Origin of the sequence: Sulfurimonas sp. HSL3-7, assembly GCF_039645985.1 — a bacterium.
GTDB lineage: Bacteria > Campylobacterota > Campylobacteria > Campylobacterales > Sulfurimonadaceae > Sulfonitrofixus > Sulfonitrofixus jiaomeiensis.
The window spans coordinates 971,831-1,029,501 of the sequence record NZ_CP147919.1 but is presented as its reverse complement, the minus strand read 5'-3'; the positions used below and the strand labels follow the sequence as shown (position 1 = coordinate 1,029,501).

Annotated in this window: 56 protein-coding genes and 1 tRNA gene (2 of these 57 running past the window's edge); 32 read left to right on the top strand and 25 right to left on the bottom strand. The window is 49.5% G+C overall.

The genetic code is table 11. The features are described from left to right. Positions 1–717, top strand: the 3' portion of a protein-coding gene (locus WCY20_RS05220; protein ID WP_345977555.1) for a hypothetical protein. Its footprint begins 780 nt before the window's first position; 717 of the gene's 1,497 nt are visible here — the last part of the coding sequence; its start codon lies beyond the left edge, outside the window; it ends in the stop codon at positions 715–717. Between the two features lie 186 nt (positions 718–903). Here the strand turns inward: WCY20_RS05220 and WCY20_RS05215 are convergent, their stop codons facing one another. Beyond that, on the bottom strand, positions 904–1,254 hold the full coding sequence (locus WCY20_RS05215) for a protein adenylyltransferase SelO family protein (protein WP_345977553.1): 351 nt from the start codon (positions 1,252–1,254) through the stop codon (positions 904–906). 223 nt (positions 1,255–1,477) lie between these two features. Between WCY20_RS05215 and trxA the strand changes: the two genes are divergently transcribed. From trxA to acpS, 12 genes are all read left to right on the top strand, one after another. Then, positions 1,478–1,852, top strand: a complete 375-nt coding sequence (gene trxA / locus WCY20_RS05210) for a thioredoxin (protein ID WP_345977551.1) — start codon at positions 1,478–1,480, stop codon at positions 1,850–1,852. Between the two features lie 235 nt (positions 1,853–2,087). Beyond that, a complete protein-coding gene (locus tag WCY20_RS05205; protein ID WP_345977549.1) occupies positions 2,088–2,651 on the top strand; it encodes a hypothetical protein in 564 nt (187 codons plus the stop codon). Positions 2,652–2,719: 68 nt separating this feature from the next. After that, positions 2,720–2,845, top strand: coding sequence for a hypothetical protein (locus WCY20_RS05200; RefSeq protein WP_345977548.1), 126 nt, complete (start codon positions 2,720–2,722; stop codon positions 2,843–2,845). 115 nt (positions 2,846–2,960) lie between these two features. Further along, positions 2,961–3,446, top strand: a complete 486-nt coding sequence (locus WCY20_RS05195) for a hypothetical protein (protein ID WP_345977546.1) — start codon at positions 2,961–2,963, stop codon at positions 3,444–3,446. A 104-nt stretch (positions 3,447–3,550) separates the two neighbouring features. After that, complete coding sequence (locus WCY20_RS05190; protein ID WP_345977545.1) at positions 3,551–3,964, top strand: GNAT family N-acetyltransferase; 414 nt, start codon at positions 3,551–3,553, stop codon at positions 3,962–3,964. A gap of 73 nt (positions 3,965–4,037) precedes the next feature. After that, positions 4,038–4,658, top strand: a complete 621-nt coding sequence (locus WCY20_RS05185; RefSeq protein ID WP_345977543.1) for a hypothetical protein — start codon at positions 4,038–4,040, stop codon at positions 4,656–4,658. Next, positions 4,655–5,305: a hypothetical protein gene (locus WCY20_RS05180; RefSeq protein WP_345977541.1), complete on the top strand. Its 651-nt coding sequence runs from the start codon at positions 4,655–4,657 to the stop codon at positions 5,303–5,305. Before WCY20_RS05185 ends, WCY20_RS05180 begins: the two co-directional genes overlap by 4 nt. Positions 5,306–5,537: 232 nt before the next feature. Next, positions 5,538–5,987, top strand: coding sequence for an SRPBCC domain-containing protein (locus WCY20_RS05175; protein WP_345977539.1), 450 nt, complete (start codon positions 5,538–5,540; stop codon positions 5,985–5,987). Positions 5,988–6,172: 185 nt separating this feature from the next. Next, on the top strand, positions 6,173–7,519 hold the full coding sequence (radA, locus tag WCY20_RS05170) for a DNA repair protein RadA (RefSeq protein ID WP_345977537.1): 1,347 nt from the start codon (positions 6,173–6,175) through the stop codon (positions 7,517–7,519). A gap of 416 nt (positions 7,520–7,935) precedes the next feature. Beyond that, the gene (locus WCY20_RS05165; protein ID WP_345977536.1) at positions 7,936–9,828 is read left to right on the top strand and encodes an EAL domain-containing protein; all 1,893 of its coding nucleotides are present in this window, start codon (positions 7,936–7,938) and stop codon (positions 9,826–9,828) included. Positions 9,829–9,992: 164 nt separating this feature from the next. Then, positions 9,993–10,268, top strand: a complete 276-nt coding sequence (locus WCY20_RS05160; RefSeq protein WP_345977534.1) for a hypothetical protein — start codon at positions 9,993–9,995, stop codon at positions 10,266–10,268. 26 nt (positions 10,269–10,294) lie between these two features. Then, entirely contained in the window at positions 10,295–10,645 is a 351-nt protein-coding gene (gene acpS / locus WCY20_RS05155; protein WP_345977533.1) for a holo-ACP synthase, read from the top strand. Here the strand turns inward: acpS and thiS are convergent. The 13 genes from thiS to WCY20_RS05090 form a co-directional block, all read right to left on the bottom strand. Then, positions 10,642–10,842: a sulfur carrier protein ThiS gene (gene thiS / locus WCY20_RS05150; RefSeq protein WP_345977531.1), complete on the bottom strand. Its 201-nt coding sequence runs from the start codon at positions 10,840–10,842 to the stop codon at positions 10,642–10,644. The genes acpS and thiS overlap by 4 nt on opposite strands. After that, positions 10,839–11,381, bottom strand: coding sequence for an ankyrin repeat domain-containing protein (locus tag WCY20_RS05145; protein ID WP_345977529.1), 543 nt, complete (start codon positions 11,379–11,381; stop codon positions 10,839–10,841). Before WCY20_RS05145 ends, thiS begins: the two co-directional genes overlap by 4 nt. Before the next feature lie 89 nt (positions 11,382–11,470). Continuing rightward, positions 11,471–12,466 carry an SAM-dependent methyltransferase gene (locus WCY20_RS05140; RefSeq protein ID WP_345977527.1) on the bottom strand — a complete coding sequence of 332 codons (996 nt, stop codon included), beginning with the start codon at positions 12,464–12,466 and terminating at the stop codon, positions 11,471–11,473. After that, on the bottom strand, positions 12,456–13,787 hold the full coding sequence (locus tag WCY20_RS05135) for a TolC family protein (RefSeq protein ID WP_345977525.1): 1,332 nt from the start codon (positions 13,785–13,787) through the stop codon (positions 12,456–12,458). Before WCY20_RS05135 ends, WCY20_RS05140 begins: the two co-directional genes overlap by 11 nt. After that, positions 13,744–14,913 carry an aspartate aminotransferase family protein gene (locus WCY20_RS05130; protein ID WP_345977524.1) on the bottom strand — a complete coding sequence of 390 codons (1,170 nt, stop codon included), beginning with the start codon at positions 14,911–14,913 and terminating at the stop codon, positions 13,744–13,746. Before WCY20_RS05130 ends, WCY20_RS05135 begins: the two co-directional genes overlap by 44 nt. Next, positions 14,907–16,649, bottom strand: coding sequence for a molybdopterin-dependent oxidoreductase (locus tag WCY20_RS05125; protein WP_345977522.1), 1,743 nt, complete (start codon positions 16,647–16,649; stop codon positions 14,907–14,909). Before WCY20_RS05125 ends, WCY20_RS05130 begins: the two co-directional genes overlap by 7 nt. Next, positions 16,646–17,440: an HlyD family efflux transporter periplasmic adaptor subunit gene (locus WCY20_RS05120; protein ID WP_345977520.1), complete on the bottom strand. Its 795-nt coding sequence runs from the start codon at positions 17,438–17,440 to the stop codon at positions 16,646–16,648. The genes WCY20_RS05125 and WCY20_RS05120 overlap by 4 nt, the downstream gene beginning before the upstream one ends. A 116-nt stretch (positions 17,441–17,556) precedes the next feature. Next, positions 17,557–20,682: an efflux RND transporter permease subunit gene (locus tag WCY20_RS05115; RefSeq protein ID WP_345977517.1), complete on the bottom strand. Its 3,126-nt coding sequence runs from the start codon at positions 20,680–20,682 to the stop codon at positions 17,557–17,559. A gap of 154 nt (positions 20,683–20,836) precedes the next feature. Then, complete coding sequence (locus tag WCY20_RS05110; protein WP_345977516.1) at positions 20,837–21,151, bottom strand: MGMT family protein; 315 nt, start codon at positions 21,149–21,151, stop codon at positions 20,837–20,839. Between the two features lie 98 nt (positions 21,152–21,249). Then, complete coding sequence (locus WCY20_RS05105; protein WP_345977514.1) at positions 21,250–22,422, bottom strand: hypothetical protein; 1,173 nt, start codon at positions 22,420–22,422, stop codon at positions 21,250–21,252. Positions 22,423–22,602: 180 nt separating this feature from the next. Continuing rightward, a complete protein-coding gene (locus WCY20_RS05100) occupies positions 22,603–23,940 on the bottom strand; it encodes a sodium ion-translocating decarboxylase subunit beta (RefSeq protein ID WP_345977513.1) in 1,338 nt (445 codons plus the stop codon). 4 nt (positions 23,941–23,944) lie between these two features. Next, complete coding sequence (locus tag WCY20_RS05095; protein WP_345977511.1) at positions 23,945–25,723, bottom strand: biotin/lipoyl-containing protein; 1,779 nt, start codon at positions 25,721–25,723, stop codon at positions 23,945–23,947. Between the two features lie 12 nt (positions 25,724–25,735). Beyond that, on the bottom strand, positions 25,736–25,966 hold the full coding sequence (locus WCY20_RS05090; protein WP_345977510.1) for an OadG family protein: 231 nt from the start codon (positions 25,964–25,966) through the stop codon (positions 25,736–25,738). Between the two features lie 242 nt (positions 25,967–26,208). Between WCY20_RS05090 and ppa the strand changes: the two genes are divergently transcribed. The 6 genes from ppa to WCY20_RS05060 all read left to right on the top strand — a co-directional run bounded on the left by ppa (position 26,209) and on the right by WCY20_RS05060 (position 31,480). Continuing rightward, positions 26,209–26,724 carry an inorganic diphosphatase gene (gene ppa, locus WCY20_RS05085; protein WP_345977509.1) on the top strand — a complete coding sequence of 172 codons (516 nt, stop codon included), beginning with the start codon at positions 26,209–26,211 and terminating at the stop codon, positions 26,722–26,724. Between the two features lie 14 nt (positions 26,725–26,738). After that, the gene (locus WCY20_RS05080; RefSeq protein WP_345977507.1) at positions 26,739–27,041 is read left to right on the top strand and encodes a hypothetical protein; all 303 of its coding nucleotides are present in this window, start codon (positions 26,739–26,741) and stop codon (positions 27,039–27,041) included. A 156-nt stretch (positions 27,042–27,197) separates the two neighbouring features. Beyond that, complete coding sequence (locus tag WCY20_RS05075; RefSeq protein ID WP_345977505.1) at positions 27,198–28,391, top strand: caspase family protein; 1,194 nt, start codon at positions 27,198–27,200, stop codon at positions 28,389–28,391. 160 nt (positions 28,392–28,551) lie between these two features. Beyond that, a complete protein-coding gene (locus WCY20_RS05070) occupies positions 28,552–29,754 on the top strand; it encodes a 1-acyl-sn-glycerol-3-phosphate acyltransferase (protein WP_345977503.1) in 1,203 nt (400 codons plus the stop codon). 10 nt (positions 29,755–29,764) lie between these two features. Next, on the top strand, positions 29,765–30,508 hold the full coding sequence (locus WCY20_RS05065) for a glycerophosphodiester phosphodiesterase family protein (RefSeq protein WP_345977502.1): 744 nt from the start codon (positions 29,765–29,767) through the stop codon (positions 30,506–30,508). A gap of 108 nt (positions 30,509–30,616) precedes the next feature. After that, positions 30,617–31,480 carry a universal stress protein gene (locus WCY20_RS05060; RefSeq protein ID WP_345977500.1) on the top strand — a complete coding sequence of 288 codons (864 nt, stop codon included), beginning with the start codon at positions 30,617–30,619 and terminating at the stop codon, positions 31,478–31,480. Here WCY20_RS05060 and WCY20_RS05055 read toward each other — a convergent pair. From WCY20_RS05055 to ppsA, 4 genes are all read right to left on the bottom strand, one after another. Then, positions 31,472–32,011, bottom strand: a complete 540-nt coding sequence (locus WCY20_RS05055) for a HyaD/HybD family hydrogenase maturation endopeptidase (protein WP_345977499.1) — start codon at positions 32,009–32,011, stop codon at positions 31,472–31,474. The two genes, WCY20_RS05060 and WCY20_RS05055, sit on opposite strands and share 9 nt — an antisense overlap. A gap of 31 nt (positions 32,012–32,042) precedes the next feature. Then, the gene (locus WCY20_RS05050) at positions 32,043–33,737 is read right to left on the bottom strand and encodes a nickel-dependent hydrogenase large subunit (RefSeq protein ID WP_345977497.1); all 1,695 of its coding nucleotides are present in this window, start codon (positions 33,735–33,737) and stop codon (positions 32,043–32,045) included. Between the two features lie 135 nt (positions 33,738–33,872). Next, complete coding sequence (locus tag WCY20_RS05045; protein ID WP_345977496.1) at positions 33,873–36,320, bottom strand: hydrogenase small subunit; 2,448 nt, start codon at positions 36,318–36,320, stop codon at positions 33,873–33,875. Between the two features lie 108 nt (positions 36,321–36,428). After that, positions 36,429–38,819, bottom strand: coding sequence for a phosphoenolpyruvate synthase (gene ppsA, locus WCY20_RS05040; protein ID WP_345977495.1), 2,391 nt, complete (start codon positions 38,817–38,819; stop codon positions 36,429–36,431). A 307-nt stretch (positions 38,820–39,126) separates the two neighbouring features. Between ppsA and WCY20_RS05035 the strand changes: the two genes are divergently transcribed. Next, positions 39,127–40,278 (top strand): MFS transporter, encoded by a 1,152-nt coding sequence (locus WCY20_RS05035; protein ID WP_345977494.1) that lies wholly within the window; start codon positions 39,127–39,129, stop codon positions 40,276–40,278. A gap of 21 nt (positions 40,279–40,299) precedes the next feature. Here the strand turns inward: WCY20_RS05035 and WCY20_RS05030 are convergent, their stop codons facing one another. Next, positions 40,300–42,807 (bottom strand): sugar phosphate nucleotidyltransferase, encoded by a 2,508-nt coding sequence (locus WCY20_RS05030; protein WP_345977493.1) that lies wholly within the window; start codon positions 42,805–42,807, stop codon positions 40,300–40,302. A gap of 577 nt (positions 42,808–43,384) precedes the next feature. On the opposite strand from WCY20_RS05030, the gene WCY20_RS05025 reads away from it, so the two are divergent. The 3 genes from WCY20_RS05025 to WCY20_RS05015 are packed head-to-tail and all read left to right on the top strand — an operon-like array spanning position 43,385 to position 46,290. Further along, entirely contained in the window at positions 43,385–44,344 is a 960-nt protein-coding gene (locus tag WCY20_RS05025) for a DUF523 and DUF1722 domain-containing protein (protein ID WP_345977492.1), read from the top strand. Next, a complete protein-coding gene (locus tag WCY20_RS05020; protein ID WP_345977490.1) occupies positions 44,341–45,741 on the top strand; it encodes a deoxyribodipyrimidine photo-lyase in 1,401 nt (466 codons plus the stop codon). Before WCY20_RS05025 ends, WCY20_RS05020 begins: the two co-directional genes overlap by 4 nt. A gap of 36 nt (positions 45,742–45,777) precedes the next feature. Beyond that, entirely contained in the window at positions 45,778–46,290 is a 513-nt protein-coding gene (locus tag WCY20_RS05015; RefSeq protein WP_345977488.1) for a lipocalin family protein, read from the top strand. Positions 46,291–46,312: 22 nt separating this feature from the next. Here the strand turns inward: WCY20_RS05015 and WCY20_RS05010 are convergent, their stop codons facing one another. Continuing rightward, positions 46,313–46,441, bottom strand: coding sequence for a hypothetical protein (locus WCY20_RS05010; protein ID WP_345977487.1), 129 nt, complete (start codon positions 46,439–46,441; stop codon positions 46,313–46,315). Positions 46,442–46,456: 15 nt separating this feature from the next. Between WCY20_RS05010 and WCY20_RS05005 the strand changes: the two genes are divergently transcribed. From WCY20_RS05005 to WCY20_RS04995, 3 genes are all read left to right on the top strand, one after another. Then, positions 46,457–47,914, top strand: a complete 1,458-nt coding sequence (locus WCY20_RS05005) for an SDR family oxidoreductase (RefSeq protein ID WP_345977485.1) — start codon at positions 46,457–46,459, stop codon at positions 47,912–47,914. 63 nt (positions 47,915–47,977) lie between these two features. Next, the gene (locus WCY20_RS05000; RefSeq protein ID WP_345977483.1) at positions 47,978–48,796 is read left to right on the top strand and encodes a TIGR01777 family oxidoreductase; all 819 of its coding nucleotides are present in this window, start codon (positions 47,978–47,980) and stop codon (positions 48,794–48,796) included. A gap of 80 nt (positions 48,797–48,876) precedes the next feature. Then, positions 48,877–49,077: a ferrochelatase gene (locus tag WCY20_RS04995; RefSeq protein ID WP_345977482.1), complete on the top strand. Its 201-nt coding sequence runs from the start codon at positions 48,877–48,879 to the stop codon at positions 49,075–49,077. A gap of 25 nt (positions 49,078–49,102) precedes the next feature. Here WCY20_RS04995 and WCY20_RS04990 read toward each other — a convergent pair whose 3' ends face one another. The 4 genes from WCY20_RS04990 to WCY20_RS04975 form a co-directional block, all read right to left on the bottom strand. Further along, a complete protein-coding gene (locus tag WCY20_RS04990; protein WP_345977480.1) occupies positions 49,103–49,714 on the bottom strand; it encodes a hypothetical protein in 612 nt (203 codons plus the stop codon). Between the two features lie 77 nt (positions 49,715–49,791). After that, the gene (locus WCY20_RS04985; protein WP_345977478.1) at positions 49,792–49,947 is read right to left on the bottom strand and encodes a hypothetical protein; all 156 of its coding nucleotides are present in this window, start codon (positions 49,945–49,947) and stop codon (positions 49,792–49,794) included. Positions 49,948–50,160: 213 nt separating this feature from the next. Beyond that, positions 50,161–50,237: transfer RNA gene (locus tag WCY20_RS04980), tRNA-Ile, on the bottom strand. A gap of 40 nt (positions 50,238–50,277) precedes the next feature. Continuing rightward, positions 50,278–51,387, bottom strand: a complete 1,110-nt coding sequence (locus WCY20_RS04975; protein WP_345977477.1) for an FtsW/RodA/SpoVE family cell cycle protein — start codon at positions 51,385–51,387, stop codon at positions 50,278–50,280. A 63-nt stretch (positions 51,388–51,450) separates the two neighbouring features. Between WCY20_RS04975 and WCY20_RS04970 the strand changes: the two genes are divergently transcribed. The 6 genes from WCY20_RS04970 to WCY20_RS04945 are packed head-to-tail and all read left to right on the top strand — an operon-like array spanning position 51,451 to position 57,461. Further along, entirely contained in the window at positions 51,451–52,422 is a 972-nt protein-coding gene (locus WCY20_RS04970; protein WP_345977475.1) for an RluA family pseudouridine synthase, read from the top strand. Further along, the gene (locus WCY20_RS04965; RefSeq protein WP_345977473.1) at positions 52,367–53,632 is read left to right on the top strand and encodes a hypothetical protein; all 1,266 of its coding nucleotides are present in this window, start codon (positions 52,367–52,369) and stop codon (positions 53,630–53,632) included. Before WCY20_RS04970 ends, WCY20_RS04965 begins: the two co-directional genes overlap by 56 nt. Before the next feature lie 3 nt (positions 53,633–53,635). Further along, entirely contained in the window at positions 53,636–54,808 is a 1,173-nt protein-coding gene (gene trmB, locus WCY20_RS04960) for a tRNA (guanosine(46)-N7)-methyltransferase TrmB (RefSeq protein ID WP_345977472.1), read from the top strand. Beyond that, the gene (locus WCY20_RS04955; protein WP_345977471.1) at positions 54,801–55,472 is read left to right on the top strand and encodes an ATP-binding cassette domain-containing protein; all 672 of its coding nucleotides are present in this window, start codon (positions 54,801–54,803) and stop codon (positions 55,470–55,472) included. The genes trmB and WCY20_RS04955 overlap by 8 nt, the downstream gene beginning before the upstream one ends. Continuing rightward, positions 55,459–56,271, top strand: coding sequence for a cell division protein FtsX (locus WCY20_RS04950; protein WP_345977469.1), 813 nt, complete (start codon positions 55,459–55,461; stop codon positions 56,269–56,271). The genes WCY20_RS04955 and WCY20_RS04950 overlap by 14 nt, the downstream gene beginning before the upstream one ends. Further along, on the top strand, positions 56,271–57,461 hold the full coding sequence (locus WCY20_RS04945; protein WP_345977467.1) for a peptidoglycan DD-metalloendopeptidase family protein: 1,191 nt from the start codon (positions 56,271–56,273) through the stop codon (positions 57,459–57,461). The genes WCY20_RS04950 and WCY20_RS04945 overlap by 1 nt, the downstream gene beginning before the upstream one ends. Here the strand turns inward: WCY20_RS04945 and WCY20_RS04940 are convergent, their stop codons facing one another. Next, positions 57,462–57,671: the 3' portion of an MATE family efflux transporter gene (locus WCY20_RS04940; protein ID WP_345977466.1), read on the bottom strand. It continues 1,110 nt past the right edge of the window; only the last 210 of its 1,320 coding nucleotides appear in the window; its start codon lies beyond the right edge, outside the window — the gene reads right to left on this strand; its stop codon occupies positions 57,462–57,464.

Here is a 57,671-nt window from a genome sequence, read left to right as displayed (position 1 = left end):
TCGGTCGGGTATGAGCATACCCTGCTCCTGGACATTGACAATAAATTATTCGGCTTCGGTAACGGTATAAACGGCGAGCTGAGCCTCGGAAATTATGCGACGGATGAACAGAGTGATCCTATCGAGATCACGGCAGTATCCGATCTCAAATCTGTTTCGGCGGGTGACCGGTACAGCCTGTTCCTGACCAACGGCGGAGACGTATACAGTTCGGGCCTGAACTCCATCGAAAACAGGTTGGGCTTTACCAGCAGCGACAAGCCGGAACTCTTCAACGCGTTGAAAGTCCCGGATTTGTCCGGTGTCTCTGCCTTGGGAACAGGCGGGGACAATTCACTCTTTGTTGATGCCAACAATAAGGTTCAGGTGAGTTATGACCCCCCGGTAACGGTCATCCAACCCAGCAACTGCGGCGATGCAAACCTGCTGGGAACATGGGTCCGACCGAGCGCGGACAAGGTCTCTGTGACATTTACCCAGTTCTGTACCGCGACGATCTTCCAGGAATCCATCAATGGCTATGATGCAACACTTACAACGTATCTCACCAATGTCACTGCCAATGGCAGCAGTATGGATTACACCATTTCAAAAATGGTCTACGAAGACTCTTCCGGGACAACAACGCAGGTATCCGGGAACTCCTATACCGATGTTGCATACAGTATCAGCGGGAGCACGCTTACGTGGGGTGGATACACTTATACAAAAATTTAAAGATCAGGTGGTTATCACAAGGGCAGTTGCTGCCGCCCGAACTTATGATCCTCTGCGCGTACACATTTCCAAAGCAGACCAATCAAAAATATACCCCAGGGGTTGAATTTCCACTCCTAAACCTAAAATGTATGCGTAAAGTGTTGATTTCTCTTAAAATCTCGACTGGTGTAATTCAGATGAAACTTACGACGAACAGCTCACGTGGGATATCCCGGCGATATCGAAGAACTGCGAAGGCTTTTTCGCGTAGTATTTTGCTTCTGTCTCTTTTGACTGCTCATCATAGGGCTTTGTCATCACTTCCTGCAGCTCTTTGATGATCGTATAGTCACCTTTTTCGGCGGCTTGATAGGCAGGGACGAGGAACCACTCCCGCAGGGTGTATTTTGGGTTCACCTGCTTCATCTGTTCCGATAGTTTCTGGCGGGACTCGGCTGTCGTTACATCGATGCAGGAGTGCCATTTCTCCAGCCACTGTGACCAGCGTTTGAGCAGTTTCTCATTGTTGGACGCAGGTGTTTTTTTGGTTTCCATGAAACTTATCATTATGGCATATAATGCAAGTGTATCATCAAAAAACATTCAACGTGAACTTGAAGAAATAAAAGACCTTATGAAACATATCAAGGAGAACAAATAACAAGCCAGTGAAGAACAATCAATAACCCACGGGTAGATTTTTGATTGCCCATTTTAAACGTTATACCCAGTTTCAATCTAATATGTCATAATGCCGCCCAACAACAAAGGATAAACCGTGGCACTCGTTACACTTACAGAAGAGAACTTCGAAAAAACCGTTACAGACAATGACATCGTAATTATCGATTTTTGGGCACCGTGGTGCGGGCCTTGTAAATCTTTCGGACCAATTTTTGAAAAAACTTCCGAACAGTTTCCAGACATCATCTTTGGAAAAGTCAATACGGAAGAGCAGCAGGGACTGGCCGGTCATTTTCAGATCCGTTCCATTCCGACGACCGTGATTCTAAAAGAGCAGATCATCGTTTTTAACCAGGCCGGTGTTCTATCTGAAGAGGCTTTGGTCGATATCGTGGGACAAGTGCAGGCACTCGACATGGATAAGGTACGCAAAGAGATCGAGGAACAACAAGCGGCGCAGCAGCAATAATTTTCAGCATAAGAGTTGATAGCGTATCATACGGGCGAATACAGTCGACGCTGTCACATAACAAACCCCTCCTCTTTCACACATAAGCATGCCGGCAAACGGCATGGCTTTTCCATCACTTCAATATATTTTGTTAAATATAGCTATAAAAAATGTTTTCAAATATTCTGAAAATTCAGTTTTAGAACTATAGAATGTATGCTACTTAATAGCTTACAATGAAAGGAACACAATAATGAGATCATTACTCGTTGCACTTATGATCATACTCCTAACCGGATGTGCAGGTTTACAAAGTCCAAAGGAAACGAATATTGCTGTAAGTTCATTATTGAATGAAATTCAAATAGCGATCAATGAAATCAACACGCAAACAACCGGAACTGCTTTGCCGCCTTTTAAACAAGCAGAAATTGTTTTATCAACTAAAGCCGAGATGAAAAATGAAGGCTCCGCATCACTTGTCTTATCAGCTGACGGCACTAAAAGTAATGCTGAATCAAACACTTTAACCCTTGTTCTGACCCCGAATACTTCTCAAACAAAAAGTGTACGGCCTGGTACCGGTCTGCAGCTCGCACAATATGTGGTGGCTGCAGTCAGAGCGATTGAACATGACAATTACCTAGAACTGCAAAAGTTGGTTGTTGAAACAGGATTTAATGTATCGACTGATAAATCAGGTGGCATAGAAATCAAGATTTCCAGCCTTTCACTGGGTGGAAAGGTCACCAGTAGTTCAAGTGATGCCCATATATTGAAACTCATTTTTGAGAAATTGCCTGAAAAGAAATTGTGACTCTGGGGTATGACAAATCTCTTCCGAAAAGCCTAGTGCGTCCTATAGCCGTAATGCACCCACTAGAGATGATTGATAGAAAAGCATCCGAAGTAGAAGAAAAAGTATTGCGGGAAATTGCGTTAAGTGCTGGTTCCAGAGAGGCAAAGGTGTGGGTTGGTAGAGCATTAACAGATAAAGAAGCAATAAAATAGATAGCGCCCCATCGGCGACCAACCAAAAAGCGAAAGCGGCTTTTTGAGTGCTCATTCTGAACGTTACCCGCCAAAGCAAAGTCGTGCTATGATATTTCAAACAGACGGATAGGTTATGCATAACGAATCAGCGCTTGAACAAAACAAATATATGCAGTTACAGCTCGAAGGCGACCAACTGCGCTTCATTGCCTCAACAGGCAGCGGTCCAGCGCAAAGTATCCATGCCTCAGTTTCCCGTATCAGAAACGCTCTTGAGCAGGGGAAACTGACTGGAGCAAGGGTTGAGGACGCCATCAATCAAGTCGAAGACCTGATCATGCCAATCCTTCGTTCCCTGCCTGCGAGCACAGAACTCAGGGTCTCCGGTTTGGAGCTGGTCGAGATCTTTCATATGTTGTCTGCAACCGATAACACCGTCGTACCCATTGCGTCGGTTGAGAGCCTGTTCAACCAGCTTGCAGATCATGCCGGAGGTTCTCCCATCGCCTGGCATCAAGCCGCGTCCCCGGCCCACGTCGCACTGGGTCTGGTTGTTCTGCGAGAGGTAATGCACCACGGCGGCTTTGGCTCTGTTTCGTTGATGATCGATACGGAGTAAAAGCCGCACCGTGTTGGCCGTGGCGCCATATCTCTATCATCGGCCAGCCATTCACTGCAGGCAATACACCCCTTACGGCCGCGGCCTGATTGGAAAGGATAATAATGGATATCTCTTACAAGGTGAATCACCCTATTTCGGCGCAGCAGTTCATTGATCTTCTTGAAGAGTCCACACTTGCACAGCGACGTCCTACTGACGATGTGACCTGTATGGAAGGTATGGTAACCAACAGTAATCTCATGGTCACGGCATGGGACGGGGATATCCTCGTCGGTGTCGCCCGTTCAATGACGGATTTCCATTATGCCTGCTACCTTTGCGATCTCGCGGTCCGTCGGGAATATCAGAAAAAAGGGATAGGAAAAGAGCTGCAGAGGATTACCCAGAAACAGCTGGGTGAAAAATGCAAACTGGTGCTGGTGGCCGCACCGGATGCCCACACCTATTACGGCCATATCGGCTACTCGAACAATCCGCGATGCTGGGTTCTCGGACAAGACGATAAAATAAGCTAACAGACCAAAGGAGACCGATCGAAAACCGACGGACGGCTTTTTTATTGCGCATTGTAAACCGGGAGGTAAGAATATGAAAAAGAAAATCATATGGATTGCAGGGGTACTTTTCGGTTTTTTGCTGGTCGTTTTTTCTACGCTTATCCTATCTTCTCTAAACTATGATGCGTCCAACCCCCGTGACCGGGCCAATTCATACTATATTCACAATAGTATTGAGATCGACCGGCCCGTTTCAGAGGTATTTCACTTTATCCAGTACCGCCTGCCTGAAATCTACCAAGAGCTGACCGACATGCATACCGAGTTTACGATCCTTAATGCGCAGAGACTTGAGAAGGGCGCTGAGATCAGGTGCCTCGAAGGTGATAAGCATGACATTGTATACAACCATTATATCGTGACAAAGGTCGTGGCGAATACGCTAATCCAATTTGAGTCGACGCCTACGATCGTCTGTGACAGAAAGACCAAAACAGAGATGGCGCAGATGAACGTGTACGTCTATTTTGACTTCGCCGAAACGGACCGCGGGACAACACGGCTTCAGCAGACGATTGTCATCGATATGCTCAATCCATTCTATAAGTCGCTGATCGATGTTCTGGCCTTTGTAACCGGAAACAGGGGCGAGTGGGCCAGGCAGTTTCGTGATGAACTTGTCAATTTTAAACCGATAATCGAGAGACAATGAGACCCTATAACCGTCACGTCCATCTGACTGCATCGGCCATGAGTGTTTTGCTGGGCCTGGCCGCCATGCTCAATCACGGTATTTTTGAAATACGACAGGGTTTTACGGCTACTGACGGTCTATTTATCGAGGCCATCAGCATGGAGGACCGTTTCTGGTCTTACGGCACCGAGGGCGCTTTCACGCTTGTGCCCAATTTCCTTATTACCGGCATCATTATTGTCGCGATCAGCCTTGCGTTGATCATCTTTGCCTTTAAGTACCTCTCCGTACCGAAGGGGGCGGGCATCCTGCTCGCATTTTTCATCGGGTTAACCCTCTTTGGCGGGGGGCTTGGGCATCTTATCGTTTCCTTGCCCACCTGGGCCTTTGCGACACGTATTCATGCTCCGCTTGACTGGTACGGAAAAAAGATGCCTGAGAGAGTTCGTTTGATCCTAAGTAAGCTCTGGGCGGTTTTTCTGATCGCTGCTTGTTTTTCATGGCTGGCGGTTATGTATCTTGGCGTTTTTGGCTACATTCCCGGTCTGCGTGACCCCGACACGATACTACATATCGTATTTCTCTTTTTGCTGGCAACGACAGCCTTGATCAGTCTTGCTTTTATGTGCGCGATGGCGAAAGATGTACAGGATCGTAAAGAGTAGAGAGTAAAGGGAGAGGCTGCTTTTCCTACACCTTCTGCCCGAAGGGAACTTCGCAACGAAGTGAGGCGACACCGTCTCTGCTCTTGTTCCTCCCTTTTGCTTCTACGCCAGGGCAAAACAAAGCCGCACGGGCCAGAAAAAGATTTTATTTTGAGCAATACAATTAAACCGTTTCAGTTTTTACTATAATGTTTAGATTTTAAATGGTTACTTTTACAACGGAGGTGGAAAAGTGAAACGCATAGAAACCAAAATACAGATCAACGCAACACCGGAACGCATCTGGACAATATTGACCGAACTCGATAAATATCCGCAGTGGAATCCGTTTATTAAAAGCGCACGGGGGAAAGTTATTGAAGGTGAAAAGCTAAACGTTTGTATAGCACCGCCGGATGGAAAGGAAATGTGTTTCAAACCTACTGTTTTGACTGTCAAAGCCAATGCCGAGTTCAGATGGCTGGGGCATTTTTTGTTTCCAGGTATATTTGATGGTGAACATATCTTTATCATAAAGGGAAATGAAAACGGCGCTTTTCTAATTCAAAAAGAGATTTTCAAAGGACTACTGGTGCCTTTGATCTGGAAAAGCATGGAGAAAAACACTAAAACAGGTTTTGAATCAATGAATAACGCATTAAAAATGAGGGCTGAGGGGGAAGACAGACAACAACCTGTTTAAACCGAGCAAAACCCCATTGGCGACTTTTTGGCTGCTCATTTCATGCGTTAACGTAATAAGAACACATTCTGACAGATATATCGCATCTTATTCCACTCTTTGCTACAATCATAAAACATTTCATCAAGGCAAAATATTGAATAGATTTTTCACCCGAAAATCAAGCAACACATCAGAGATATCAAATGGCTAAGAAAAAAGTACTTTTTGAATGCCAGCACTGCGGGATGACCTCGCCGAAATGGATGGGCAAGTGCACCAACTGCGGCGCCTGGGACTCGTTGGTCGAGCTCACCGAGCAGCAGCAGGAGATCGTCAAGCTCACCTCCTCTTCGCCGACAGGCAAAAGCAAGGCCCAGGCCATTGTCGAGGTGACCAATACCGAGATCACCCGCTACTCCAGCAACGACATCGAACTCGACCTTGTTCTCGGCGGCGGTGTCGTCCCCGGTTCGCTGACGCTCATCGGCGGCAGCCCCGGTGTCGGCAAGTCGACGCTCCTCCTAAAGATCGGCGCGAACATCGCCAATTCGGGGAAAAACACCCTCTACGTCACCGGGGAGGAGTCCGAAGGCCAGGTCAAGCTCAGAGCGGACCGTCTCAACGCCACGGCCGAGAACCTCTACCTTCTCAGCGAGATCAGACTCGAGCAGGTCCTTTTTGAACTCGAACAGCGCGACTACGAGTTTCTGATCATCGACTCCATCCAGACCATGTACTCCGAGAACATCACCTCCGCACCGGGTTCGGTGACCCAGGTGCGCCAGATCACCTTTGATCTGATGCGCATCGCCAAAGAGCGGGGCATCGCCATCTTCATCATCGGCCATATCACCAAAGAGGGTTCCATCGCCGGGCCGCGCGTACTGGAACATATGGTCGACACCGTGCTCTATTTCGAAGGCGACAGCTCCCAGGAGCTGCGTATCCTCCGCGGTTTCAAGAACCGTTTCGGGCCGACCAACGAGATCGGTGTCTTTGAGATGCGCAACGAAGGGCTGGTCTCGGCAAAAGACATCTCCTCGCGCTTTTTCAACCAGAGCAAGGCCCAGCCCGGCTCCGCCCTCACCGTCGTGATGGAGGGCTCCCGCCCGCTCATCCTGGAGGTGCAGGCCCTTGTCAGTGATTCGCACGCGCCCAACGCCAAACGCCAGGCGACCGGTTTCGACAACAACCGTCTCAACATGCTCCTTGCCCTGCTGGAGCGCAAGCTTGAGATCCCGCTCAACGGCTACGATGTCTTTATCAACATCGCCGGCGGTATCAAGATCAATGAGACCTCCGCCGACCTCGCCGTCCTCGCCGCCATCATCAGCTCTTTCAGAGACCGCACCATCTCCAAGGAGACCGTCTTCATCGGCGAGGTCTCCCTTGTCGGTGACATACGGGAGGTCTTTCAGGTCGACACCCGGCTGCGCGAACTGCAGATGCACAACATCAGCAAGGTCCTTCTGGCCAAAAAGCCCAAAGAGACCCACGGCGTCAAATGCTATGCCGTCGACGAAGTAACAAAACTGATCGATTGGATGTGAGCTCGCCAATGAGAAAAGCCAACTGCTTGGCTTTTCGGCGAGCGAAACCAGAGTCGATGTACGAAGTACCGACGTCGGCTTGGAGATCAATAAAAAAAGACAATATATTGTCTTTTCACAATTTTCGTGCGAAACCAGAGTCGATGATATGCCAAAGAGAGATATCCTGTAATGGATATTTTCTTTGGATAAAGTAATATGAATAGTTTACACTTACCGACGGCAACTTGAACATCAATTGAGAACCGAAGCTTTTTTTCTCGATAAACCACAAATCATATCACCCCTGCCCGCACGATCTCGCGAGTAAAACAGAATATATATCTGTTTGAATCCTGCTATTAAGAGCATCTTCATTCCTGATGACTTTGAAAACATTAAGAGTAATCAAAACGAATAGTCTATAAGATTGTTTTATGAAGACCACTGAATCATATACTTTTCTTCGTAAGCAGATCCTATTATTGATCGCGCTTTCGCTTTTCCCAGGACTGGGATATATTTTTTTAGGCTGGATCAATGGTATTGCCGAACCTGCACTGTTCTGGTATATATTGACGCTGCTGGTCTCATTCTGGGGGTACCGCCTCTATAAAGCCTACATCCCAAACAGGATGAATGCAAATGAGACCAAGCAGTGGTACAACAAGGTCTCGATCTTTTTTCTCGTCATCTTTTCGCTTTGGACCCTGATCTTTGTACTTTATGTGACAGAAGAGCGCGGGCATCTCAACTATATCGCGATATTTACGCAGATCGGGGCCTCGGTGGTTGCCTCGACGCTCCTCACTTCTGACAAACGGCTCTTTGCATTGACACTGATGTTTCTTCTAATCCCCTTGTCGATCTATTTTTCGCTTATCGGTGAGCTGTATGGCTATATTCTCGCACTCTTTTCACTCATCTTGCTCGGGGTTCTCTATTACTCCTCATATACCAGCTACCTGCTTTTAGAAACCAGCAGTTTTCAAGCCGCACATGATCACCTGACCGGCCTTTACAACCGTCGTTACTTTATCGACTGTCTAACGCAGAAAGTCAAAAACCTCTACCACTCCCAACGCTACTCGTTTATGATGCTGATCGACCTGGACCATTTCAAGACCATCAACGATTCACTCGGGCATGATGTCGGTGACAAGCTCCTGAAAGTTGTTGCTTCACGTATGGAACGCCTTATCGCTGCCGATCAGATCGTTGCCCGGTTGGGCGGGGACGAGTTTGTGATCGTTTCACAGGAGTTCGAAAGCAGAGAAGAGGCCCTTAATGAAGCAATGTTTCTTGCAAAAGCACTGTTGACCCTTCTGAAAGAGCCCTATATTATTGACCTTCATCATCTCTACATCAGTGCCAGTATCGGCGTAGAGGTTGTAGACAAGAGTTCATCGAGCGCCAATCGTCTTATCAAAGAGGCGGACATCGCCATGTATGAGGTCAAAGCGCAGGGACGCGATGGTGTCATCATCTTCAATGATGCTCTTGCCAAAAGGATCGAAATGCATCTGCAGATCGAACGCCAGCTCCACTTCGCCCTGCAGCACGGTGAAATCACGCTTCTGTATCAACCCCAATTCAATGCGCAGGAGAAAGTGATCGGCTGTGAAGTGTTGTCGCGTTGGCATAACGACACTCTGGGCACAATTCCGCCCGATAAGTTCATCCCGATTGCGGAAAAAACCGGGCTTATCGTTGAATTGGGCACCTACATTTTGGAAGAGTCTTTTAAAACGCTTGCTTCATGGACAAAAAAAGGCATGCACCTTGAGCAGTTTTCCATTAATATCAGCGTACGTCAGCTCTTTCACAGCACTTTTATCGAAGGGGTGGAGAGACTGACAGACACATATCTGACACCGGAGCTTACCGGCAAGCTTGTCTTTGAGATCACCGAAACCGTCTTGGTCGAAGATATCGATAGAGTGGTCGCCATCATGAAACGTCTTTCCCTTCGCAATATACACTTCTCAATGGATGACTTTGGCACCGGTTACTCTTCATTGAGCTATCTTTCCGCTATGCCGATCTCCGAACTGAAGATCGACCGCAGTTTTATCTCCAATCTCTATAAAGAGAGTTCGGATCAGGCCATGGTCGTTACGATCCTGAATATGGCCAAAATATTTAAACTCAAAGTCGTAGCCGAGGGGGTGGAGACAGCCCAACAGCTCTCGTTTCTTCAACAGAACCATTGCCATCTTTTCCAGGGCTACTATTTCTCCAAACCGCTGAGCGATGAAGCTTTTACAGACTTTTACATGGCAAGAACCTCGCAAGAGACCGAAGAGATGTTGAACCAGCGCAATATATGAGCTAATCAGCAGCTCATGTTCTCTTTCAAAAAACCGACTGCTTCGCTTCTGTTTTAACTCAACGCACGGAGATGCAGAGAAGAGATTTGCAATATGGATAGCTTCAAGAATATCTAAAATCTTTCTGTTGTATAATCTGACCAATATCAAGAAGAGGTTTATATATGTCAGTTCCATGTATTGATGCAGAGTATAAAGGCGAAGAGCGCTACACCAAAATATCGTTAGCGTATTCAAACGATGAACAGCGTGTAGAGATCAATACGGCTTTGGACAGTGTGTTGAAAGAGTGTACTCTGGATTACAACAGCTATACGAGCGATATTGCAAACGGACGCAAGGTCATTGTTGTCGAATTTCATGATGACTATGATCGCGAAGGCGGCAAGATCCTTGAAAAACTGATGAAGAAACTGGACATCAAAGAGTGCCAAAACTAGTTGTGTACTTCTTATAAGCGAGTAGCATGATAGGAATCGATCTTATAAAAATCGATCGCATGAAAAAGCTGATCGAAAAATATGACCATAAAATTTTGGATAAGTTCTTATCGCCTCAAGAGATCATTCTGGTAAAAAACCACCGGACTGCCGCCGGGTTCTGGGCTGCAAAAGAGGCAGCTTCAAAAGCCCTGGGCTGCGGTATCGGAGCCGAATGCGGTTTTCACGACATCACGATCTCCAAAACCGCCAAAGGGGCCCCTGTTCTGGAACTTTCCGATAAGGTCAAAGAGCAATTCAGCATTCGGGCCTCTGCCCTCTCTATTACCCATGACGGCGACTATGCCATTGCCGTCGTCACCCATGAAAAGCGTTAACCGCCGCCGACAAAGTCCAAAAGTTCCAGTTTATCACTGTCGTTGAGGCGATGCTCACCCCATTGGTCCTGTTTGACGATCTGCATATTGACAGCGGCAGCCATCACCTTTTCCTCAAGGTCAAGTTTTTTCAAAAGTTCCAACAGTGTCGCACCCTCTTCTATCGTTCTCTCTTGCCCGTTTACAATGATCGTCATCTTTTTTTTCCCATATAGTTTTTTAATTCATTCGCCACCGCTTTGTTCTTTTTGTATTCAGCAAAATCAAGCGGTGTGTAACCGTCTGCATTTTTCACAAAAGGATCAGCACCTGTTTTGAGTAGAAAGTCCACCACTTTTACATCCCCGGTGAATGCTGCCTGGTGCAACGGTGTGACCGTGTCATCATTGGCCAGGTTGACATCGGCACCGTTGACAACAACAAAACGCACCAGTTCAAGATTATGTTTTTTGATCGCCAGGATCAACACTGTGTTGCCTCTGTTGTCCTGTGCATCGATATCGGCACCGTTCTCCATTAATATCCGGGCCATCTTCAGGTCACGCTTTTTTATGGCGATATGCAGCGGCGTCAGACCCGCTGCATTTTCAGCATTGACATCAGCCCCCTTTTCGATCAGAGAACGGGTTAACGGTTCATCTTCATAATAAACCGAGTTGTGAAGAGGCGTACGCCCGTCTACTTTGTCACCGTAGAGCAAAACAGTAACGATAAACAGCATCAGGATCGAACGCATATCTACACCTTCTTTTTTATTTTTGTTATTGTATCGCTCAGAGATTTATTACTAACTAAGAAAATTCCATCACTTCGATTACGCAAGGATTAGCGCTCTTTTCTAAAACGGATCATCTTGAAACGTTCACCCAGGAAGTCCGGCATAATAAGCATCTTGACCTTTTCAAGCTCCTGTTTGTAGATCTTCTCATCCGCATTCTTCTGCAGCATCTCCAACAGCTCCAGAATTCCCATGTTGACCAGCGCCGTCATCTGCGCCTTGAGTTCGATGAAGGTCACGCCCGCCTCTTCGTAAGCATCCTTGACATGCTCGAAGGTGACATCGTAGGTGATGTCCGTCGATCCGAAAGCCTCCTTGCGGTTCAATTCCTCGTCAAAGAAGGGGTAGACCTTATGCTTGTCATAGACGCGCAGCGAGAAGTCGGGGCGTGCCATCATCTCGCCGTAGTCGAAGCTCATAAACTCAAACGTCTTGGCGGCAGAGGCCATCTCACTGGCAAACTCTTCATAGCCCACCGCGATCTCACCGCGGTCTTTATGGTATTTGGCGGCTTTTGCACTGACCCATTCGTCATCCACATCGAATTCGACATTGCCGTCCTCTTCGACACGCGCCGTCTTTCCCTTGAAAAAGAGCTCGCAGGGAAAGGCATCGAAGATCTCATTGGCGATGAAAAAGGCATTCTCGACATGCAGCTCACTCAGGCTCTTGACATGGGAAAGGCTGATCGCATCGCCGAACGAGGTGTTAAGATAGTTTCGCTGCTGCTCCTGCAGGGCATCAAAACGCTCGACGATGACGAAGCTGAAACTTTTAAGCAATTCGGGACGGAGGGTATAGAGGAACTCGATCACATCCGCAATGAAGTAGCCGTGGTGCGCCCCGATCTCGCAGATAGTGGCATCATTCGCCAGGAATCCCTCATCCACCAGCGAAATAATATGCTTGGCAATGGTGCCCCCGAAAAACTTCGAGGCGGAGACCGCCGTATAGAAGTCCCCTTCTTTACCGATCGCGCGGTAGGTCGCATAGTATCCCTGTTCGCCATAGAGCCACTGCGTCATATAGTTACTAAAGGTCACTGCTCACCTTTTCATACAGGCTCAAAAGTTCGAGCTGTTTGTCGATCTCGTAGATCTTCTTATTAATCCCTTCGATCTCCAATGAGTTCGAGAGGGTGTCGACATCGTACTGCGTTTTGTATCCCGCTTTGAAAAGTCCCCTGGTCTCGTCAAGCAGCGCTTCATAAAGGTTCCGGTTATCATCGGCCAGCGCGATCTTTTTGTCGTACTTCTTCAGATTCTGCATCACCTGCTCGTAGAGCAGTTTCAATTCGCGTTTCTTGTCATCAATGACGACTTGCGATTTCAGGTACTCGACTTTTGCCGCTTCAAAGTCATTGTAGCTGTTGATATCCAAGGGCATTGAAGCACTCAGTCCGTAGCGATAGTAGATCGTTTCCGGTGACTGGATCGTGGTCGGTCCGGTAGGCAGTACAAAGTTGGACTGCTGCTTTTGCCAATTGTAGGATGCCTGCAGGTTCACTGCAGGGAGATATTTCATCAGTGTCACGTTTTTGTTGTAACGGTTCTTCTCGCTCTCGCTTTCGGCCAGTTTAAGGTCGATGTTCCGCGCCAGGAATGTCCCTTCGTCCAGCAGTGCAAGAAAAGGAATCTTTGCTCTTTTGGGGTCGAGGTCGCTGATCTTTTTGAACTGTGCTATCAGCTGTTCATTACCCGTCTCAAGGTCATACAGTGCCTGCACCGCGATGTTTTTCTCGAGAATGGCATTGTTCAGAAATCCCGAATCAAGCTGGCCGTTAAGATACTGTTCGCGTTTCTGTTCAAGGTTAATCTCGGAATTGGCGATCTGAAGCTGCTGTTTTGCGATACTCAGCTCCGACTGCTTGATCTGCATCAACAGGTCGACAGCCTGTTTGATCATAATGCGTTTCTGCTGGTCGATACTGTAATTGGCATACTCACGCGATGCATTGGCGAACTTGATACCGTAGATGATCCCGCCGCTCTGAAATATCGGCTGGTCGATGGCAATCGCGCCATTCTGGTTCTCAACTTCTTCGCGCCCCTGCTCATTATAGGGGTTCTGACGCGTAATGCTGTAGCTGATCTTGACCGGCTGGATCCAGGAGTCGCGCAGTTTTGAGCTCTCCTGGTCCGCTTTTTCATACTCGTAGCCGAACTGTCGGCGTTTAAGCTCGGAGAGGTATTCCTCCAGGGAGGCAGCCGCCCCCTTCTGCTCATCGGCACTCATCTGCTGGGTCTCGAAGAGCAGTGTCGCGTTCTGGTCGCTGCCTGTTTCTGCACCGCTTGCCGTTACAGCGGTAGCCAGAAGAAGACTACAGAGTACCGATAGCTTTTTCAAGTCGTGCAAAACCCTCATCCATCTCATCCTTTGTAATCGTTAACGGCGGCAGAAAACGCAGCGTATTGCGCCCTGCACGCAGCACCATCACCCCGTGTGTACGCGCGGCAGTGATAATGGCTGCCAGCGTGTCGGCATCGACAACACGCAACCCGCGCATCAGGCCGAAACCGACCGCTTCGGTGAAGATGTCGCTGTGCGCTTTTTGCAATGCCTCAAGTTTCTGGGCAAAGGCGATGATCGCCTCATCGAGCGCACCGCTCTGCTTATAGGCGCTCAGGAGATCGACCACCGTGCTTGCAGCTGTGCTGGCAAGGTAGTTACCCCCGAAAGTCGAACCGTGATCGCCGGCTCCCAGAACATCTTTTTTGCCCGTCATCACCACACCGATCGGCACGCCGCCACCGAGCCCTTTGGCCAGCGTGATGATGTCGGGTTCGATATCATAGACATTCGACGCCAGGAACTCGCCCGTACGGTAGACACCGGTCTGTACCTCGTCGACAATCAGCAGGACATCCTTCTCTTTCAAAAAGGCGGCAAGCTTCTGTACCTTTTCCTTGTCAATAGGCTGAACGCCGCCCTCGCCCTGGATCAGTTCGATCATCACGCCGACCGTGTGGTCATCGACCAGCGATGCGATCTGGTCGATATCGTCGGCATAGACGAATCCGTCCGGAAACGGCCCGAAATAGTTGTGCATCGATGCCTGTCCCGTCGCTTTGACCGTCGTGATGGTACGGCCGTGAAACGAATGCTTGAGCGTGATGATCTTGTAGCGTTTCGGCTGTCCGTCGACCTCGCCGTATTTTCGGGCGATCTTGATCGCCCCTTCATTGGCTTCGGCTCCCGAGTTGCCGAAGAAACACTGCATGTCGTAACCGCTCTCAAGGACGATCTTCTTCGCCGCCTCTTCCTGCGGTGCTATCTGATAGAGGTTCGAGATATGGATGATCTTTTTTGCCTGTTCGCAGAGCGCCTGCGAAAGGGCGTTGTCACCGTGGCCGACACTCACAACACCGATACCCGAGGTGAAATCGATATACTCCTTGCCTTCGCTGTCGGTCAGCGTCGCATTCTGGCCTGAGACGAATGAAATGTCTGCCCGGGCATAAGTTGGTAATACATAAGATTTTTCTAGCATTTTTCTACCTTTACTTTTTTTTCTTGATACGCGGCATTTTTGCCTTCATAACTGAGCTTGGAATCACTTAGGAGGTTGACCCCAGGTGTTCCGGAATAGATCAGGAGACAGTCATCTCTCAGCCGCTCATCAAGCGCGACCTCAAGTTCCAACTTGCCGTTGTCCGAAGATATCCGGACCCTGTCACCCTCATTAAGTCCGTGCGAACTGTTGAGATGGACGCACTTCTCTCTTTTGAATTGAGAGTTTAGACTATGTTCGCTTTTGATCGTCAATAAAAACAGATCATTTTCAAGATCGGCATCAGATTCGTACTCCTCCAGGAAACAAAACTCGCCGTCATCGGTGTCAAATCCTTCGGTGTAGGGGAGTGTTTCGCGCCCTTTCACCATCTGTCCGTACGCTGTATCCTCAGCAAAGGTCTGAAAGTGTTCGAGGTAACTCAGTTCGCTTTCAATGTCTATGTCAAAGGCCTTGCACAACTTTTCAGTCAGATCATACTCGCTGATACCCGTCGCGCTCTCGGCGATCTTCGGCATATCAAGCAGCCCGGGATGTCCGTATGAACTGCGGATATCATCTTTTTCCAAAAAGCTCTTCGCCGGTATGACCAGGTCCGCGATCTCGGACGTCTCGTTCTCATAGAGACCGAAATAGACCGTAAAAGGAGTTTTGGCGATCGATTCGCGTACCCTGTTGGTATCGGGCATCTGGTTGAGCGGGTTTGACCCCTGGATGAAGGCCAGCTCGAAACGGCCGAACTCGACATTGCCGAGAGCCACGCTCTTTGCTTTTGAGCTCTGGTTGAAAGGCGATCTTATCCCCTCTGCCGAATTGCCCAGAAAGTTGACGCCGCACCCCTCTTTGCCAAAGAGCCCCAGCAGTGCGCCCAAACCGTCGATGGCGCGCATTGCCTCTGCACCGTTGCGGTATTTCTGGATCCCGACGCCGACAAGGATCACCGTACGTCGTCCCTGGACAAGATCCAGTATCTTACCGATATCCCCCAGCGTGACATCGATGCTCTCCAGGACCGCTTTGATACGTACCGTCTGGGTCAGCTCGTAGAAATCCTCATATTCCGGGGCATATGCCTTCAGGAACGCTGTATCCTCCATCGAGTTGATCATCACGAATCGGCTCAGCAGCAGTGCCAGGTAGAGATCGCCCCTGGGTTTGATCTGCAGATGGAAATCTGCACTTTCGGCCAGCTTCGTCCGGACCGGGTCGATGACGATGACCTTCTTATCTTTCAAAAAGGGGAGCAGATGCGAATTGGTCGTGTGGATATTGCGTCCCCAGACGATCACAACCTCCGCTTTTTCGATCTGCTCCGGCGGAAGCAGCCGGTTGGAGCCCCGCCCTTCTATGACACCGGCTTCGCCGGCACCGTCGCAGAGCGATCCTTCTGTCAGGGTCGCACCGTATGAGGCGAAAAAGTGGTCGCTCACCTGCTGCATCAGACCAAAGTTGCCGCGCCCGCGGTAGTGCAGTATCTGGGAAGGGTCGGAGACTCTCGCGATCTTCTCTTCAAGGAGATGCAGGGCCTGCTCCATCGTGATCTCTTTGCCTTCGTAGCGCGGTGTGCTGATGCGCTCATGGTTGCCGTAGTGGTTCAGATGCGGGCAGAGATAGCCGTGCGTATAGGTATCTTTGCTGCCGCGGAGCTTTCCGTCGACGACGTCGATACTGCAGGCGTCGTAACAGTCCAGGGGGCAGGCTGTCGTCAGACTCATCTCAGTTCCACCTTCATCAGCTCCGAGAAATATTTCGGCGCATCGATGATGATCTCGGCCTTGTAGCTTGAGAGATGTGTCGAGTCGGCGATCGCCCACACGCGGCTGATCTTGTAGCGGCTCTTTTCGCCATTGAGGTAGAGTACCCTGCTTTTGGCATTTTTCATATCATCGGCATTCAGAAAGATAGTCAGTTTCGCCCTGGAAATGTCGGCCACCTTGGCAAGTTCCATCCCGGGGTTGACCACCTGCCCCTCTTTGACGCTGAGCTGGTAGAGGACCTTCCCTGTGGCCGAAAGTGATTTGTCGTCAATGCTCTTTTGCAGCTGCTCTGCACGAAGGTTCAGATCATTGATCTGAACCTTGAGGTTGTCAACCTCTTTCTCCGTAGAGATCAGCTGATTCTGCGTTGTGACGAGATCATAGAACTCTTTGTCTTTTTCGATCAGCGACTTTGTCTTCAGTTCTCTGATATTGTCGTAGTTGGTCTCTTTTTTTGCGAGTATCTCTTCGTAGTTTTTCTGCATCGCCTCGTTCAGCTTTAGCGTGTTTCGCAGCAGGGTGATCTTCTTGCGGACATTCTCCAGCTCGATGCGATCGAGTTTGTCATCGATCTTGATATAAGCCTTGCCGTCAAGCTTTTTCCCCTCTCGTTTCTCATCTGCAAAAGTGACCTGCCCCGACACATTGGATGCGATTGTCAGGACCTCGTACGGTTCGACTTTGGAATAGTACTCTTTGGCAAACAGTGCCGCAGCTGATAACAGCAGTAGTGCAAACATTCTTTTCATCTTTTTAACCCTCTTTTTGAAGTTCTTATTTTATCCAACTTGGATAAATAGCGGCCATTGTTCCCGTTGTTTTCGCGTCCGTCCGCAGAACGGCACAAATATTTCCGGCCCGGCGCCTAGCCCCTTGGTGTCACGCCCTCTTTCACAGGCCCGGACGGCTCCTCTTTTATCCTGTTGACCATCGCGTAAAGCGTCGGAAGGTAAAAAAGGTTCATCACCGTACCCCAGAGCAGACCGAAGCCCAGAGAGATCGCCAGCGGCTGCATGATCGCCGCCTGGCCTGTCGCATAGAACATCAGTGTCGAAAGTCCGACGAATGTCGTCACCGACGTGATGACGATCGGGCGCAGGCGCAGTTTGGCGCGGTAGTAGAATTTCGCAGGTTCATGGGTACCGTGCAAAAAGTCGAGCATGATGATCCCGTCGTTGATCACAACACCGGCAAGTCCCAAAATGCCTATAACGGAGGGCATCGTCATGTTCATCCCCATGATGACATGTCCCAGCAGTGCGCCGAAAATGGAGAACGGGATCACAGACAGGATCATCAGGGCATATTTTATCTTCGGAAAGATCAGCAGCAGCAGGATCAGCATGATAAACAGTGCAAAGACCGCAGCAGTCAACATGTCGTTTTTGAGCTGCTCGTTCTTCTCTCGTTCACCCAGCATCTCCACACGGATCCCCTCTTTCTCGATCGCATCGATACGCCCTGCCAGACGGTTCAGCACTTCGGATGCGGTGATGACCTTCTTGTCGACGTTGGCACTGACCGTTTTGACGATATCGCCGTCCTCTTTCTCAATGCTCTCGTAATCCTGTATCTTGATAAAATCGGCCACCTCTTCGAGTTTGACGTAACGACCGTCTCGAAGCGGTACTTCAAACTCGTTCAGGGTCTCAAGGCGGTCTTTTTGCGCATACTCGGTCGTAATATCTATGACCCCTTCGGAGCCGAAGGTCTGCGCTTTTCGGCTTTCGAGAAAATAGCCGCTAAGCACCTGCGCGACAGCGCCTTCAGAGAGTCCGAGCTGTTCGCCGTAGGCGTTGATCTTGATCTTGTACTCCATCTTGCCGTACCGGATATTGTCAATGACATCTTCAACCCCCGCTATCTGACTAAGTTCGGACTCGAGCATGGCAATCGCCTCTTTCATCTTCGCATCGTCGTTGCTGATAAGATTGAGCTTGATGTCGGTTTTGACGATCCCCGCCCGCTGCTCCAGTACGGAGAGCTCGTCGATGCCGTACTGCTGTTGCAGCGGCGCGATCAGCCGGCGGAGACGGTTGGCGACCTCTGTCGAAGGGATCGTGCGGATCTTTTCGGGCGGATTGAATTCGAACGAGAAGTCCAGGATAGGGTTGACATAGTGGTTGACCCAGTTCTGCGGTACCTGCTCTTCGAGTTCCAACGAGATGTAGAAAAGATTTGTCCCCGTGTCCCAGGAGTTTGCAAAGGTCCGTCGCATGCCGCTGATCATTGAGACGCTTTTGACAAAGAGCTCCTCTTTGTGCGCCAGGATCGTCTTCTCGATCGCATTGGCGATCTTGTAGGTCGACTCAAGGTCGGTGTTGATGTTCATCTTGCCCGAGATGTTCATCGTACGCCCGTCAAACGCCGGGAAGAGCTGGAAATGCAGCGACTTTAGCGTCAGGACCGTCAGAAGCGGCACGACAATAAAAAAGAGCGCCAGCGTTGACTTTTTATAGTGGATCAGGATGTGGAGCACTTTTTCATAGCGGCTCGTCACCGGCGACCAGTCAAGCGACTTCGTCCCTTTTTTGAGGAACTCTTTCGAATGCAGCGGCAGAAAGAAGAAGCTCTCTATCAGCGAACCGAAGAGGACCATGACCACGACGATCGGTATCAGTTTGATAAAGAGACCCATCTCCCCCGTCAGCATGAACATCGGCAGAAATGCAGCGACGGTCGTCAGTGTCGCCATCGTGATCGGCAGTATCACCTCTTTAACACCCGCGATCGCCGCTTCGGCGGGCGCCATCCCTTCATCGATGTGGCGCTGGATATTCTCAGAGACCACCACTGCATCGTCAACGGCGATACCGACGACCAGCAGTGCACCGATCAGCGAGACCATGTTAAGCGAGTAGCCGCCCATGTAGATAAAGATCAGGCCGATGATAAAGGCGAAAGGGACCCCCATCGTCACGACTATGGCGGTGTTGCGGTTGATCAGCGTGTACATCGTAAAAAAGATCAGGATAAGACCGAATGTCAGGTTTGCGATGATGATGCTCAGGCGCTCCTCGATAGGCTCCGAGGAGTCGTGAAAAAAGTTGAAGGTCAAATCGGGGTATTGCGGTTTGATCTCCGTGTCGACAAACTCGCGCAGCTCTCTGGAGAGGGCGATCGAATTGCCCTGCGTATCTTTGGATATCTTCAGCACAAGGTTGTATTCGCCGTTAAAGGTCGACAAGGTGACATCCTGCGGATGGTAAAGGCGGATCGCCGCAATGTCTTTGAGGTAGAGCCGTTTTGAACCGATCTCGACAAGCGTGTTCTCCCACTCATTGATATCGGCTTTTCCGTTGGCGGTAGAGACATAGATAAAGTTCTCTTTGTCGTCGATATCGCCTATCGGATAGATATAGGAGAGGTTCTGGATCGCCGTAAGCACATCAGCGGCACTCAACCGATAGGCGTCAATCGCCTCCTCATCGATCTTGATCTCCAGCTTCTGCTCCGAATCACCGTAGATGACCACTTCCGATATATGCGGGATCTTGCTGAGTTTGCTTTTGATACGTTTGGCCTGTTCCAGCAGCCTCTCGAAATCCGCATCCTTCGAAGCAATCGAGAGCCGGACAAGGTCACGGTTCTTGTCCAGAACGGCTGCCACCGGTTCGTTCATATCGGCAGGTATGTTTTGGCGGATATTGGCGAGCTTGTCCTTGACTTTATTGAGGACGATGTAGCTGTCCGCATCATCGTCAAGCGTCAGAACGACCGAAAATACCCCGGGCCGGATCACACTCTCTATTTTACTGATACCGCTGATGCTGCTGACATCATCTTCGATATCGCGCACGACCATCTTGTCAAGCGTGTTGGCACTTGCCCCGGAATAGCCCCCCGAGACCATGATCATGTTAAGGGTGACATCGGGAAAGATCTCTTTCGGGATCTTGATATATGCCAGCACCCCTGTCAGCAGCAAGACCGTCAGCAGCATATGGTTCAACGAGGTGTTATTGATGAAATATTTGATGATTTTTGTCATTGGGTTCCCGGTTAAAATAATTGCTGATTGTAGCTGATGAACGTTAACTTATCGTTAAGCAGCGGACGTCTTGAACACCATTTTAGCAACTATTTAGAATGTGGGTCGCAAATTGAAGAGTATCTTTCTTGCTGCATCATCATTTATCTTACCATTAACCTGTGTAATCAAAAAGCCGCTTTTCAAAATCGATGATTTTCCCCTTTTCGACAGCCACACCTTCCTGGCGCAGCAGTTCGATCTTCCGCTCTACACCGCCCTCACCCGAATAGCTGCCGATACTGCCGTTTGCAAGTACAACACGGTGACAGGGTACTTTCGGTGCATAGGGGTTTTTACCGACCGCCGTTCCGACCGCCCGTATGGCATTGGTATTGAGGTAACACGCGATGGCACCGTAGGTGGTCACGCGACCTTTAGGTATCTTTTCAATTGCCTTATACACTTCATTCTGAAACGGTGTCGGCATTACTTTTCACCTGCCAGGAGATCTCTCTTCGGCATCAAAAATACTGTCTGATCGATGTAAGAAGGGGCGTACATAACAGGTCTGCAAAAAGGCGGGGCTTATTGAAACTGCTCTTTCAACTCGGCAAGCGAACGGTGAAGGTTGCGCATATGCCCTGCTATGACCAAAGGATCGTTCCCGGTCTTCATATACGTGTTGAAATCAATCAAAACATCGGCAGCACCGCCCGTACCTAAATTGGTCGCCGATCCTTTGATCATATGCGATATATTCTCGATCTGTTTATTGTCTTGTGCCTGAACGGCCACTTCAAGAGCCGGCATCTCCTCTTCAATCTGTTGAATCAGATCAACAATGAATTCATCCGCATCTTCTTTAGGCAGGCCAAACTCTTCCATCGCCCGAGTGTTGTCAAAAGGCGGGTAGTTGTACGTATCTTCAGCAATTTCTTCCGGCATTGATTCGGGTTCTTCGCTGAAAGGCTCTTTCGGAAGGAGCTCTTCTTCAGCTTCAGCCGCCGCCTCTTCTTCAATGAACACTTCGGCAGTTGGCTGAGACTCTTCCTCTTCCGTAATAAAAGATTCTGCAAAAGAGGTACTCGGCTCATTTGTTTCAGCAGTTTGTGCTTCTGCAAACACTTCTTCAACAGCTCTCTCTTCCGCAACAGGTTCAACGGTAGACGTCAACTCTTCGGTAGAAAGATCTTCGGGTTCTTCCACGCTCTCTTGAATAGAGACTTCGACAGCGTCACTGCTCTCTTCAATATCTTCTGAAAGCGAAGGAATTTCTGTAGAGACAACTTCGTTGTTTTCTTCGGCAACTTCTTCAATGATACCGGCGGCTACTTCATCTTGAACTACCGCTTCCTCTGCAACAGAAGGTTCTTCCTCTTGTATAAATGCCTCTTCGGCTGACGCGATAGGCGGCGTATCAGTCTCGATGGACACTTCAGCGTCAGCTATCTCGCCTGCTGCCAATGTCTCTTGTTCAGTGCCATGAAGAGCGGTCTCTTCAACAGACGCAAGCGCTTCTGCTGCTGCTGCCGCAGTAAGCGCCTCTTTGACCTTCGGTTCTTCACGCGGACGAAGCGGTTTTGCTTGTTTCGGTTTTATTTTTTCAGGCGTTTTTTGCTTTTCATAGCCTCTGTTCTTGGCTTCAAGTTCCTCTTTCAAACGTTTTAATGTCTTGTCATTCGAGCTTTTGCTTGAGACAAGGATAACGATAAGGAAAATAATAAAAAGAATTATCGAAATAAAAACAAACCAAAACATTAACAGCTCCCATTCATCATTGCTTTATGGGCAACAATCCGTTGAAATTGGCTTCATCATAATATAAAATAATCCATTAATCACTTAAGTTTATAAAAACTTATCGAATATCTTATAAAAAAGGGTAAAAAAGGAAAAAACAGAAGCGAAGATGGCGGGGGTCCCCACCACTATAAAAAATTATCCGAAGATGGAGATCATAACACCCGCGGCAACGGCAGAACCGATAACACCGGCAACGTTAGGGCCCATCGCATGCATCAACAGCATGTTCGAACGGTCATATTCCATACCGACTTTGTTGGAGACACGCGCCGCCATAGGAACAGCCGAAACACCTGCCGAACCGATAAGCGGGTTGACCTTTGTTCCCGGAAAGAGATTCATGATCTTCGCCATGATAACACCTGCTGCCGTACCGACAGAGAAGGCGATAAGACCAAGGATCAGGATTGCCAGTGTATCGACGACCAGGAACTGATCTGCCGCCAGCTTGGAACCGACACCCAGTCCCAGGAAAATCGTCACAATGTTGATCAGCGCGTTCTGAAGCGTATCGTTCAGTCGCTCAACGACACCCGACTCTTTCAGGAAGTTACCGAACATGAAGGCACCGATAAGCGGTGTCGAATCCGGCAGGATCAGGATCGCAAGGCTCAGAACCATGATCGGGAAAACAAGCTTTTCAAGACGCGATACATGGCGCAGTGTCGACATCTTGATCTGACGCTCCGCTTTTGTTGTCAGTGCTTTCATGATCGGCGGCTGGATGATCGGGACCAGTGCCATATATGAGTAAGATGCGACCGCGATAGCGCCCAGAAGCTCAGGTGCCAGTTTCGTCGCAATAAAGATAGACGTCGGGCCGTCCGCACCCCCGATGATCGAGATTGCAGACGCCTGCTGCAGCGTAAAATCGAAGACATCGGTGTACTGTGACAGGGCAACCGCACCGACCAGTGTACCAAAGATACCGAACTGTGCCGCACCGCCAAGCAGTGCCGTCTTAGGATTCGAGAGCAATGGACCGAAATCGGTCATCGCCCCGACACCCATAAAGATGATGATCGGGAACATCTCGTTGGCCAGACCCATGTTGTAGATGACACCGAGGAAGCCGTGGGGCCCGGCGATATTGGCAACAGGGATATTGGCCAGAAGGCCCCCGAATGCGATAGGCAGCAGCAGAAGCGGTTCATATCCTTTGGCGATCGCCAGGTAGAAGAGCAGGAAAGTGACCAGAATCATGACAACTCGACCCCATGATTTGTGGAAATCACTCATCGCTTCACCATGAGCATTCACTTCATTGGGATCGGGGTTGAGAATCGCATTGATACCTGTCGACGCGAAAAAACCCGCTGTCATCTCGCTAAGCGATTTCGGTTGGTAGGTCTCTTCTTTATGTGTGCTCGATGCCGCTCTCTCCTCGTCTACCGCCGCGACATGCGCGTCAGAGGCGTGAAGCGAGAAGCTCACGACCATTAAGGCCAAAAATTTCAGTACAATCGACTTCATCTGATTATCCAATGACTGCTACGACTTGACCTTCAACCACTTTGTCATTGACCGCGACATTGATTGATTTGATCACACCGCCTTTTGGCGCCACAACATCGATCTCCATTTTCATCGACTCAAGGATCATGATCGTCTCACCCTCGGCAACGCTCTGGCCCGGATTGGCAATGATCTTCCAAACGGCACCCGGAAGCAGTGCTTTAATATCCATACCGACACCTGAACCCGTATCTGCCGGTGCAGCGCTTACACCCTCTGTTGCGACGACCTGAACGTCACCAGTCCCCTCTGCTACCTGTACACTGAATTTCTGACCATCTACTACTACGGTATAGTTACCTGCTGCCATCGTTGTTCTCTCCTCTTTTTGAATCTCTGAATTTTTACGTACGTTTACTTCTGCTTCGCCTTTCAAGAAAGCGATTCCCTTGTCCTGACACGCCGCAGCGATGAAGATGTTCTCTTCTGTCGTCTCGATGCCCTCTTCTTCAAGACGCTTTGTCCAGTGTCCCAAAGATTTGCTCTCGTCGGCATCTGCCAGATCGACCGCATTTTCGGTTGTCGGCTCAAGTCCCAGCTTCTCTGAAGCGATCTTGACGATCTCAGGGTCCGGCGCGACCGGTGTCTTACCGAAGTAGCCGAGTACCATCTTTCCGTAACCCGGAGCGATCGCTTTCCACGGACCCTGCATCACGTTGTTCAGTGCCTGCTGGAAATAGAACTGCGATACCGGTGTCACAGAGGTGCCGTAGCCCCCTTTTTCCACGACTTCGCGCATCGCAAGGATCGCATCGCCGAATTTTTCCATCATGTTGTTGTCGCGCAGCATCTGGGTATTGGCCGTCAAAGCACCGCCCGGCATCGGAGAGAACTGGATCAGCGGCTCTACCATTGTTGCTTCAGGCGGAATGAAGTAGTCGTTCAGGCACTCTTTGAGCGTGCTCTCATATTTAAGCACTTTTTCAAAATCAAAGCCGAAATCGTAGTTTTTACCCTTGATGGCGTGCATCATTACCAGGATATCCGGCTGACTTGTTCCGCCCGATACCGGAGAGGCCGCCGCATCGATACCGTCAGCACCTGCTTCAAGCGCCGCAAGGTTCTGTGCCACCGACAGACCTGCTGTTTCCTGCGTGTGCAGGCGGACATGCGTTCCTTCAGGAAGAAGGCGTTTTGCCATCTTCACGGTGTCGTAGATCTTCTGCGGATTTGCCGTACCTGTAGCATCTTTGAAACAGACAGAGTGGTAAGGAATCTCGGCATCAAGTATCTGACGAAGAATCTTCTCGTAGAACTCCACCGTATGGGCACCTTCGCATCCCGGTGGCAGGTCCATGATCGTTACAACCACCTCATGTTTGAGGCCGTGGTTGACAATGCTGCGTCCGCTGTCGATCAGGTTGTTGATGTCGTTGAGCGCATCGAAGTTACGGATTGTTGTCGTACCGTGTTTTTTGAACATTTTGGCATGCAGATCGATCAGCTCGCGGCTTCCCGTATCGAGCATAACCGTATTGACACCCCGCGCCAGCGTCTGAAGATTTGCTTCAGGACCGACCAGCTCACGGAATTTGTCCATATTGTCGAACGCGTTTTCATTGAGGTAGAAAAAAGGAACCTGAAAGCGGGCACCGCCTCCAAATTCAAAGTGGGTGATCCCTGCCGCTTTTGCTGCCTCTACCGCAGGCAGAAAATCATTCAGAAGCACGCGTCCGCCGAAAACGGACTGGAATCCGTCACGGAACGTGGTGTCCATCAAATCTATAAACTTCTTAGCCATTCTTTTCCTTATTTACTTACTTCTGTGGTGGATAATCGCAGCGGTAATCGCGGCGATCTTCTTCGCATTGTTTTTCTGAACCGGCGTTACGTTGTTCTCAACATCGTTGGGTTCAGGAAAAAAACGGTGGATAATTTTCGACATGATATTCATCATTACTATCATCACGATGAGAAAAGCAAAGACTGTTCCCATACCCAGTAGCATGATTTTCAAGCCTTCAAATACAGAATTCATTTCCATACGTAGCCTTTTCACTGAATTTTGCTTATATTAGTACAAAGCAGTTTAAAACATTACAAAGTTGTCACAAAGGCAATTACTATTTTCGATGATGTTACTTTCTAGCACTCTCTAAGATGCCTTTGACAGACTGCAGGTTGTTGTATATAAACTCCACCTTTTTCACATACTTTCCACCGCTCTAAATAATTCTTTGAGCATCTTTTGGCTAAAATCCTCTCATTAAAAAATTGGAGCCCTTAATGAACCTAGATAAAATCGGTTATGGTGAAAACCCGGAAAAAGTTACAGCAATTATTGAGATCCCTTACGGTTCTAACATCAAATACGAAGTTGAAAAAGAGAGCGGTGCCGTCGTACTTGACCGTGTCATGCACTCAGCTATGTTCTACCCTGCAAACTACGGTTTTGTCAATAAAACACTTTCTCAAGACGGTGATCCTGCAGACATCCTTGTACTGACTGAATATCCGATGCAAGCCGGCTGTGTTGTCAACTGCCGTCTTCTTGGTGTATTGATCATGGAAGATGAGAGCGGTATCGATGAAAAACTTCTGGCTGTTCCGACCTCCAAAATCGACCCTACCTATGATGCGATGAAAGATATCGACGATATCCCTAAACATACGCTTGACAAGATCAAAAACTTTTTCGAGACCTACAAAATGCTTGAACCAAACAAATGGGTAAAAGTCAAAGGTTTCGAAAACAAAGCCTCAGCGACAAAGATCCTTCAAGACGCGATCGATAACGCCTAAAGCCTGATATTTTAATGATCGCAGGATATTATGAGCAAGACTTTGTCGCCGTCATACTTTTCGGCATTATTTTAAACTTCGTCTTCTCATTCCTTTTTGGCTGGTATCTCAGCCTTAATATCGGTGTTCAAGAGATGGTGCTTTCAAAAGGGGATAAGAAACAGCCGTCATGGATGGTCCTGATGCTTATCCTTCCTTTTGCAAAGATGTTGATCACCCTTTATCGTGTAAGTATCTTACAGTTTTACTTTCTCAATCAGGGGCTATCACACAAAGATTATTGGGTCTATCTTACCAAAGACGACAACAAGCAGTAGTCTCTAAGCGACGTATTGCCGCTTTCTCTTCTTCTAAATTTCCAATCATAATTTCACATCAAAAAATCCTCTGAAACATAGGTATAAATTTTTCTGATTTATCTTAAGGATTCTCCGATAAAATATTCGCAATTTACATTCAGAGGGTTAGATTTTATGATGCGTATTACTTTGGTTCTTTCAATTTTAATGCTTTCGCTTTGGGCAGCGCCGACACTGCAGACGATGAAAAAAGAGGCCCGTGTCGCCATTGTCGTGGGCAACGGTAACTATGATGAGCATGCCTTAACATTACCGATACAAAATGCCCGTAACGTACGTAAATTTCTGGAACAAAACGGTTTTTATGTCTACTACGGCGAGAACCTCGATAAACGCAATTTCATCCGTCTGCTTAGAAAATTCAACAAAAAAATGCACCCCGGCGGTGTCGCTCTGTTCTACTTTAGCGGCCACCTAGTTCAAACCAAGAGAAAAAACTACCTTGTTCCAATCGACAGCGGTATCACAGAAGAGGCGATGATACCGCGCCAGGGCATTGCTATGACTTCCGTCTATACGGGAATGAGACGTGCGCACAACCGACTCAATATCATCGTTCTCGATGGGGCGAAAGAGGCACCCTTTGGCTCCCTTTTTGCATTGGAAAAAGAATCATACGCACCGATTAAAGCCGCTGATGATTTCTCAACATTCATTGCCACCTATCCTGACAGACTCAACAATTCCGACACATTTACTAAAGACTTCCTGTCGCTTGCCGACAAAAAGGGGTTGGAGCTGCAGGAGCTAAAAAGAGGTCTCAGCTATGTGCGAAAACAGCACAACCAACCTCAGCCTTATATCACCCTTACACAAAAGCGCCCCTTTTATTTCAAACTTCCCGATCGTCTTCCGACACAAGATGAGATTGCCTATGCCCAGATAAAAAACAGTCAATCGAGAAAAGAGATCGCAAATTTTATCAACGCCTACCCGCAGAGCGTTTTTGTCAAAGAAGCCGAAAAACAGCTGAAGATTTTTGACGACATTGAAGAGAAGGCACGTGAAGATAAACGCAAAGCATTTGAAGCCAAAGCAGCTGAGGCAACACGAAAGATGCAGGAAAAAGCAAGAAAACTGCACAACGCAGAGACCAATACCTCTGAAGTGAAAAACAGTACATACGATATGGCTGAAATAGTGATTGAAAAACCACAAAACAGTACTTCAGAAAAACCTTCTGTAACAACGTCGGAAGATGTTCAAAAAAATGACGTCAATATCACACTCACCAAGCCGGGCGAACAGGTAAAAGAATTATTGGCAAAACCCGTTAAAGGTGATGAACGCAACATTGTGCTGGAATAAAGACCTTTCCAAACTGCTGATTTTCTCTCTTCGTAAACAGGCGATAACATTCCCATTGATACGGCTATCCGACCACAGCTCTATGCCATTTTAGATACTCTTCATGCTCACTATTGCAGCTCTTTTTGGTATGATTAAAAAGATCAAGAAGGAGCAGGTAGTGAGCGAACAAGAGAGCATCCGTTTATCCGAGATCGAAAAGCGTGTCAGGCAGGATGCAGACTTCGTTAAAGAGATCGCCGTTCAAAAGATAGACGGGAAGCATATAGCATTCATCTATCCCGACTTTGACCTGCTGAAAAAACAGCAGATCGTCAACATCGAAGATCAGGTCAAATGGTACGCCGTTGAAATCTACAATATGCATCCCATCGACAAGATCAGACTTGACGGCTACAGAATTTTAAAAGAACCCATCTCCTCAGCCGGCGAAAGTACCAAGAAAAAGGAAGAAGAGCCGGGTACCGAAGTCTACAGACAACTAAAAACCTACCTTCAGGGTGTAACAACGCAGGCTATTTCCCCCTCATCGCATCTTGAGCTTGACCTCGGGCTTGACTCGCTTGATTACGTCATGCTCTTTACTTTTGTTGAGAAAAATTTCGGGGTTCATCTGGATGAAGCTCTCTTTGCGGAGAGGATGGTAATGCAGGACCTCTGCGACTATATCGCCGAAAACCGCCAAAAGAGCGAGAAACAGCATGTGGCATGGTCTGAGATCGTCCATCACCCCATCGATTATGCGCTTCCCTATGCCCCTTTCGTAATGCTGCTCTACAAGGTCACGCTGCTGCCGCTGTTCCGGCTCTACTTTCGTCTTTCTGTTACCGGAAAAGAGAACCTGCCCGAAGCGCCCTGCATCATCGCGCCGTCGCATGAGAGCATGCTTGACGGGTTTGTCGTCGAAGCCTCTCTGCCCTACGGCGTCTTGAAAAAGACCTTTTTCCTCGCCTTTGAGGTGGTCTTCGGGCGCTCGTTTCTGGGCATGCTCTCAAGCATAAGTCAGATGATCATGATCGACATCAACCATGATCTGAAAACAGCGATGCAGCGGACAGCCGAACCTCTGAAAAGAGGGGCGAACGTCGTGATCTTTCCCGAAGGGGCGCGCTCGCGTGACGGGAAGCTGCTCCCTTTCAAAAGATATTACGCCATTCTTTCCAAGGAACTCAACGTGCCTGTTGTCCCGGTCATGATCGACGGCACATTTGAAGCGATGAAGGCAGGAGAACTCTTTCCTAGACCGGCCAAGGTGCGACTGCAGTATCTTCCGCCAATCTATCCCGACGGTCTCTCCTATGACGAAATCAACGAACGCGTCAAGAGAGCCATCGCCCAGGCACTTGAGAGCAGCTCTCAATAGAGGAGAAAGTATGAACTTTTTGAAACTGTTTGAAAAACCCGATCTTGTCGCGGCCCACCGCGGCGACCGCTCCCGTCAACCGGAAAACACCCTTTCCGCACTGCGATCGAGTATCGGAAAATGCGATTTCATCGAGATCGACGTGCAGTTGAGCCGTGACCGCATGCCGGTGATCATGCATGATGAGACCCTGGGGCGCACCAGCAATGCCAAAGAGCGCTTTCGAGACAGAAAGCCGTGGCACGTCAATGACTTCAGCTTTGAAGAGCTGCAGAGCCTTGATTACGGCAGCTGGTTCAACGGCAGGTCCGAACCGCTGCTGACACTTCAGCAGGCATTGGCCTTCGCTATAGAGGAGAACCAATACCTCAACATCGAGATCAAAGATATGTCAGCGTTTGCCGATGATGCCGAGGTGGTGCAGACCGTCATCACTGCCATAGAGAAATATGGTGCGGAATCCCTGGTCCTGCTCTCCTCTTTTTACCACCCCTATCTGCAGCTTAGCAAGACTATCTCGCCCGTTATCCCGACTGCAGCTTTACTGGAGCACAAAAAAAAAGATCTTCTCAACTACCTTCGCTCTCTCAATGTAAACGCCTGCCATCTCGATGATGTGATAACAGATCGGCATACTGTTCATGCGTTGCGTGCTTCAGGTTTCGCGGTAAACGTCTACACGGTCAATGACCCTGTTCGTCAAAAAGAGCTTTTTGCATGGGGCGTTAACGGTGTATTCACGGATAATCTATGACGCTTATGCCACTTCGTCCACGCCGGTCCCTTCTTAATCTGTTTTTTGCTACTATGGATTGCATAGGGAAGGAGACTGACCCCTTCATCCAAAAAGCAGGAGTAACTGATGCGAAAAGTTCAACAGATTCTCGTCGCTATTGATCGGTCCGCTATGGCCGGAGAGGCACTCCAACGTGCTATTTCCATAGCTGAGGAAAACAGGGCGCAGCTGATTGTCATGCATGTTATAGAGCCCCTCTTCATGGAAGCCCCTTATGCAAAATCAGTCGATAAAGATAATATCAGGCAACAGATTACCGAAGAGATCGACCGGCTCAATTCTCAAACGCATGTCGAGTATATGCTCTTCATTGAATCAGGGCCGGCGGCCGGTACTATCAGGCACAAAGCAGAAAAGATGCAAGTCGATCTGCTCGTGGTCGGATCCCACGGCAAAGAGGACATCAGAAGCAACTATTTCGGATCCACGACACTGAAACTCATTCAACGGACCCATATTCCGGTACTTATTGTCAAAAACAAGGTCGAGCGAAGCTATCAGGAGATGATCGCACCGACCAACCTCTCTGATTATTCAAAAGAGAGCATACGCTTTGCCAATGCACTTTTTACCCAATCGCACAAAAAATATCTTTATGCTTTCGAAACCATCAGTGATCTCCAGGCAATGACCTATCAGATCAGTAATGACGAGGCCATGAAATTGCGGGCGATCAAGACGAAAGATGCCGCAGAAGCATTCAAGAAGTTTGTAACAGAGGTCGGGGAGGGAGAGATGGAGCTGATCGAATACGGTGCCTCCATCAATGAAGATCTTCTGGCCTATATTACAAAAGAGAGAGCAGATCTGCTTGTACTGGGGTCGAAAGGTATTGACAACCTGAACTCTTTCGTCTTTGGCTCAACCGCTTCATATCTGGTCCAGCGCGCATCTATTGACATACTGGTCTATGTCCCCTCTTCAACGTAAACGCATGCCGGGGTCATCGTAAAACGAAAGAATCGTCTCGATAGTTTGCTGCATCGGTTTTGGCGTGACATCTATACCGGCAGCCCGAAGGATATTGACACTCTTCTCGAGTAACAGAGGAAGTCCCTGCTTCACCGTTTCAGTCAGATTGATCTGCACCGTTAGGATATCTTCGGGAATAATACCCATAACACTTACTTCGGCCATCTTATCCAGCATCGAACAGATCTCCAGCATGCCCACCACTTCGACCTCATGTACGGTTTTCCGGTAGTCGCCAAGGCCCATCAGTGCTTCGGCCGGCAGGTTGTAGACAGAACCGGGATTATCATCTATAGAGACCGTATCGAGAATAACCACCTTGTCGTAATCTTCAAAATAGTCCATCAGCTTAAAGCCGAGGGTTCCTCCGTCTACGATCTCGATTTCGGGTTTAAAAACATAGTTCTCTTTAAGCATCTTGCTCGCATAGACGCCGACACCTTCATCCATGAACAGAATATTGCCGACACCGATCACCGCTATTTTCATGCTTCGAAACCGTTGCTACTGTGCACCTGTCTTAAATACTGCAACTGCTGCCCACTTTATAGACGCCCAACGCTCGCCCTTTGGTATCGATCACATGCACGGCACAGGCCAGACACGGATCGAAGGAGTGGACCACACGCAGCACTTCCAGCGGGGCCGAGAGATCCGAAAGCTTGATGCCGACCAGCGACTCTTCGTACGGACCGCGAACACCCTTGGCGTCTTTAGGCGACGCGTTCCACGTCGTCGGAACGACCGCCTGGTAGTTGGCGATCTTTGCCTCTTCGATACGGACGAAGTGCGAAAGCACCCCGCGCGGCACTTCAAATATCCCGCGCCCTTTTGCCTCTTTCGGAAGCGATTCGAAAACGTACTTCGTCCAGGTCTCTTCGTCGTAGTACTTGATGTTCTCGATAAGGTCGCTACAGAAGTCGAAGATATAGTCGCAGCAGATCTGCGCCTCTACTGCACGCGCCGCATTGCGTCCCAGTGTCGTCGAAAAGTCCATCAGATCCAGTCCGGTCGCATCCATAAAATGCTGCATATAGGGCCTGATGACTTTTGACTCTTTCAGGTAGCCGATGACCATCCGTGCGAGCGGCCCAACCTCCATCGGTCTGCCTTTGTATCGCGGCGCCTTGACCCAGCTGTATTTGCCTTCGGTCTTGAGCGTGCCGTCTTCATTCAGATCGGTATAGAACGGTTCTGTCGTCTCCTCGTACGGCGAGGTAGGCACATCGTCAGCGTACCACGAACGTGAGGCCTCTTCGGTAATATGTATCTCGTCAAAGGGCTCTATCTTATCAAAGTCGTGGGCGGTAATAACGCCCCCTTCGAAGAGCTGCTCTGCTTTGCCGAAACGGTAGCCGCCGACAGCTAAGAAGTTACCGCTGCCGCGTCCTTGTCCCGCTTTGATCTCATCGCCGTAGGCTTTTACCGCCATCTTCATATCCGGGATGTAGGCCCGTTCAATAAAGTCGCGGGCCTCTTTGATGATGAACATAAAGTCGTTGAGACGCTGCGGATTGAGCATATCCGCCACACTGGTCACCCCGCCGACAACAAGGTTCTGCGGGTGCGGAGTCTTGCCGGCGAAGATCGCCACCGCCTTGCTCAGTTCGCGCTGGATACGCAGTGCTTCGAGGTAGTGGTTCATATGCACCAGATTCTCCTCAGGAGAGAACCTGTAGGCACTGTGGCCCCAGTAGCCGTTTGCAAAAAGCCCCAGACGTCCCGCTTTGACAAAAGAGCTCAGTTTCTCCTTGACCGCACTCAGATGCCCGGTAGAGTTGCGATAAGGGTGGTCATGATACGATTTTGCCGTCTCCGCCGCATCGGCCGGATCGGCTTCAAGAGCGCTGACGACATCGACATAATCGAGCGAATGCAGCTGATAGTAGTGGACGATGTGGTCCTGTACGAAAAGTGCAAGCGTCACCAGATTACGGATGATCTCCGCATTTTTCGGCAACCCGATCTTATAAGCGTCTTCAACGGCGCTGATGGAAGCACGGTAATGGACATTCGTACAGACCCCGCAGATACGCTGGGCGATCAGCCCTGCATCACGCGGATCTCGCCCTTTAAGAATGATTTCGATACCGCGAAAGAGCTGTCCCGAAGCCCAGGCTTCAGTGACCACGTTGTTCTCATCAACTTCGACTTCGATGCGCAGATGCCCCTCTATCCTTGTGATCGGGTCGATAACGATCTTACGACTCGGCATTTAGTGCCTCCCTTGCATTGGACTGTTGGTCCTGATACGACTCGGCATTTCACGATTCATCATTTAGTGACTCCCTGTATTGTGCTGTTGGCTCTTATACGACTCGGTATTAAAAGTCTCTCCACACCGTGCATTTTAACTCTTCTCTTCATCGGGTTTGTCCTCTTCCGCAAGCGGTCTGTGATTGGCATATTTATCGAAAGCGATCTTGCCGGCACCGCAGGCGAAACAGCCGTGCCCCGCCTGTACCGGCCAGCTCGTCCCTTCATTGAACTTGACCAGGGAGCAGTTGAGATCGGCGTAGGGTCCCTTGCACCCCATCTTAAAGAGGCACCACCCCTTTTTCGCCCCCTCATCGCCCCACTCCAGAACAAACTCGTCAAGGTCGTAGTGGCCGCGGCGTTCGCAGTTGTCATGGACACGGAAGCCGTAGGCCCACTCCGGACGGTTCTTTACGTCGAGCTTTGGCAGTTCGTCGAACATGATGTAGTGCAGCAGTGTACCGACAATGTTGATAGGGTTGACCGGGCAGCCCGGCAGGTTGATGATATCATTTCGTCCAAGGGCTTCGGCGACACCGACGGCTCCCGTCGGGTTCGGTTCTGCGGCAACAACACCCCCGTCAAAGGCGCATGAACCGATGGAGAGTACCGCCGCCGCATTTTCAGCAACACGCTTTAACAGCTTGTAGCCCGTTTCACCCTTCGGCCCGATACGCAGGAACTTGCCGTCCATCCCCATCGGGATCGCCCCTTCGACCATCAGAATATATCGGCCGGCATCGTTCTTGATAATGCTATCAAGCACCGACTCCGACTGATCGCCGGAAGCTGCCATCAGCAGTTCATGGTAATCAAGGGAGATATAGCGTAAAATCAGGTCATCCACCTTCGGATGGGCGGACTTGATAAAGCCTTCAGAGTTGCCGGTACAGTCTGCCAGCTCCAGCCAGATGATCGGGATCTTGTTAAGCTGCTCCACACCCTTACTGACCAGCGGTTCATAGTCGGGATGCAGGTGCATATTTGCCGTGATCATCGAGACCCAGCGGTTATACTCTTTGTTCATATCAAAAGCGCTGATCGCCTCTTCAAGATTTTCACTCGCAATCATGTTTTTCGGATGCAGCGTGTTGAACTTGTCAATTCGATGCTGTACCTTCGCCAGTTCGGCCGCCTTGGCCGCTTCTTCGCGCTCGGCCTTCATACGCGCCGCTGCTTCCGGATCGACCGGCGTATCGGCGATCAGCTGTGCCACATCTTTCTTGCAGCGGCCGCAGACCCGCCCTGCTTCGCTGAAAGGTTTGAGATCGCCAAAGCTCTCGATACAGTTTGTTTGGATGATCTCGACCAGGTCCTGCTCGTAACCGCTGGCGCAGCTGCAGATCAGCTTGCCCCGTTCGCTCACAAGACGGTTGGCGTAAAAATAGGCGGCGTCGACCTTCTCCCCCGACTCCATCATCTGTTTCAGCGCCATGACGTCGATATTGGTGTTGATGCCGATGAAACGGACCAGGCGGTCGTCATTGGTGATGTAGTGGTCAACACGGCTCTCTTTTTTCGATGTAATGACGATCTCTTCGTTATTGCTGTCTTTCGGGTTGTAACGGGTCGATGTCACATCGGCGAGCAGGAAGCTGCCGACTTTAAGCCCGTCGATCGTCACGAACTCCTTGAACCCTTCACCCGCTTTGCCCAGGATCGAAGCGATGGCGGCATCGGCTTCCAAGGTGCACTCTTTCACCCTCCCCGCAATGTAGCCGTCGGGCAACTGTGCCACTTCACCGACGGCATAGATAGATGGATCGCAGCTGCGCATATGTTCATCGACGAGAATCCCCCTGTCCATGTCAAGCACCTCTTTGGCAAGGTCTGCGCTAGGGGTGATACCGACACCGAAAATCAAAAAGGGGTTCTCAATGGTACGCGACTTCATGACGACCTTCGTGATCTCGCCCCCCTCTACTGTCTTGTCAACGATCTCCTCTTCGAGCAGTATCTCGACTCTGGGGTCGGCCTCTTCGTAAATGCGTTTCATCATGGCTATCGAAGCCGGCGTCATCGCCTTGTCATAAAGGTGCTTGCCGCGTGACACAAGGTAGATCTTTTCCGGCCCTTCAAGCGTACACAAGGTATCCAGCAGCTCAAGTCCGATGGGGCCGACCCCCAGCATCACGACGTTTTTCCCCTTCACACGTTCTGCAATGCAGGCGCTGTCATCGGCACTTCTGAAAGTGACCGCGTTTTTCATCCCTTTGATGCCGAAAAGCGTGCGCGGCTTCGAGCCGGTCGCAATAACAAGGATGTCGTAGGCGAAAGCCGAAGATTCGGTGTAGATGCGTTTGGCCGTTCTGTCGATCTGCACGACTTCGGCATTGAGCTCGAGTCCGACACCGGACGGTAGCGGTAACGCGATCTCTTCGATACTCTGGCTGCCGTTGACCAGGGAACAGAGGTGGATACGGTCATAGGGAGGATAGGGTTCTTTTGAAACGATGAGCACTTCATGCTCGGAAGCCTGCTCTTTCAATGCATTTGCCATATAGGCCGCGACGATACCGCCGCCGACGATCACGATACGCATAAACCCCCCCCCTTTTTTTATCTCTCGAAAATTCTCTTATTGTAGCGCACTTTTATTGCCATTACAGGCATCTGAAAAATTCGCGAGCCATCTTCCCTTTTTGGTCACTCAAAGACGCTTTTCAAGTTCGACGACCACCTGACGCATCTTCATCACGGAGTCCGGGTTGAGCGAGATGGAGCTGATACCGTTTTGAACCAGGAACTCCGTGATCTCCGGATAGTCCGACGGGGCCTGCCCGCAGATGCCGACATATTTTCCCTCTTTCTTGCAGGCATCGATCGCCATCTTGAGCATCCGCTTGACCGCTTCGTTCCGTTCGTCGAAGATATGTGCTACCGAGGTGCTGTCACGGTCAACACCGAGGGTGAGCTGGGTCAGGTCGTTGGAGCCGATGCTGTAGCCGTCGAAGACCTTCAGGAACTCGTCTGCGAAAATGACGTTGCTCGGTATCTCGCACATCGCATAGATCTCGAGACCGTTTTCGCCCTGGGTCAGCCCCATCTCATTCATGATGGCGATCACCTTGCGCCCCTCGTCCGGCGTCCTGACAAAGGGGAGCATCAGCTTGACGTTGGTCAATCCCATATCGTCTCGCACTTTTTTCAGGGCTTCGCACTCCCATTTGAAAGCCTCTTTGTACGCATCGGAGTAGTAACGGCTTGCCCCGCGAAAACCGATCATCGGGTTCTCCTCGTCCTTCTCATACGCTTCGCCCCCGAGCATATGCTTGTACTCGTTCGATTTGAAATCACTCGTTCGCACGATCACCGGATTGGGATAAAAGGCGGCGGCGATCATCCCCACCCCTTCAGAGAGTTTATTGACAAAAAAAGTCCGTGGATCGCTGAATCCCTCCATCAGTTTGACAATCGATTCATTGCCCTTTACAAATCGGCCCTGATACATGTCGTAAAGCGCCATCGGGTGTGCTTTGATATGGTTATTGATGATAAACTCCATGCGTGCCAGCCCGACACCCTGGTTGGGGATGAGAGCCAGAGAGAATGCCTGTTCCGGGTTTCCGACGTTCATGAAGAGCTTTGTTTTGGGCTCCTGCATATCGCTCAGATCGATCGACTCCACTTCAAAAGCGATCTCTCCCTCATACACATACCCCACTTCTCCTTCCGCACAGCAGACACTCACCTCCATGCCGTCATGTAGAAGCTCTGTCGCATTGGCGGTACCGACAATGGCACTCACACCGATCTCCCGCGCCACGATCGCCGCATGGCAGGTGCGTCCGCCCTTGTTCGTCACAATGGCAGCCGCCTTTTTCATCAGCGGTTCCCAGTCGGGGTCCGTGATATCGGCGACAAGTACCTCTCCGGCCTGGAAACGGGACGCTTCGCTCAGATCCCGGATCACTTTCACCACACCGGTTCCGATCTTCTCGCCGATGGCCTGACCGCTCAGCAGACGGGTCCGTTTCGAGGTGTCCTCTTTTACCGTGTACTTTTCGATATGATCGGCATCCTTGGAACGCTGACGTTTGGAGTGCACCGTCTCGGGGCGGGCCTGCACGATGTAGAGATTGCCATCTATACTGTCTTTGGCCCACTCTATATCCATCGCCACACCGTAATGGTCTTCAATGGCGAGGGCATAACGCGCCAGAGTCACCACCTCATCGTCACTGAGCGAAAAGCTTGCTCGTTCACTCTCCGTTGTCGAAATATTGAGTGTCTTGTGCTTGTCATCGTAGATCATCTTCATCTCTTTGGAACCGAGCTGTCGTTTGATGATCGCATTTTTGTCCGCTTTGAGTGTCGGTTTGAAGACATAGAACTCGTCCGGATTGATGCGCCCGCCGACGATATTCTCGCCCAGCCCGAAAACAGAGTTGATCGTGATTACATTGTTGCTGCCGCTCTGGGTATCGATGGTAAATATCACCCCGCTGCTTGCCTGGTCGCTGCGGACCATCTTCTGGACGCCCACGCATAGCGCCACCTGTCGATGGTCAAAACCGCGGCTTGATCGATAACTGATGGCGCGGTCGGTAAAAAGCGAAGCATAACAGCGCTTGACATGCAGGATCAGTGCTGACTCACCGCAGACGTTCAAAAAACTCTCCTGCTGTCCGGCAAAACTGGCATCGGGAAGATCTTCCGCAGTAGCCGAGGAGCGCACGGCAACATCGATCTCTTTCTTGCCGTAGGTCTTAGAAAGTTCCCTGTAGGCTTCAACAAGCTCAGCCTCTAATTCAGACGGAAGCGACTCGTTCAGGATAAGTTCGCGCACCGCTTTACCGCATGACTGCAGCTGTGCGACATTTGTTACATCCAGGTCCCCGATCAGAGCTTCGATACGTTCCGAAAGGCCGTTTTGAGAAAGCAGAAGGTCATAGGCATCTTTCGTCGTCGAAAAACCGTTGGGAACATTGACCCCCAAACTCGCCAGATGTTGATACATCTCACCGAGACTCGCATTTTTACCGCCAACTAGTCCGACATCGTTAATACCTACCGTTTCAAAAAACCTGATGTACTCCATTCTGCACTCCTAGAATATTTCTTCTCTTAAGCATACCATGAATTCAGCTCCTTTCCAAGCGATACGCATCACGAAGAGAGAGTAAATTTTTCCCTGCCGGGTCCAGAGTTCGTCGGTGTAAATCAACAGAGAATATTGAGCGCACCCGTTATAAGCAACACTATCCTATTGTAACGGCCCTATACAGGAACCGTTTCTTCCTCCTCTTCTCTTAAACAGCTATAATTCTCTTTTATATAATTTTCCACCCCGCTCTGTGAAGAGCCGAAGCAACGCCCAGTTTGCTATAGAATATTTAGGAACTATTTTGCACAAAATAAGCAAACCAACCAAGCAGACACTGCTTTTTATATCGATGACGACAATGATGTCCAATGTGGCGATCGTTACAACCCTGCCCCACCTCAAAGAATACTTTACTGCAACACAGTATATTGATCTTTTGTCACGACTGATGATCACCCTTCCCTCCCTCTCAATCGCATTGCTGGCACCTTTTTTAGGGCATATTATCCATGCGGCCGGACGAAAAAACGCGGCGGTTTCTGCCCTTTTGCTGTTTGCGCTTGCGGGGAGTGCGGGACTCTATCTGGAGACGATGAACCTCCTTCTCTTTTCCAGGGCACTTCTCGGGGTAGCCATTGCCGTGTTGATGATCGTCTCGACGTCACTCGTAGGGGATTATTTCAAAGGCGAAGCACGCCACAGATTCATGGGGCTTCAAAGTGCCTTTGTCGCTGTCGGCGGCGTTATATTTGTCGTCGGCGGCGGGGTTCTCTCCGATCTCAACTGGCGTTTTCCCTTCGGTATCTACCTGATCGGTTTTGTGTTCGTCCCTTTCGTCGTAAAGTTTCTGGTTGAATACGGCAAAGACAGCGATGAGTCGCTTGAAGAAAATCTCAATCCCAACCTGCTCGGCATCTATGTCCTCGCTTTTTTGCTGATGCTCATCTTTTACATCCTGCCCACCCAGATGCCTTTTTTGATCATCAACCATTTCGGAGCCAGCGGCACGGTAACAGGCGCGGTCATATCGCTGGCCTTTGTCTTCAACGCGCTGGGTGCCCTCGCCTTTGCGAAACTCAAAAGAAAGTTCTCGTTTGAGGCCATCTACCTCATAGGCATGGGAATAATCAGTATCGGGTTTGTTTTAATCGGCGTTGTCGACCATGTCAGGTATTTCTTTTTCACCTCGCCTCTGATGGGCTTCGGCGGCGGCATTTTGATGACCAATATTGCCGCATGGATGTTGCATAAAGCGCACCATACCAAAAGAGTAAAAGCTTCGGGCTATCTGACCAGCTCGCTCTTTCTGGGACAGTTTTTTTCGCCTATCATTTTTTACCCGCTTGTTAACTATTTCGGCGTGCAGCATTTTTTTATCGCCGTAGGGGTGATGATCGCTCTTGTAAGTTCTTTTGCAGGCATACTGACGATCAAAGCTTATGCAATGAAGTGAGTTATATAACTCATCTCACGCTTATGCCTTGGACCACTTCTCGATCTTGGCCGTATATTCGGCAAGGATCGCCTCCCCTTTTTCCTCATTTTCGGCCTGTATGTAGAGGTTGAGATGGTCGCTGTACTGATCAGGGATCATCAGTATCCAGTCGTTTTTATCCAGCCATATCTTGACACCGTCAAGCGTCGAGGAGTCTTTGCCCCTGGCATCTTCAAGAAACATACGCATCATCTTGCCCTTAAAGGCCTGCGAACATTTTGCCTGAAACATACGGTAGTAAAAGCTCGGAAGTGAATCGATCAGCTCGGAAAGTCTGACATTGTGTTTTAACATCATTTCAAGAATCTTCAAGGTCGCGTACATCGAGTCGCGGTGCGTCGTAAATTCGGTAAAGGCAAAGTTCCCTTCGCCTGTCGCCACAAGATCATATTTTTTCAGCTGTTCGGCATTGAAGTTCACGTACTGTCCGCGTGCGATTTCAAGGTGGTCAAAGTCAACAATATCTGCTGCCCATGTCGGCAGGAAGACACGTTTTGTTGTCTTTGTCGCTTTTGCTTCCATATTCAGAAGAGAGAGGACCACATTCAAAGCGGTCTCTTTTCCAAGCAATGCACCCTGATCACACATGATATCGAGACGCTGTCCATACGGGTAAAGCAGAAAACCGACATCAAGTTTAAGCGCTTTGATGACTTCACGCATATCCTCATTCGATTGTTTGCTCATGGTGTTGATATTTGCCAGACGATGCCCGTCCGGATGCGTATTAAACATGATGTTGTGCACACCCAGATCATTTAAGATATCCGGGAAGACTTCTGCCGCTATTCCGTGCATCATATCGACCGCGATCCTGCATTCATTATCTTTGAACAATTGGGACTGAAGCAAGTCCGCCATACATTTCTTATAAGCCCGGTATTCATGCACATGATCGGACTCTTTGATCTGACCGATCCTTGAAAAATCCACACGGCGGAAGGTCTCTTTGAAAAAAGCCTTCTCCACTTTTTTGGCAACGTCATTGTTGATACGCAGCGCTTCACAGTTGTAAAAAGTGATGACGGTACTGGTCGGATCATCGATCTTCTGGCGGAAATGGATACCGGCCGCATAGTCATCCTTCGTTATAAGATTACAGCGCAATATTGCCGAAGGAATAGCCCTGTAGTCGATGACATCAAGACCCGCCGAGACCAGCCCGCCGATAAAGGCACGTTTGAGCATACGTGAGCTTTTATGATAATCCCTTGAGACAAGAACAGTCGAACCCACCGACAGCTGAGTGGCAAGCGCCTCCGCCAGTTTGGTGGCCATCTCGCACGAGAGTTCGACATTTGACTGCCCGATAACCATCCCGTGTTCAAAAATAGAATTTTTATACCTGCTGCCTAAAACCATATTGTGACTGATAATGGCAGCCTCTTCGATCATCTTGTCCGGCCAGATCGTGATATCTTTTTCCACAGTGACCAACTGTCCGATCTCACACCCTTCTGCCAGGATCAATCCCGCCTTTGCCGTGACATTCTTGCCGATCTCGTTGTCATTGCAGATCACACAGCCGTCAAGCAGCGTATTGCGGTCAATGTTGACATTGTTCCAGATAACGCTATTGCGGACTTTGCTCTCCGGACCGATGGTGATATTGTCACCGATGACCACATTGTTAAGTTTGACACCTTGTGCAATCGAGACATTTTTTCCCAATACGACCGTACCGATGAGTTCGACACTTTTGTCGAGATCATACTCTTCTTCGCTGTAAAGGGTGGCATCAGGAAAAGCACGCTTTTGCCCGCCTATTTTGACTTTGACCTTTCCGGAGAGAATATCCTCATACACATCCCGGTAGCTCTCGGGATTTCCAACGTCACGCCAATAGCCTTCGGCATACCCGGCTATAAGATCAACACCTTCACGCATAAGGCGGGGAAAAAGGTCTTTGGCAAAGTCAAAGTTTTCATGGCTTGGGATATAATCAAGGATCTCCGGTTCGATCACGTATATACCCGTATTGATCGTATCGCTGAAGACCTCGCCCCAGCTCGGCTTTTCAAGGAACTTCTCGATCTTACCCTCTTCATTGGCGATCACGACGCCAAATTCCAGAGGATTGTCGACTGATGTCAGGGTGATGGTCAGTTTGGACTGCTTCGCTTTGTGATAGTCGAAGATCTTCTGGAAATCAAAATTGGTCACCAGGTCACCGCTGATAATGATGAAGTTGTCGTTGCCGATATGTTCCTGTGCCAATTTGACGGCACCGGCCGTGCCGTAGTCGTCATCGGGAACGACATAGGTGATCTTGATGCCGAAATCGCTGCCGTCTCCGAAGTGTTCCATGATGATCTCGGGCTTGAAATAAAGCAGGACTATAAACTCTGTGATCCCGAGGTCCTTGAGACTCATCATCGTATGTTCCATCATCGGTCTGTTCATGATCGGTAGCATCGGTTTTGGCCGGGAGTTAGTAAGTGGTTGGATCCTGGTTCCGAATCCGCCTGCCATGACAACAGCTTTCATTCATTCTCCTTAGGTTAGGCAAATATGTGTAGTTTTATACAGTCCTAAAACTGCTTTGTAGTGTAATTGTTTTGAATCTTGATTATTCTAGAAAGGTGGTTTCAGAGATTTGCAAGAACAATCTGTACAGATTTACACCTCTATGATTGAACATAAACACACACTTTTTCAAACGAAGATTAAATTTTTTTTGTTCAAAGCGTGAAATTATATGTTATTTTATTCTAGCATAAATGTCAGAAAAACAATATGGTTATACTATACGCCTTGCCTCTGATAAACACTTTGTTCCCATAATACGCACAAAAATATTTGTCGTTTCCGATAGCAAGTAAATGAGAATACAGATGATAACATATAAGAGTCTCTAATGTATCGGCTATCACATCTGGGACAATACACTTATAGACTTTGCCTGCAAGCTAAATGCGATCTTATAACAGATTTTGACCCAAATAGCTGTCAATCCCATTAGAAGCAACCGTTTAATAAGCTTTTCGACGACTAATTGACATTTATGGTTTACCAGTTAAATCTCTTTTGTTATAGACTATGTATATCACTAAGGAGAGCCCAGATGAAAGTTGTATTGAACATCGCTGTATCAGGCTGTCTGCTTGGCCAAAAGATCCGCTTTGACGGCGGCCACAAACAGGACCGTTTCATCACCGACGAACTGGCACGATTTGCCACCTTCACTTCCTTCTGTCCCGAACACCTTACTTTCGGAACGCCCAGACCTTCCGTAAGGGTCGTACGCCGGAAAGACGGGACTGTCATCGAGTCCAATAAGAGCGGTGCCGATGTCACAAAAATGTTGACGGAGGGATCGCAGCAGGAGCTTTCCTCTATCTCGCAGCACCCTCTCGGCGGCATCATCTTCAAATCAAACTCGCCGAGCTGTGGTCTCGGCAGCGCCAAGGCCTACCTTCCGAATGGCTTTGCCGAAGGTAAAACGGACGGGGTGTTTGCCCGGCTCTGCAGAGAGAAATTTCCTCTTCTTCCGATGGAAGAGGAAGGACGCCTCAACGACCCGTGGCTGCGCGAGAATTTTGTCATGCAGCTCTTTGCCTATGGCGCGTTTGAGCAGTTCAAGGGAAGCGGGCCGAGCATGAAAAAGCTGATTGACTTTCATCAGCGCCACAAGTTCATGCTTCAGGCCAAAGACGAACGCGCCTACCGCATGCTCGGCAATATTGTCGGCAACCGTACGCAGCAGGAGTTTACGCAACTTTTGGCCCGATATGAGACGATTTTTAAAACGGCCATCGCCCGCAAAAGCAGCATCGGCAAGACGCGCAATGTGCTTGAACATATGGCCGGGTTTGTCAAAAACAACCTGACGCCGGTTGAAAAAGAGATGCTGCATGAGCAGATTCGTGACTACGCGGCGACGATCATCCCGCTGATCGTCCCCCTCAGCACCCTGGAAATCTTCGCCAGAAAATATGAGGCCGATTATCTCCTGTCACAGGCTTTTTTAAGACCCTATCCCAAAGAGCTGGCGCTGCGTTCGGATATAAGAAGCGGAAAATGAGACGTCTGCTCTGGTTCCGGCGAGACCTTAGGGTTGAGGATAATCCCCTGCTTGCGCTGGGCGGCAAGGTGCTGCCGATCTTTATATTCGATACACGAATATTGCGCCCGCTGCAGCCGGATGACCGTCGGGTCTCCTTTATCTTTTCGCAGGTGATGCGGCTTAAGGAAGAGCTTCGCAAGAGAGGGCTCGACCTCAAGATCTTTTTCGGCGACCCGCTTGAAATCTTCGCATCGCTGGCAAAGCTGGGGTTTGACGAAGTAGCTGCCAGCGGCGACTACGACACCTATGCCAGAGAACGCGACCGGCAGGTCTCGCATCTGATCTCCTTCCGCTATCTTCATGACACCTATATCTTCAAACCGGAGGAGGTCGTAAAGCCGGACGGAACCCCGTACCTCCTCTTCACCCCTTTTTACAACCGTGCCAAGAAGCTTTTCACTTCTGAACATATGCGCGAATATACCGCTGCCGAACAGCAGCTTTTTACGACCTCCTATGAAGGGATCACACAGCTGCAATCCGCCAAAGTGCGTCTATTGCCGCTGCAGATCACTTCTATCGGTTTTAATGCGAACAGCCCGGATACGACTGCTCCCGGTGAAAAGCTGAAACATCTGGCCGGCCATTTGAACCGTTATGCGCATGACCGGGACTACCCCGCTCTTGAGGCCACCTCGGCCCTCAGCGCCGATCTGCGTTTCGGGACCATCTCGATCCGTGCTGTCTTACGCTTTCTGGCAGAGCAGAAAAAGAGGGGCATCGAGACCGAACCTCTCTTCAGACAGCTGGTCTTTCGTGACTTCTACGCCTCTCTGCTCTACCATTTCCCCCATCTTGCGACAGAGAATTTCCGTTACCCTTTTAAAGGTGTTGTGGACAAGGCGGCGTACGATGCTTTCACACTGGCAAAAACAGGTGTGCCGATCGTCGATGCCGGCATCAGAGAGCTGCTCGAGACAGGCAAAATGCACAACCGTGTCCGGATGGTCTGTGCCTCGTTCTTTACCAAGGAGCTGCTGCTGCCGTGGCAGTGGGGCGAAGCTTTCTTTGCCCGGCACCTGCTTGACTACGACGCCGCCTCGAACATCCTCTCCTGGCAGTGGAGCGCCGGTACGGGTGTCGATCCCCAGCCCTATTTCCGGATCTTCAACCCCTATCTTCAAGCCAAAAAGTTTGACAGGGAAGCCCGTTACATCAAACACTGGCTGCCGGAACTGGCCAATGTGGAAGCGCGACTACTGCATGATGAGCATTTTTTGCAGACCAACACTTTGGCCGATTACCCGCAACCTATTGTCGAGCGTAAAAAAGCGCTGCAAAGAGCAAAAGCATATTTTGCCCGTGCGCTTGGCAAAGATGATGAATCAACAGATTATGGCTACGAACGGTTGTAGGATTGGGTTATACTTGTTGTAAAGAAAGGATTCCAAATGTACCGACTATTTTTGCTTTTTATTGCTTTGTTCGCCGCGAGCGGGTGTACCAACAGCTATGCTCCCTTGCCGACGGTCCAGAACGTTGATATCGAACGGTACAGCGGGAGATGGTATGAGATTGCCCGTTATGAGCACTATTTTGAGAAAGGGTGCCGCAATGTGACAGCGGATTACGGTATCCGCGAAGACGGAGAGATCGGAGTGCTAAACCGCTGCACGACAGAAGGGAAGCGCGTCAAAGAGGCTAAAGGTGTAGCCTATGCTACTGATGTAAGTAACAGCAAGCTGAAGGTCAGCTTCTTCCGCCCTTTTTACGGCGACTACTGGATATTAATGCTTGACAAGGAGTACCGCTACGCCGTTGTAGGCGATCCGTCGAGAGCATATCTCTGGATCCTGTCTCGCAAACCGACGCTAGAAGGCGAGATCACGGAGGAGATATTGGCCGGTCTGCCGGCGTTGGGTTATGACACTGCCAAACTGATCTGGACAGAACAGGAGCAGTAGCATGTTTGCAAGGAGTGTCCAGTTAGAATTCAGCAGCGAAATAGCCGCTCCGTTCGGCGCGCTCTTTGCCTTTCATAAGGTGGACGAAGTCTTTTTGTGTCCCATTGCCGTTGACCCTGACCCGGGTGGTACGTACGGATTGATTGATCAAAAGGGGTGATGAGCTATGAAGAGCCTACAGAAAAAACAGCGTATTCTTCTTACCGGTGCAACGGGTTATATCGGGCGCCGTTTAAAGCAGCAGCTTCTCGGAGATGAGAAGGTGAGTCTCCACCTGCTGGTGCGCCATCCGGACTCTCTCGGCACTGCAGCCCGTAAACGTGCCAAAGTCTTTGTAGGAAGCACCTTTGATACAGAGGTGCTTGAGCAGGCGATGAAAGGTGTGCAGATCGCCTACTATCTCGTCCACTCACTGGGCAGCGAAGATTTTGCCGAGCGTGACAGGATCAGTGCGAAAAACTTCCGTGATGCCGCGATCGGGGCCGGGGTGGAGAAGATCATCTACCTCGGCGGGCTCGGCATCGTCAACGAAGCGACCAGCGAGCATCTGCTCAGCCGGATCGAGACGGGGAGGATTCTGAGCGAATACCCAAAGAAGATTGATGTCATCTGGTTTCGTGCCGGCGTCATCATCGGATCGGGGAGTGCCAGTTTCGAGATCATCCGCCATCTTATCCAGAAACTCCCGGTCATGATCACACCTAAATGGGTACGGACCCGTGCCCAGCCGATCGGCATAGATGATGTCATCAGCTACCTTGACCATGCAAGGCAGGCGCGTATAACAGGAAGCCACATGGTCGATATAGGCTCGGAGGTACTCTGTTATCAGGAGATGATGCAGCAGTGTGCCGAGGTAATGGGCCTCAAACGTTTTATCCTCCCGGTCCCCTTTCTCTCTATCGGCCTCTCATCCTACTGGCTAAACCTCTTTACGCCCGTCCCATTCAACGTCGCATACTCTTTGATCAAAGGGCTTCGCTCGGAGGTAGTCGTTCAAAACGACACGGCCAACATACTCTTTGGTGATATCCGCCCCGCCTCTTTCAAGGAGAGTATTCGCAAGGCGCTGCAGGAGGCAGAGCAGAACCAGGTCATCAGCCGTTGGAGCGACGGCGGTAACGGCGTCTGGGAGACGGACCATAAACACTCCATCGCCGATGCGCTCTTCGTCGACAGACAGATCCGGCCTCTTGGAGACCTCAGCAGTGAGCGCGTTTACCGAAGCTGCCTTGCGATCGGCGGCGTCAACGGCTGGTTCCGTTATGGTTGGCTATGGAAGATCAGAGGCGTTATCGACAAGATGGCCGGCGGTGCAGGTCTTAACCGGGGCAGACGATCGCAGACCGAACTCCGTATCGGTGACAGCCTGGACTTCTGGAAGGTCGTCGATATCAAAGCGAATGAGCGACTGCTTCTGTATGCACAGATGCGTCTTCCCGGCAAGGCGTGGCTGGAGTTCAGAATCGATGACGGCCAATTGATACAGAGTGCCTATTTTCTTCCGAAAGGGGTGCTGGGAAGACTCTACTGGTTTGCTCTTGTCCCGGTACATTACCTTGTATTTCGGGATATGGTCCGCTCTGTTTTACAACATGCACAGAATGAACAAGGTGCAAAGTAAGTGCGGAAAAAAGATACCGGATGCCGCCAAAAAAGTCTATACTGTTAAAACAGGAGGTGTATTATGAAGATCGCATTGACAGGAGCGAGCGGATTTGTCGGAGCCGCTCTGCAGAAGACCTTTGACGACTGTGTCATTATCGCCCGAGATGATGACGAAGCGGCTATACTCAAGAAACTCAAGGCGGTGGATGTCGTCATCAACCTTGCCGGGGCACCCATTATCAAGCGCTGGAGCGACCCCTATAAAAAAGTGTTGCTGGAGAGCCGCATCGCAACGACCCGAAAGCTCGTCAGGGCGATCAACCAAAGCGGGGTCAAACACTTTATCTCCACCTCGGCCATCGGGATCTACCCCGATGGCCTCAGGTGTGACGAATTGACGACAGAGATCGCCGGCGACTTCCTCGGTATGCTCGCCAGAGAGTGGGAAGTCGAGGCCCTTGCCTGCCATAAACCGACCACGATCCTGCGCTTTGGGGTCATCCTGGGGCCCGACGGCGGTGCGCTTGCTCAGATGCTGACCCCGTTTCGTCTGGGTGTCGGCGGCATCATCGGCAACGGCAGGATGATGACAAGCTGGATCGACATCGGTGATTTGATGAAGATCTACCGGTTTGTCATCGAACGGCACCTCAGCGGCATCTTCAATGCCGTTTCCCCGAATCCTGTCACCAATTACGTCTTTACCAAAACACTGGGTGGTGTTTTGCACCGCCCGACCATCCTGCCGATTCCCGAATTCGCCCTGCGGATCATGTACGGCGAGGCGGCATCTGTTTTGACCGGTTCCAAAGAGGTCTACCCCAGAGCACTGACTGAAGCGGGTTTCGCTTTTGACTATCCAAACCTTGAAAGTTCACTAAAACACCTGCTTGGATAGGTGTTTTCTACCAGTTGACATTTCACCCTACCAAGAGAGCCTCGCAAAGCGTAAGATCGCACTAAAAAAAGCGAGCAGACATGAAACGTGCAATCTTACTGATGAACATGGGCGAGCCAAACAGTCTGGACGAAGTGGAACTCTTTTTGAGCAACATGGTCAACGACAGACGCATCATCGCCGAAAGCATAACATGGCGCAAAAAAGAGAAAGCCAAAAGCAATGACGCGACCCTGAGTGCGACGGACCGCCTATCCGGGACTACACCTGAGAGCTTATAGCCGCTTTGCAAAGCACTACTATGCATTAAAACTGATAACTGACACCCGCTGTGGTCATTGTCCCATTGACGCCGTCAATCTGATTCGTATGGTCGGCAAAACGGCGTTTGACCTCTACATAATAACCGATACCTACGATCACTTCACCCGAAACCCCTGCTATCAGATGCAGCGTTGGGGCGTAACGTTCTTCCATAGCATTGGAACCACTATGGGTCGTCCTGGATTTATTGATACCGAAACCCGCGCCGAGATAGGGCTTAAAATACTGTGTCGCTTTATAAAAGCGGCTCATTGAGATCTCTGCGCCGTAATTCGTATTAAGGGTTTTATTGCCGCCCTGATAATAGGTCTTGTCGCCATAGTTGTAAAAGGTGTTCATGATCCGCGATCCAAAACGGAAATCATCCACCTTTTTTTCAACACCGAAAGCGATTTCGTAGCCTATATCTTTTTTATCCCCCGTGCCGGCTTTGACATCGTCCTGATTTCCCTCTACATCGACACCGATACGCATGATCTTGTCATAACGTTTGGACATCTCCATAAAACGTTGGGACATTTGTTCAGGCTCTGCCGCCATTGCCATTGTTGTTGTCAACAATAAGGTTGCTGTTGCCAATGTGATAGTTTTCATGGTTTCCTTCCTTTGATAAGATGTTTTGTATTGGCTGTGGTATCCCCCTAAAGCAGTACTTACCACAGCAAGCAGTTCTATTTTTCAGCCTCGGCTTCATAGATATTTAGCGTGTCAAATCCCCCTACTGATTTATAGATGGATGATATGCCGAAGAGAGCGGATGTTTCTAAGGTCTTGACATCCGCCTGAATACTTGAATCGTAACCGATGACCGAAGGTATTACATTCATATAAACTCCTTCTTGTGTATGAGTTTATGGGAATAAGTGTAATTTTAGTATAGCTGAAATGGCGATTCGTAAAATTATGAAAAGCTATCAGCGTAAGGACCTAAGCCATGAATAATTTTTACTGATTATGAAAAGTTCAATAGAAGAAACACCGAAAATTATCGAAAAAAAAGAGTTGATTGTTTTTGACAGCGTATTATAGGGATATTTAGGTGGTGGGTCCTCAGGGACTCGAACCCTGGACCGCCCGGTTATGAGCCGGGAGCTCTAACCAGCTGAGCTAAAGACCCACATCAATGCTGGAAGGGCGAAAGTATAGACAAACTTTCTTTAGACAAAACTTTTTTTGCCCCGCCCTGTGTACATTTCTTTAAATCTGAAGGCCAGCAGATTCTGCAAGATGGCAAAAAGGATCATGAAATTGACAAAACTGCTGCCGCCGTAGCTGAACATAGGCAGCGGTACCCCCACGACAGGGGCCATCCCCATCGTCATCGCAATGTTGACCGACATGTAGATAAAGATCATCAGCGAAATCCCCGCCGCAACCACCTTGATGTACATGTCATCGCTGAACGTGCTCAGACTCAACAGATGTAGGATGATTGCCGCGTAGAGCGAGATCAACAAAAAGGCGCCGATAAAACCGAAACGCTCGACCACATAGGCAAAAATAAAGTCGCTCGAAGCGATCGGCAGGAACTTCATCTGCGTCTGGGTCGCTTCTTCCTTGACCTTTCCAACCACCCCGCCCGAGCCGATGGCGATAATCGATTGCTGAACGTGGTAGGAAGGTTTTTCGCCCAAAAAGTCCGCAATACGCTGTTTCTGATAGGCATGCAGCTGGGTATAGAGCAGCGGTGCCGAGATCAGAACAGCGGTAACCAGCGTCGCCCATATCTTCCAGTTCACCCCGACCAGAAAAAGTGTCCCCGCACCGATCAGAAGCAGTACGGTCGCTGTCCCGAGGTCAGGCTCTTTGGCAATGAGGATAAACGGCAGTAAAATAAAAAAACTGATCTTCAGAAAATCCATAAGTTTATAACCGTCTTTCGGCGGCGGGTTGCGGCTGATGAGATAGGCCAGCATCAAGACAAAGGCCGGTTTCATCAGCTCTGAGGGCTGCAAAGTGAAGTTCACAAAAGGAATATCGATCCACCGTTTGGCCCCCAGACGCGAATGGCCAAAGAACTCGACGGCGATCAGAAGACCGATATTAAGCCAGTAGAAAAACGGTATGAGCCAGCTGAAACGCCGCAGCGGAAGAAAAAAGAAAAAGATAAAGACCAGAATACCGACACTGACATAGACAAAATGCTTGTGGGCAAGGACAGGATGAACCTCGTTGATCAACCAATGCGAGATAAAGATCAAAGGCAGCAGTAATATAATGGTGGGATAATCAAAATGTGCTAAAATACGGCGATCAATTTTAAACACAATCAGCTACCTTTATAATGTCACTTTTAAAATATTGAGCGAATTGTAACATAACGGACAATAATGACACCAAAATCGACCACATTTTATGCCACTGACACCGTTCGACTGGACACTTTTTTAAGCAGTGAACTGGGTGTTACCCGCAATCAGATCGTCCAGCTCATCAAGCAGGATGCCGTTATGGTCGAGGGTAAGAAGGTCTCCAAGCCCGGCCTGAAGCTCAAAATCGGCCAAGAGGTGAACATCACCTTTCCGGAGGCCAAGGTCACCCCTGCCAAAGAGATCGATTTCGATGTAGAGATCCTCTATGAAGATGACGACCTGCTGGTCATCAACAAACCCTCCGGACTGACAGTCCACCCTGCCCCAAGTGTCAAAGAGCCGACCCTTGTCGACTGGCTTAAACACAAAAACATACGCCTTTCGACGCTCAGCGGCGAAGAGCGTCACGGTATCGTCCACCGTCTGGACAAAGGGACTTCCGGCGTGATGGTCGTCGCCAAAAACAACGAAGCCCATGAAGCACTCTCGGCGCAGCTGCAGGACAAATCAATGGGCCGCTACTACCTGGCGGTGATCAATCCGCCGCTTAAAGAGGCGTTTGTGACAGTTGACAAGCCTATCGGCCGCAGCAGCCAGAACCGTCTGAAGATGGCAGAGGTGGCAGGGGGCAAAGAGGCCAGGACCCTCTTCAAAAAGCTCGCACTCTCCAAAGATGAGAAAAACGAGCTGATCGCCTGCAAGCTTTTCACCGGGCGTACCCATCAGATCCGCGTCCACCTGGAGACATTTTCGCGTCATATTTTAGGCGACCATCTTTACGGCATCAAAAATGACAAACAGGAGCAGATACTGCTGCATGCCTATGTCATCTACTTCATCCACCCGACGACCAAAAAGAGATGCCAGTTTTCAGCGCCGCTGAGCAAAGCGATGAAAGAGTATTTAGAAAAAAACTTCGACCAGGAGATTATCAATGAACAGTTACCTCAAGAAAATTTTGAGCGCCACTTCGATATTAGTGCTGCTTAGCGCTTGTACCGGAGGCCCTTCGGCATCGAAAACGCCGAAAATTGACAAAACACTCCAAAAAGTGTCACTCAACGGCTTTTTAAGCGATATGACCTCTGCCGCGTTTGAGTGGAAGCCCGTTACAGACAATCGTGTCGAGGGGTATATCGTCTATCGAAATGATCCCAACGCCAAAAATCCGAATGCGTTAACGTCGATCGACAAAATCGGGAATCCCGCCGTAACACACTATCTTGATGAGGGGCTTCGACCGGGAACGCTCTACCGCTACCGTTTTTCAACCTACAACAAACGGGGAGAAGCCTCTATCGCAAGCGAACAGGTCGATGTCAAAACCAGGGCATTACTGCCTTCGGTCAGTTTCTTTTCGACGGCCGAAGCGATGCCGCGCAGCGCCAAACTGGTCTGGCGTCCGCACACCGACAGCAGCGTTGTCGCCTATTATCTGGAACGCCGTAAAGGCGGCGCGGACAAATGGCGTAAAATCGCCGTTATCAAAGGTCGCCTGAGTGCCGAGTATATCGATGAGGGGCTCGATGACAACACCCGTTACGAATACCGCCTCAAAGCCATCACCCACAACGACATTCTCTCCCAGCCAAGCGAGACGACCGCCGTTGTCACCAAGGCACCGCCAAAACCGCTCGGCACGATCAGCGCAACGCAGGGCAAGGCGGGTATCATCGAGCTGAGCTGGCCGACAAAAGCCGATACAGAGGTGGCCCATTATCAGCTCTACCGTGCCACCCGCAGCAAAGGACGCTACACGCTTATTGCCGATCAGCTGAAAAGCGGAAGTTTTATCGACAAGATCGAAGAACCGGGTCAGAAGTACTTTTATAAAGTCGTTGCCGTCAGTGTAGACGGTCTGGCAGGCGAGCTCAATGCAGCACAGACTGCAATGGGCACAACACTCGATGCACCGAAGGCACCGACAGATCTTGTCGCCATGGTAGAAAATGCCACCGTGCAGCTCACATGGAAAGCCGGCGACAGCCGAACAATCTCCTATATCGTGACCAAAGAGACAGATAAAGGGTTTTTGTCAAGTGAGACAAAACAGTTTAAGAACATCAAAAAAACACTGATGATCGACAGCTCTTTAAAGCCTGAAGAGACCTACACGTTCAGTGTCGTCGGCGTCGATAAAAACGGTATAGCATCCACACCGTCAAACAGTGTTGAAGTCAAACTCGAGGACAAAAAATAACCCATGCCGCATATCCATATCAAATCGTTCAAACCTGTTCCTCTGCCTGCCGAAAAAGGCAATGTCCGCTTTCATTTCATGGCAAGCAATGTTGCCCATGATGACGAACGCCTTATTGCGACCAGTATTGACGAAAAAGAGTTTTTTCTTCTTGTCAAAGAGACAGCCGAGAAGTCGCTTTTAAAAAGTGAGAAGATCTCCCGTCCCTCGCCGACCTACCTCATCAAGCAGGCCCTCAATGCCTACGCCGCGCTGAGCGGGAGCGAAATAGTGGCGTCTAATGTCAATGACACCTCCAAAAACATCCATCTTGAGCAGGAAGAGGCGTTATGGAGCATTCATGACTTTGCCAAGGGCTTTCCGGAGGCGAAAGATGTGCGTATCGAAGTCGGTTTCGGATCGGGCCGTCACCTTCTTCACCAGGCCAAAGAGAACCCAGACATTCTTTTCATCGGCATCGAGATCCATAAACCTTCCATCGAACAGGCCCTTAAACAGATCAACATTATGAACCTTAAAAACGTGCTTCTGCTTGATTACGATGCAAGGCTTTTTTTGGAGCTTGTCCCTTCCAATATCGCAAGCCGCATCTATGTCCACTTCCCGGTACCCTGGGACAAGAAACCGCACCGACGTGTGATATCGACCGCCTTTATCAATGAATCGACCCGGGTACTGGCACCGCAGGGACGTCTTGAACTCCGCACCGACAGCGAGAACTACTTTGCCTACTCATGGGAGACCTTTATCGCACTTAACAAGGCAAAGCTGGAGGTCAACAAGAACCAGGATATCGCCATCAGTTCCAAATATGAAGACCGCTGGAAGAAGATGGAGAAAAACATCTACGACATTACGCTGATCAATGAGGAGACAAGCCCCGAACTGACGATTGAAGGCAGTTTCGACTTTAAAAGCGGTCTGGATGAAGAGCGTCTGAGAACGTTCAACGGGACAACGAAAAAGGTCGAAGGCGGCTTTATCCATTTTGAACGTCTCTATCAGACCGATGACGGAAGAATGATGTTCAGGATCTCAATGGGAAGTTTTGAGAGACCGGAACACCTCTACGTCATTATCGGCAACGAGAAAAGCTACTATTTTCCTACCCGGCCGGTTCCTTCACAGACCAACTTCGCTATTCACAAACATTTGGACGAGATGCTTCATGGATAAGGTTATTTTGGCGCAGGAACTCTCCCTTGCCTATAGTACCGATGAGAGCATCATCTCAAAAGCGAACTTCTCCGTTAACTCCGGTGATTTTGTCTTCATTACAGGCGCAAGCGGCAGCGGTAAATCGACGCTCCTGAAATCGTTCTTCGGTGCACTCAAACCCGAGAGCGGCAGTCTGATCGTCGGCGGTGTCGAGGTCAACAAGATAACGAACGCCAAACTCGGTTTTCTTCGCCGTCATATCGGAATCGTTTTTCAAGACTACAAACTCGTCAAAGAGTGGACGATAGAGAAAAATGTGGCGCTGCCGCTGATCATCAACGGTTATGCCAAAGATGTCAGTGACATTCAGGTCGAAAAGCTGCTCAACCATGTCAAACTCTCGCACAAGGTGGGAAAATATCCGCCGGAACTCAGCGGCGGGGAGCAGCAGCGCGTCGCTATGGCAAGAGCACTGGCACACAACCCGATCCTGATATTGGCGGACGAACCGACGGGAAACCTCGACAACTACTCGTCAAAACTGATCTGGAACCTGCTCGAAGGCGCCAACAGCCAGCTCAAAGCAACCGTGCTGGTTGTTACCCACCACATCCCCGATGATCTCTCGGTTGATTATAAGCATTTCAATATTGAGCACGGGAGCATCTATGAAATCTGTTAAAAATCATCTCTCCCTGATCATCGCCCTTTTTACCATTGTTTTTACGATGCAGATCTACATTGTTGTCGAGCGCACCGTCAACGCCTATGAACACAATTTAAACGAGAACTACAGCATTGTTGTTGTCACCGAAAAGAAGATGAAGGCAGATGCCCTTGTCGCTTTAAGCCCAAAGATCAAGAATGCGCAGGAGATCTCGACCAAAGAGGTGATCGAACATCTTCAGTCACAGATGAAACAGCGCCATATCGACCTGTTGAAGCTCTCGCTTCCCCACTTCTACTCGCTTCATCTTGACCACTTTCCGACACCTTCGGAGGTACAGGAGCTGCGTAAAAGACTCGAAAAGAGCAGTGCCATTTCGCGCGTAGAGGATTTTGCCCAAAGCCATGACACCCTCTATAAGTTACTGCTGCTTTTCAAATCGGTCGTGATCATCTTTGCGCTTGCCATCTTTGCGGTCACCTCCCTGCTCGTCCTTAAAGAGATGCGCATCTGGCAATTCCAGCATAATGAGCGTATGAGTATTATGGCGATGTTCGGTGCACCGGTCTGGATGCGATCTGCAGTGCTCTTCAGACTCTCCATCGTCGATGCCCTGATCGCTTCTGTTCTGGCCATAAGCACCTTTAGCTACGTCAGCTATGCAAACATCGGTGACGAGCAGCTCCGTGCCATCGGTATCGATGTCCTTCTGTTTGATTCCTTCAACGACAGTCTCCTGATCGTCGGTGTTGCGCTCTGTCTCTCTGTCATCCTTGCGACCCTTATCGTTATCGGCCACAAAGAAGAGGTCTGATGCGTATTCTCCTACTCTCTCTTCTGTTCATCGTCTCTACGCTCTTCGCAAAAGAGGACATCAATAAACAGATCAATAAGACCAGTACAGAGATCAAAAGTTTTGACAAAAAGTACTCCAGTCTTCATAAAAAGATGCAGCAGACGGCAAAGGCGATCCAGCGAAAAGAGAAAGACCTGGTCGTACAGGAAGCGCACATCGAACGCCTGGAAAAAGAGTTGGAAAGTTCCAAAGTGCAGTATGAGTCAAATCACAAAGAGCTCTCCCAGCTCAAAGAGGAACAGCTTTTGCTTGAAAGGAAACAGGCGCTCATCGAAAAAGAGCTTATTGAAGCACTTGCACGTAACCTTTCCATCAATATGCTGCTCAAAGAGAAAAATGCCGTCACGACAGAGTCCATCATCACCGAAGAGATCATGCACGAACTTAATATCCAGACACAGCGTAAAATAGAGAATCTTGAACAAGCGCATACTGTCAATACCAAAACCATACAAGACTATCAACTGCGTACAAAGCAACTCCAGTCAGCAATTGGCAATATAGACAAACAGAAGATCGAACTGCTGGAAGCGACGCAAAAAAACAAACAGAGTATTCAGAGCCTGCAAAAAGACAAAAAGCGGTATAAAAGATCAATCAATAAGCTGATGGCACAAAAAGCAGCGCTGCAAAAGACCCTCGCGCAACTCAATATCGTCCGGACACAAGAAGCACAGAAAGAAAAAGAGAGCGTAAAGAGAACAACTGCGCATGCCAAAGTCACCAAAAGAGGCTCAAGTTATCAGAACGTCAAATCGGCAAAATACCGCGGTAAAAAAACTATCGCGCCATTAACAGGGTACAAGCTCGTCAAAGAGTTCGGTCCCTACACGGACCCCATCTATAAGATCAAGATCTACAACGAATCCGTTACCCTGCAACCGACCGAGCGCAACGCCAAAGTCAACACTGTGCTAAACGGCAAAGTCATCCTTGCCAAAAACACCCCGCTTCTGGATAACGTAGTCATTATCAAACACGCCAATGGACTGCATACTATCTATGCCCACCTGGATATGATCGCACCGACCATACAGAAAGGCAAAAAGGTCAAAAAGGGCGCTGTTATCGGCCGTGTTGACAATGAACTTATTTTTGAGGTCACGCAAAACAGTGCGCATATCGATCCTATGACGCTTATCGAGTAGTCAGACCTTCACCTCTTGCCACTTGCGCTGTCTGTAGATATACCAGAAGATGGCGCCTTTGATAAAGGTCTCGACCGTCATCGCGATGAAGATCCAGATCAATTCAAACCCCAGATAATACAAAATGACAGACGGAATAACCCGAAGCAGCCATAACGAGAGCACGTTCACCAGCAAGGTCGTCTTGGTCGCCCCTGCCCCGCGAAGCGC

What these genes read in the sequence shown, in the direction of transcription:
- WCY20_RS05005 (WP_345977485.1), top strand. Translation starts at nt 46,457, where the DNA reads ATGAAGAGCCTACAGAAAAAACAGCGTATTCTTCTTACCGGTGCAACG.
- WCY20_RS05200 (WP_345977548.1), top strand. Translation starts at nt 2,720, where the DNA reads ATGATTGATAGAAAAGCATCCGAAGTAGAAGAAAAAGTATTGCGGGAA.
- trmB (WP_345977472.1), top strand. Translation starts at nt 53,636, where the DNA reads ATGCCGCATATCCATATCAAATCGTTCAAACCTGTTCCTCTGCCTGCC.
- WCY20_RS05015 (WP_345977488.1), top strand. Translation starts at nt 45,778, where the DNA reads ATGTACCGACTATTTTTGCTTTTTATTGCTTTGTTCGCCGCGAGCGGG.
- WCY20_RS05190 (WP_345977545.1), top strand. Translation starts at nt 3,551, where the DNA reads ATGGATATCTCTTACAAGGTGAATCACCCTATTTCGGCGCAGCAGTTC.
- WCY20_RS04995 (WP_345977482.1), top strand. Translation starts at nt 48,877, where the DNA reads ATGAAACGTGCAATCTTACTGATGAACATGGGCGAGCCAAACAGTCTG.
- ppa (WP_345977509.1), top strand. Translation starts at nt 26,209, where the DNA reads ATGAACCTAGATAAAATCGGTTATGGTGAAAACCCGGAAAAAGTTACA.
- WCY20_RS04945 (WP_345977467.1), top strand. Translation starts at nt 56,271, where the DNA reads ATGCGTATTCTCCTACTCTCTCTTCTGTTCATCGTCTCTACGCTCTTC.
- WCY20_RS05185 (WP_345977543.1), top strand. Translation starts at nt 4,038, where the DNA reads ATGAAAAAGAAAATCATATGGATTGCAGGGGTACTTTTCGGTTTTTTG.
- WCY20_RS05110 (WP_345977516.1), bottom strand. Translation starts at nt 21,151, where the DNA reads ATGCCGACACCGTTTCAGAATGAAGTGTATAAGGCAATTGAAAAGATA.
- WCY20_RS05160 (WP_345977534.1), top strand. Translation starts at nt 9,993, where the DNA reads ATGTCAGTTCCATGTATTGATGCAGAGTATAAAGGCGAAGAGCGCTAC.
- WCY20_RS05065 (WP_345977502.1), top strand. Translation starts at nt 29,765, where the DNA reads ATGAACTTTTTGAAACTGTTTGAAAAACCCGATCTTGTCGCGGCCCAC.
- WCY20_RS04955 (WP_345977471.1), top strand. Translation starts at nt 54,801, where the DNA reads ATGGATAAGGTTATTTTGGCGCAGGAACTCTCCCTTGCCTATAGTACC.
- WCY20_RS05165 (WP_345977536.1), top strand. Translation starts at nt 7,936, where the DNA reads ATGAAGACCACTGAATCATATACTTTTCTTCGTAAGCAGATCCTATTA.
- WCY20_RS05050 (WP_345977497.1), bottom strand. Translation starts at nt 33,737, where the DNA reads ATGCCGAGTCGTAAGATCGTTATCGACCCGATCACAAGGATAGAGGGG.
- WCY20_RS05075 (WP_345977505.1), top strand. Translation starts at nt 27,198, where the DNA reads ATGATGCGTATTACTTTGGTTCTTTCAATTTTAATGCTTTCGCTTTGG.
- WCY20_RS05080 (WP_345977507.1), top strand. Translation starts at nt 26,739, where the DNA reads ATGATCGCAGGATATTATGAGCAAGACTTTGTCGCCGTCATACTTTTC.
- WCY20_RS05055 (WP_345977499.1), bottom strand. Translation starts at nt 32,011, where the DNA reads ATGAAAATAGCGGTGATCGGTGTCGGCAATATTCTGTTCATGGATGAA.
- ppsA (WP_345977495.1), bottom strand. Translation starts at nt 38,819, where the DNA reads ATGGAGTACATCAGGTTTTTTGAAACGGTAGGTATTAACGATGTCGGA.
- WCY20_RS05030 (WP_345977493.1), bottom strand. Translation starts at nt 42,807, where the DNA reads ATGAAAGCTGTTGTCATGGCAGGCGGATTCGGAACCAGGATCCAACCA.
- WCY20_RS05115 (WP_345977517.1), bottom strand. Translation starts at nt 20,682, where the DNA reads ATGACAAAAATCATCAAATATTTCATCAATAACACCTCGTTGAACCAT.
- WCY20_RS05020 (WP_345977490.1), top strand. Translation starts at nt 44,341, where the DNA reads ATGAGACGTCTGCTCTGGTTCCGGCGAGACCTTAGGGTTGAGGATAAT.
- WCY20_RS04950 (WP_345977469.1), top strand. Translation starts at nt 55,459, where the DNA reads ATGAAATCTGTTAAAAATCATCTCTCCCTGATCATCGCCCTTTTTACC.
- WCY20_RS05205 (WP_345977549.1), top strand. Translation starts at nt 2,088, where the DNA reads ATGAGATCATTACTCGTTGCACTTATGATCATACTCCTAACCGGATGT.
- WCY20_RS05125 (WP_345977522.1), bottom strand. Translation starts at nt 16,649, where the DNA reads ATGAGTCTGACGACAGCCTGCCCCCTGGACTGTTACGACGCCTGCAGT.
- WCY20_RS05180 (WP_345977541.1), top strand. Translation starts at nt 4,655, where the DNA reads ATGAGACCCTATAACCGTCACGTCCATCTGACTGCATCGGCCATGAGT.
- WCY20_RS05215 (WP_345977553.1), bottom strand. Translation starts at nt 1,254, where the DNA reads ATGGAAACCAAAAAAACACCTGCGTCCAACAATGAGAAACTGCTCAAA.
- WCY20_RS05000 (WP_345977483.1), top strand. Translation starts at nt 47,978, where the DNA reads ATGAAGATCGCATTGACAGGAGCGAGCGGATTTGTCGGAGCCGCTCTG.
- WCY20_RS04990 (WP_345977480.1), bottom strand. Translation starts at nt 49,714, where the DNA reads ATGAAAACTATCACATTGGCAACAGCAACCTTATTGTTGACAACAACA.
- WCY20_RS05145 (WP_345977529.1), bottom strand. Translation starts at nt 11,381, where the DNA reads ATGCGTTCGATCCTGATGCTGTTTATCGTTACTGTTTTGCTCTACGGT.
- WCY20_RS05130 (WP_345977524.1), bottom strand. Translation starts at nt 14,913, where the DNA reads ATGCTAGAAAAATCTTATGTATTACCAACTTATGCCCGGGCAGACATT.
- WCY20_RS05120 (WP_345977520.1), bottom strand. Translation starts at nt 17,440, where the DNA reads ATGAAAAGAATGTTTGCACTACTGCTGTTATCAGCTGCGGCACTGTTT.
- WCY20_RS05135 (WP_345977525.1), bottom strand. Translation starts at nt 13,787, where the DNA reads ATGAGGGTTTTGCACGACTTGAAAAAGCTATCGGTACTCTGTAGTCTT.
- WCY20_RS04985 (WP_345977478.1), bottom strand. Translation starts at nt 49,947, where the DNA reads ATGAATGTAATACCTTCGGTCATCGGTTACGATTCAAGTATTCAGGCG.
- WCY20_RS04970 (WP_345977475.1), top strand. Translation starts at nt 51,451, where the DNA reads ATGACACCAAAATCGACCACATTTTATGCCACTGACACCGTTCGACTG.
- WCY20_RS05105 (WP_345977514.1), bottom strand. Translation starts at nt 22,422, where the DNA reads ATGTTTTGGTTTGTTTTTATTTCGATAATTCTTTTTATTATTTTCCTT.
- WCY20_RS05060 (WP_345977500.1), top strand. Translation starts at nt 30,617, where the DNA reads ATGCGAAAAGTTCAACAGATTCTCGTCGCTATTGATCGGTCCGCTATG.
- WCY20_RS05045 (WP_345977496.1), bottom strand. Translation starts at nt 36,320, where the DNA reads ATGCGTATCGTGATCGTCGGCGGCGGTATCGTCGCGGCCTATATGGCA.
- WCY20_RS04965 (WP_345977473.1), top strand. Translation starts at nt 52,367, where the DNA reads ATGAACAGTTACCTCAAGAAAATTTTGAGCGCCACTTCGATATTAGTG.
- acpS (WP_345977533.1), top strand. Translation starts at nt 10,295, where the DNA reads ATGATAGGAATCGATCTTATAAAAATCGATCGCATGAAAAAGCTGATC.
- WCY20_RS05090 (WP_345977510.1), bottom strand. Translation starts at nt 25,966, where the DNA reads ATGGAAATGAATTCTGTATTTGAAGGCTTGAAAATCATGCTACTGGGT.
- WCY20_RS05095 (WP_345977511.1), bottom strand. Translation starts at nt 25,723, where the DNA reads ATGGCTAAGAAGTTTATAGATTTGATGGACACCACGTTCCGTGACGGA.
- WCY20_RS05100 (WP_345977513.1), bottom strand. Translation starts at nt 23,940, where the DNA reads ATGAAGTCGATTGTACTGAAATTTTTGGCCTTAATGGTCGTGAGCTTC.
- thiS (WP_345977531.1), bottom strand. Translation starts at nt 10,842, where the DNA reads ATGACGATCATTGTAAACGGGCAAGAGAGAACGATAGAAGAGGGTGCG.
- radA (WP_345977537.1), top strand. Translation starts at nt 6,173, where the DNA reads ATGGCTAAGAAAAAAGTACTTTTTGAATGCCAGCACTGCGGGATGACC.
- WCY20_RS05025 (WP_345977492.1), top strand. Translation starts at nt 43,385, where the DNA reads ATGAAAGTTGTATTGAACATCGCTGTATCAGGCTGTCTGCTTGGCCAA.
- WCY20_RS05195 (WP_345977546.1), top strand. Translation starts at nt 2,961, where the DNA reads ATGCATAACGAATCAGCGCTTGAACAAAACAAATATATGCAGTTACAG.